General features: G+C 49.4%; 55 protein-coding genes (1 of these 55 running past the window's edge). 20 read left to right on the top strand and 35 right to left on the bottom strand.

Annotated features, from left to right (window positions below; translation table 11 throughout):
• Window positions 1-347: 347 nt before the first annotated feature.
• The 13 genes from XMD530_RS08945 to XMD530_RS08885 form a co-directional block, all read right to left on the bottom strand.
• Window positions 348-950 carry a Yip1 family protein gene (locus XMD530_RS08945; protein ID WP_173484385.1) on the bottom strand — a complete coding sequence of 201 codons (603 nt, stop codon included), beginning with the start codon at window positions 948-950 and terminating at the stop codon, window positions 348-350.
• Window positions 951-1,043: 93 nt separating this feature from the next.
• Window positions 1,044-1,583, bottom strand: a complete 540-nt coding sequence (locus XMD530_RS08940) for a sulfite oxidase heme-binding subunit YedZ (RefSeq protein WP_173507051.1) — start codon at window positions 1,581-1,583, stop codon at window positions 1,044-1,046.
• 56 nt (window positions 1,584-1,639) lie between these two features.
• The gene (gene msrP / locus XMD530_RS08935) at window positions 1,640-2,632 is read right to left on the bottom strand and encodes a protein-methionine-sulfoxide reductase catalytic subunit MsrP (protein ID WP_173507050.1); all 993 of its coding nucleotides are present in this window, start codon (window positions 2,630-2,632) and stop codon (window positions 1,640-1,642) included.
• A gap of 97 nt (window positions 2,633-2,729) precedes the next feature.
• The gene (pssA, locus tag XMD530_RS08930) at window positions 2,730-3,494 is read right to left on the bottom strand and encodes a CDP-diacylglycerol--serine O-phosphatidyltransferase (protein WP_173482285.1); all 765 of its coding nucleotides are present in this window, start codon (window positions 3,492-3,494) and stop codon (window positions 2,730-2,732) included.
• 39 nt (window positions 3,495-3,533) lie between these two features.
• Window positions 3,534-4,397: an A24 family peptidase gene (locus XMD530_RS08925; protein ID WP_173482284.1), complete on the bottom strand. Its 864-nt coding sequence runs from the start codon at window positions 4,395-4,397 to the stop codon at window positions 3,534-3,536.
• 98 nt (window positions 4,398-4,495) lie between these two features.
• Window positions 4,496-5,341, bottom strand: a complete 846-nt coding sequence (locus XMD530_RS08920) for an isopenicillin N synthase family oxygenase (RefSeq protein WP_173482283.1) — start codon at window positions 5,339-5,341, stop codon at window positions 4,496-4,498.
• A 4-nt stretch (window positions 5,342-5,345) separates the two neighbouring features.
• Window positions 5,346-6,305 (bottom strand): nucleoside hydrolase, encoded by a 960-nt coding sequence (locus XMD530_RS08915; protein WP_173482282.1) that lies wholly within the window; start codon window positions 6,303-6,305, stop codon window positions 5,346-5,348.
• A gap of 2 nt (window positions 6,306-6,307) precedes the next feature.
• Window positions 6,308-7,282, bottom strand: a complete 975-nt coding sequence (locus XMD530_RS08910; protein ID WP_173483002.1) for an ABC transporter permease — start codon at window positions 7,280-7,282, stop codon at window positions 6,308-6,310.
• Window positions 7,282-8,397, bottom strand: a complete 1,116-nt coding sequence (locus XMD530_RS08905; RefSeq protein ID WP_173482280.1) for an ABC transporter permease — start codon at window positions 8,395-8,397, stop codon at window positions 7,282-7,284. Before XMD530_RS08905 ends, XMD530_RS08910 begins: the two co-directional genes overlap by 1 nt.
• The gene (locus XMD530_RS08900) at window positions 8,394-9,980 is read right to left on the bottom strand and encodes an ABC transporter ATP-binding protein (protein WP_371731757.1); all 1,587 of its coding nucleotides are present in this window, start codon (window positions 9,978-9,980) and stop codon (window positions 8,394-8,396) included. The genes XMD530_RS08905 and XMD530_RS08900 overlap by 4 nt, the downstream gene beginning before the upstream one ends.
• Window positions 9,981-10,000: 20 nt before the next feature.
• The gene (locus tag XMD530_RS08895; protein WP_173482279.1) at window positions 10,001-11,005 is read right to left on the bottom strand and encodes a BMP family protein; all 1,005 of its coding nucleotides are present in this window, start codon (window positions 11,003-11,005) and stop codon (window positions 10,001-10,003) included.
• 153 nt (window positions 11,006-11,158) lie between these two features.
• Window positions 11,159-11,650, bottom strand: a complete 492-nt coding sequence (ilvN, locus tag XMD530_RS08890; protein ID WP_173482278.1) for an acetolactate synthase small subunit — start codon at window positions 11,648-11,650, stop codon at window positions 11,159-11,161.
• A 3-nt stretch (window positions 11,651-11,653) separates the two neighbouring features.
• Window positions 11,654-13,369 (bottom strand): acetolactate synthase 3 large subunit, encoded by a 1,716-nt coding sequence (locus XMD530_RS08885; RefSeq protein ID WP_173482277.1) that lies wholly within the window; start codon window positions 13,367-13,369, stop codon window positions 11,654-11,656.
• Window positions 13,370-13,788: 419 nt separating this feature from the next.
• On the opposite strand from XMD530_RS08885, the gene XMD530_RS08880 reads away from it, so the two are divergent.
• Window positions 13,789-14,058, top strand: coding sequence for a hypothetical protein (locus XMD530_RS08880; RefSeq protein WP_173481184.1), 270 nt, complete (start codon window positions 13,789-13,791; stop codon window positions 14,056-14,058).
• Window positions 14,059-14,083: 25 nt separating this feature from the next.
• Here XMD530_RS08880 and XMD530_RS08875 read toward each other — a convergent pair whose 3' ends face one another.
• The 7 genes from XMD530_RS08875 to rluD all read right to left on the bottom strand — a co-directional run bounded on the left by XMD530_RS08875 (window position 14,084) and on the right by rluD (window position 22,288).
• Window positions 14,084-14,923, bottom strand: coding sequence for a 23S rRNA (adenine(2030)-N(6))-methyltransferase RlmJ (locus XMD530_RS08875; RefSeq protein ID WP_173488659.1), 840 nt, complete (start codon window positions 14,921-14,923; stop codon window positions 14,084-14,086).
• A 109-nt stretch (window positions 14,924-15,032) separates the two neighbouring features.
• The gene (gene clpB / locus XMD530_RS08870; RefSeq protein ID WP_173507049.1) at window positions 15,033-17,609 is read right to left on the bottom strand and encodes an ATP-dependent chaperone ClpB; all 2,577 of its coding nucleotides are present in this window, start codon (window positions 17,607-17,609) and stop codon (window positions 15,033-15,035) included.
• Window positions 17,610-17,743: 134 nt separating this feature from the next.
• Window positions 17,744-19,009: a translesion error-prone DNA polymerase V subunit UmuC gene (umuC, locus tag XMD530_RS08865; protein WP_371731756.1), complete on the bottom strand. Its 1,266-nt coding sequence runs from the start codon at window positions 19,007-19,009 to the stop codon at window positions 17,744-17,746.
• Window positions 19,009-19,440: a translesion error-prone DNA polymerase V autoproteolytic subunit gene (umuD, locus tag XMD530_RS08860; protein ID WP_173481187.1), complete on the bottom strand. Its 432-nt coding sequence runs from the start codon at window positions 19,438-19,440 to the stop codon at window positions 19,009-19,011. The genes umuC and umuD overlap by 1 nt, the downstream gene beginning before the upstream one ends.
• 88 nt (window positions 19,441-19,528) lie before the next feature.
• Window positions 19,529-20,593 carry a nitronate monooxygenase family protein gene (locus tag XMD530_RS08855; protein ID WP_217364174.1) on the bottom strand — a complete coding sequence of 355 codons (1,065 nt, stop codon included), beginning with the start codon at window positions 20,591-20,593 and terminating at the stop codon, window positions 19,529-19,531.
• Window positions 20,583-21,323 (bottom strand): peptidoglycan editing factor PgeF, encoded by a 741-nt coding sequence (gene pgeF, locus XMD530_RS08850; RefSeq protein WP_173507048.1) that lies wholly within the window; start codon window positions 21,321-21,323, stop codon window positions 20,583-20,585. The genes XMD530_RS08855 and pgeF overlap by 11 nt, the downstream gene beginning before the upstream one ends.
• The gene (gene rluD, locus XMD530_RS08845) at window positions 21,320-22,288 is read right to left on the bottom strand and encodes a 23S rRNA pseudouridine(1911/1915/1917) synthase RluD (protein ID WP_173483007.1); all 969 of its coding nucleotides are present in this window, start codon (window positions 22,286-22,288) and stop codon (window positions 21,320-21,322) included. Before rluD ends, pgeF begins: the two co-directional genes overlap by 4 nt.
• 127 nt (window positions 22,289-22,415) lie before the next feature.
• Here rluD and XMD530_RS08840 point away from each other — a divergent pair, with 127 nt between their 5' ends.
• The gene (locus XMD530_RS08840; protein WP_173481191.1) at window positions 22,416-23,375 is read left to right on the top strand and encodes an outer membrane protein assembly factor BamD; all 960 of its coding nucleotides are present in this window, start codon (window positions 22,416-22,418) and stop codon (window positions 23,373-23,375) included.
• A gap of 87 nt (window positions 23,376-23,462) precedes the next feature.
• Here the strand turns inward: XMD530_RS08840 and purL are convergent, their stop codons facing one another.
• Window positions 23,463-27,365, bottom strand: a complete 3,903-nt coding sequence (gene purL / locus XMD530_RS08835) for a phosphoribosylformylglycinamidine synthase (RefSeq protein WP_173507047.1) — start codon at window positions 27,363-27,365, stop codon at window positions 23,463-23,465.
• A 104-nt stretch (window positions 27,366-27,469) separates the two neighbouring features.
• Between purL and mltF the strand changes: the two genes are divergently transcribed.
• Window positions 27,470-28,882 (top strand): membrane-bound lytic murein transglycosylase MltF, encoded by a 1,413-nt coding sequence (gene mltF / locus XMD530_RS08830; RefSeq protein WP_256388210.1) that lies wholly within the window; start codon window positions 27,470-27,472, stop codon window positions 28,880-28,882.
• Here mltF and tadA read toward each other — a convergent pair.
• The 7 genes from tadA to guaB all read right to left on the bottom strand — a co-directional run bounded on the left by tadA (window position 28,866) and on the right by guaB (window position 34,735).
• Window positions 28,866-29,369: a tRNA adenosine(34) deaminase TadA gene (gene tadA, locus XMD530_RS08825; RefSeq protein ID WP_371731755.1), complete on the bottom strand. Its 504-nt coding sequence runs from the start codon at window positions 29,367-29,369 to the stop codon at window positions 28,866-28,868. The genes mltF and tadA overlap by 17 nt on opposite strands.
• A 102-nt stretch (window positions 29,370-29,471) precedes the next feature.
• Complete coding sequence (locus XMD530_RS08820) at window positions 29,472-29,774, bottom strand: hypothetical protein (protein ID WP_173483010.1); 303 nt, start codon at window positions 29,772-29,774, stop codon at window positions 29,472-29,474.
• Between the two features lie 135 nt (window positions 29,775-29,909).
• Window positions 29,910-30,461, bottom strand: a complete 552-nt coding sequence (locus XMD530_RS08815) for a hypothetical protein (protein ID WP_173507045.1) — start codon at window positions 30,459-30,461, stop codon at window positions 29,910-29,912.
• 2 nt (window positions 30,462-30,463) lie between these two features.
• Window positions 30,464-31,015 carry a hypothetical protein gene (locus XMD530_RS08810; RefSeq protein WP_173498436.1) on the bottom strand — a complete coding sequence of 184 codons (552 nt, stop codon included), beginning with the start codon at window positions 31,013-31,015 and terminating at the stop codon, window positions 30,464-30,466.
• A gap of 30 nt (window positions 31,016-31,045) precedes the next feature.
• On the bottom strand, window positions 31,046-31,591 hold the full coding sequence (locus XMD530_RS08805) for an NnrU family protein (protein WP_173507044.1): 546 nt from the start codon (window positions 31,589-31,591) through the stop codon (window positions 31,046-31,048).
• Window positions 31,592-31,594: 3 nt separating this feature from the next.
• Window positions 31,595-33,175 carry a glutamine-hydrolyzing GMP synthase gene (gene guaA / locus XMD530_RS08800; protein ID WP_173483014.1) on the bottom strand — a complete coding sequence of 527 codons (1,581 nt, stop codon included), beginning with the start codon at window positions 33,173-33,175 and terminating at the stop codon, window positions 31,595-31,597.
• Window positions 33,176-33,265: 90 nt separating this feature from the next.
• Window positions 33,266-34,735 carry an IMP dehydrogenase gene (gene guaB, locus XMD530_RS08795; protein WP_173481199.1) on the bottom strand — a complete coding sequence of 490 codons (1,470 nt, stop codon included), beginning with the start codon at window positions 34,733-34,735 and terminating at the stop codon, window positions 33,266-33,268.
• Window positions 34,736-34,905: 170 nt separating this feature from the next.
• On the opposite strand from guaB, the gene xseA reads away from it, so the two are divergent.
• Genes xseA through XMD530_RS08775 form a run of 4 tightly spaced genes read left to right on the top strand, consistent with a single transcriptional unit; the run spans window position 34,906 to window position 38,541 of the window.
• The gene (xseA, locus tag XMD530_RS08790; protein ID WP_173507043.1) at window positions 34,906-36,261 is read left to right on the top strand and encodes an exodeoxyribonuclease VII large subunit; all 1,356 of its coding nucleotides are present in this window, start codon (window positions 34,906-34,908) and stop codon (window positions 36,259-36,261) included.
• A gap of 29 nt (window positions 36,262-36,290) precedes the next feature.
• The gene (locus XMD530_RS08785; RefSeq protein WP_173507042.1) at window positions 36,291-37,103 is read left to right on the top strand and encodes a M23 family metallopeptidase; all 813 of its coding nucleotides are present in this window, start codon (window positions 36,291-36,293) and stop codon (window positions 37,101-37,103) included.
• 49 nt (window positions 37,104-37,152) lie between these two features.
• On the top strand, window positions 37,153-37,779 hold the full coding sequence (locus XMD530_RS08780) for an FKBP-type peptidyl-prolyl cis-trans isomerase (protein ID WP_173507041.1): 627 nt from the start codon (window positions 37,153-37,155) through the stop codon (window positions 37,777-37,779).
• Window positions 37,780-37,782: 3 nt separating this feature from the next.
• Window positions 37,783-38,541, top strand: a complete 759-nt coding sequence (locus tag XMD530_RS08775) for an alpha/beta fold hydrolase (protein ID WP_173506279.1) — start codon at window positions 37,783-37,785, stop codon at window positions 38,539-38,541.
• On the opposite strand, the gene bioD is transcribed toward XMD530_RS08775, so the two are convergent.
• Window positions 38,530-39,192: a dethiobiotin synthase gene (bioD, locus tag XMD530_RS08770; protein WP_173507040.1), complete on the bottom strand. Its 663-nt coding sequence runs from the start codon at window positions 39,190-39,192 to the stop codon at window positions 38,530-38,532. The genes XMD530_RS08775 and bioD overlap by 12 nt on opposite strands.
• Window positions 39,193-39,291: 99 nt before the next feature.
• Between bioD and XMD530_RS08765 the strand changes: the two genes are divergently transcribed.
• The 7 genes from XMD530_RS08765 to XMD530_RS08735 all read left to right on the top strand — a co-directional run bounded on the left by XMD530_RS08765 (window position 39,292) and on the right by XMD530_RS08735 (window position 45,627).
• Complete coding sequence (locus XMD530_RS08765; RefSeq protein ID WP_173507039.1) at window positions 39,292-39,990, top strand: ComF family protein; 699 nt, start codon at window positions 39,292-39,294, stop codon at window positions 39,988-39,990.
• A 60-nt stretch (window positions 39,991-40,050) separates the two neighbouring features.
• On the top strand, window positions 40,051-40,866 hold the full coding sequence (locus XMD530_RS08760) for an SDR family oxidoreductase (protein WP_173481206.1): 816 nt from the start codon (window positions 40,051-40,053) through the stop codon (window positions 40,864-40,866).
• 4 nt (window positions 40,867-40,870) lie between these two features.
• Window positions 40,871-41,551, top strand: a complete 681-nt coding sequence (gene tsaA, locus XMD530_RS08755; RefSeq protein WP_173507038.1) for a tRNA (N6-threonylcarbamoyladenosine(37)-N6)-methyltransferase TrmO — start codon at window positions 40,871-40,873, stop codon at window positions 41,549-41,551.
• A gap of 57 nt (window positions 41,552-41,608) precedes the next feature.
• A complete protein-coding gene (locus tag XMD530_RS08750) occupies window positions 41,609-42,571 on the top strand; it encodes an SLAC1 anion channel family protein (RefSeq protein ID WP_173506280.1) in 963 nt (320 codons plus the stop codon).
• A gap of 67 nt (window positions 42,572-42,638) precedes the next feature.
• On the top strand, window positions 42,639-43,943 hold the full coding sequence (locus XMD530_RS08745; RefSeq protein ID WP_173494911.1) for a DASH family cryptochrome: 1,305 nt from the start codon (window positions 42,639-42,641) through the stop codon (window positions 43,941-43,943).
• Window positions 43,943-44,086 carry a DUF2256 domain-containing protein gene (locus XMD530_RS11435; protein ID WP_173481210.1) on the top strand — a complete coding sequence of 48 codons (144 nt, stop codon included), beginning with the start codon at window positions 43,943-43,945 and terminating at the stop codon, window positions 44,084-44,086. The genes XMD530_RS08745 and XMD530_RS11435 overlap by 1 nt, the downstream gene beginning before the upstream one ends.
• Complete coding sequence (locus XMD530_RS08735) at window positions 44,083-45,627, top strand: cryptochrome/photolyase family protein (RefSeq protein ID WP_173507037.1); 1,545 nt, start codon at window positions 44,083-44,085, stop codon at window positions 45,625-45,627. Before XMD530_RS11435 ends, XMD530_RS08735 begins: the two co-directional genes overlap by 4 nt.
• Here XMD530_RS08735 and purU read toward each other — a convergent pair whose 3' ends face one another.
• On the bottom strand, window positions 45,628-46,497 hold the full coding sequence (gene purU, locus XMD530_RS08730) for a formyltetrahydrofolate deformylase (RefSeq protein WP_173506282.1): 870 nt from the start codon (window positions 46,495-46,497) through the stop codon (window positions 45,628-45,630).
• A gap of 105 nt (window positions 46,498-46,602) precedes the next feature.
• Here purU and XMD530_RS08725 point away from each other — a divergent pair, with 105 nt between their 5' ends.
• Window positions 46,603-46,794 carry a hypothetical protein gene (locus tag XMD530_RS08725; protein WP_173506283.1) on the top strand — a complete coding sequence of 64 codons (192 nt, stop codon included), beginning with the start codon at window positions 46,603-46,605 and terminating at the stop codon, window positions 46,792-46,794.
• A gap of 8 nt (window positions 46,795-46,802) precedes the next feature.
• Here the strand turns inward: XMD530_RS08725 and XMD530_RS08720 are convergent, their stop codons facing one another.
• Window positions 46,803-47,744: a ketopantoate reductase family protein gene (locus XMD530_RS08720; protein ID WP_173507036.1), complete on the bottom strand. Its 942-nt coding sequence runs from the start codon at window positions 47,742-47,744 to the stop codon at window positions 46,803-46,805.
• Window positions 47,745-47,749: 5 nt separating this feature from the next.
• Entirely contained in the window at window positions 47,750-48,628 is an 879-nt protein-coding gene (locus tag XMD530_RS08715; protein ID WP_173507035.1) for a LysR family transcriptional regulator, read from the bottom strand.
• Window positions 48,629-48,739: 111 nt separating this feature from the next.
• On the opposite strand from XMD530_RS08715, the gene XMD530_RS08710 reads away from it, so the two are divergent.
• From XMD530_RS08710 to XMD530_RS08700, 3 genes are all read left to right on the top strand, one after another.
• Window positions 48,740-50,239 carry a CoA-acylating methylmalonate-semialdehyde dehydrogenase gene (locus tag XMD530_RS08710; protein ID WP_173507034.1) on the top strand — a complete coding sequence of 500 codons (1,500 nt, stop codon included), beginning with the start codon at window positions 48,740-48,742 and terminating at the stop codon, window positions 50,237-50,239.
• Window positions 50,240-50,319: 80 nt separating this feature from the next.
• On the top strand, window positions 50,320-51,228 hold the full coding sequence (locus tag XMD530_RS08705; protein WP_173507033.1) for a DMT family transporter: 909 nt from the start codon (window positions 50,320-50,322) through the stop codon (window positions 51,226-51,228).
• 79 nt (window positions 51,229-51,307) lie between these two features.
• Window positions 51,308-52,483 (top strand): YbfB/YjiJ family MFS transporter, encoded by a 1,176-nt coding sequence (locus XMD530_RS08700; protein ID WP_371731754.1) that lies wholly within the window; start codon window positions 51,308-51,310, stop codon window positions 52,481-52,483.
• Between the two features lie 63 nt (window positions 52,484-52,546).
• Here the strand turns inward: XMD530_RS08700 and pobA are convergent, their stop codons facing one another.
• The 3 genes from pobA to XMD530_RS08685 all read right to left on the bottom strand — a co-directional run bounded on the left by pobA (window position 52,547) and on the right by XMD530_RS08685 (window position 55,243).
• Window positions 52,547-53,758 (bottom strand): 4-hydroxybenzoate 3-monooxygenase, encoded by a 1,212-nt coding sequence (gene pobA, locus XMD530_RS08695; protein ID WP_217362084.1) that lies wholly within the window; start codon window positions 53,756-53,758, stop codon window positions 52,547-52,549.
• A gap of 110 nt (window positions 53,759-53,868) precedes the next feature.
• Window positions 53,869-54,750: a helix-turn-helix domain-containing protein gene (locus XMD530_RS08690; protein WP_173506432.1), complete on the bottom strand. Its 882-nt coding sequence runs from the start codon at window positions 54,748-54,750 to the stop codon at window positions 53,869-53,871.
• Window positions 54,751-54,772: 22 nt separating this feature from the next.
• Complete coding sequence (locus tag XMD530_RS08685) at window positions 54,773-55,243, bottom strand: MarR family winged helix-turn-helix transcriptional regulator (RefSeq protein ID WP_173484362.1); 471 nt, start codon at window positions 55,241-55,243, stop codon at window positions 54,773-54,775.
• 206 nt (window positions 55,244-55,449) lie between these two features.
• Between XMD530_RS08685 and XMD530_RS08680 the strand changes: the two genes are divergently transcribed.
• The gene (locus XMD530_RS08680) at window positions 55,450-56,220 is read left to right on the top strand and encodes a crotonase/enoyl-CoA hydratase family protein (RefSeq protein WP_173481221.1); all 771 of its coding nucleotides are present in this window, start codon (window positions 55,450-55,452) and stop codon (window positions 56,218-56,220) included.
• 16 nt (window positions 56,221-56,236) lie between these two features.
• Window positions 56,237-56,822, top strand: partial view of a 3-hydroxyacyl-CoA dehydrogenase gene (locus XMD530_RS08675; RefSeq protein ID WP_173481222.1) — the 5' portion only. Its footprint extends 182 nt past the window's final position; 586 of the gene's 768 nt are visible here — the first part of the coding sequence; its start codon is at window positions 56,237-56,239; its stop codon lies off the right edge, out of view.

Raw genomic sequence — 56,822 nt, 5'->3', positions numbered from 1 at the left:
TTGTCTTGTTAAGCTTTTGTGCTCAACCTCAACAAGCGCCCACACGCATTACCTGATTAATTGTTAAAGAGCGTGCCACCGATCTCTTGGTGGCTGCTTGAGTACTCGTCTCAAGCGAGGTGCGTATATTATTGATCGCTTCGCCACATGTCAACAAGTTTTTAATATTTTTTGAAAATTTAAAAACTGTCTTATGCGTCAGGAACTTTCATTTATTTGCTTAAAAAACAAATAGTTAATTCGCACCTCTCGGTTACTGATCAACCTATAATCAGGCATGACTCCGTAATCGAGAGCGCGAATTATACTTAGGTTGAACAGAGCGTCAACCCCTGAGGTAAATAAATTTAACTTAATATGGTCAGCGGCACGACTGTACTCCACAGAATAACGCTCGCAGCCATAATAGTGACAAGTGCTACAAGGCCAACCGTCAATATTGATGTAGAGAACATAAACGCCCTCTCCTCTTCAATATGCATTATGACGGGTACTCCTGTATAGAGCAGATAGACACTAAAAGCTACCGCTAACATTCCGACACTGACGCAGAGCCATAGCATTGGATAGAGGCCAATCAGACCTGCCAGCAACATAGGTGTTGCAGTGTATAGCGCTAGACGCGCGCACTCATCAACACCCGCGTTGGCACCATAGGTTTTCTCCATCCAACGGATGCTATAGGTCAACCCGGTAATGACGCCTAATATAGCAATGTAAAATGCTACCGCGGCTCCAAAGGCGGATTCGCTCGCCAATAGGTGATATTCACCGTAGGAGACACTCCAACCCACCTGGGTTGTTCCTATGAATAGAGATATAGGTGGTATAAGTGCCAGTAACACCAGCTGAATAATGACGTTGTTTAGTGTTAGTGAAGAGTCTTTATCAATTGACTTCCACTCTTTTACTGGGTGATAGAACACACCCGAAAGATGCTGCAGAATCATTGTTACACTCCTTTCAAAGCTGAACTTTGAGTTTGTTTTTATTGATTCAACACATTCAATATAGGATACGTCTGGGATTTATGTGTTAGTTCACTATCTCTTTTTAGGCTTTCTTTTTCTAAACAATCGTTCTATTAAAAGTAGAGATATTAAAAGCGCATAGATAATCGCCTCTAAAATGCTAGCCCTTATGAGTAGTACCAGGTGTAACAGCGCTAACATAGCTGCTGGGTAGATCAATTTATGAAGCGTTGTCCATTTACGACCCAATTTTTTCTGCCACCCTTTTGTGGATGTAATTCCCAAAGGGATGAGCAACAGAAGTCCAGCCATACCCAACATAATATAGGGTCTATCCGTTAACTCTCTAATCAGCAGATCAACACGCCAGCCAAGAATAAAGGTCGATACCGCCAAAAGGTGGAGTACCGCATAAAGGAGTGCATACAGCCCCAGCATTCTCCGATGCTGCAGCAAAAACTTTATATTAAAACGCCTACTGAAGGTTGATGCACAGAGTGTCAGGATCAAAAACCGAATTGCCCACTGCCCTAATTCATCGACAAGCTCTTTCGCTGGATCAGCTCCCAACTGATTGCTATAGGCCAAGTAGACCAGCCATATCAATGGCATGGCCAGCGACGTAAAAAGAAAGATCCAAATGAGCCGTCTAGATAAGCCCCTGCTGGTTAATACCATTTAGAGAGATCCATCCCAGCATAGAGAGGTGCGACCTCTTCATAGCCGTTAAACATTTGAGTCTCTATGATTCTCGGATTAAACAGTGATGACGGCAGCCTTCTCTCTGTCGCCTGTGACCATCTAGGGTGATCTACAGTCGGATTGACGTTGGCATAAAAGCCATACTCTTGTGAGGCCGTTAAGCGCCAAGTATTTTGCGGCATGGTCTCTCTGAATCGAATCTGCACGATAGACTTAATACTTTTGAAGCCATATTTCCAAGGCACTACCAACCTAAGCGGTGCGCCATTCTGTGGAGGCATCGCTTGCCCATAAACACCGACCGCTAACAACGTCAGCGGGTGCATCGCCTCATCTATTCTTAACCCTTCTCTGTATGGCCAATCAATGGTACTGAAGAGTGAACGCTGACCCGGCATCTGCTCAGGGTCTTCAAGCGTGACAAACTCAACGTATTTTGCGTTAGAAGTTGGATTCAATTGCTTTATCAGTGAAGCCAGAGAGAAACCGAGCCAAGGAATGACCATCGACCATGCCTCCACGCATCGAAAGCGGTAGATCCTCTCCTCTATGTCCACTTTTGCAAGGAGATCCTCCAGGTTATAGATACCCGGGCGCTCTACCTCACCCAATATCTCGACCTGCCAAGGGTCTGTCTTAAAATTCTGAGCTCTCTCATATGGATCCTCTTTATTGAGGCCGAACTCGTAGAAGTTGTTGTAGGTAATGACCGAATCGTAAGGCGTCAACTCCTCATCTAAGCTCCAAGTTGTCTTTGCGCTTTCGAGCTTCGGTCTTAACCAGTCAGGACCAGGATAGAGTGGCAGATCGGAACTCTTGGGTTGTGTCAGAGCATAGCTAGGCATCGAAGTAGCACCTGCGACCAAACCCAGTCCTTTCAGTAGAGAACGTCTAGACAAATAGGCCGATTCAGATGTGATTTCACTGCTTAGAATTTTGGAAGACTTACCGATCAACATAATTAATCTCCTATCGCTATACCTCTAATATTAGTCGCTAAGCTGACAAATGCCTTACAAATAAAAAACCACCCGAAGGTGGCTTTCTAATGATGTATTACTCTGCTTGTCGTTTTCTACTTCTAAGCAGCCATTGAATAGGGCCTGATACAGTGTAAGCAAGAAAGATAAGCCACAGGTAGAGATCAGGATCTGTCGCTAGAAAGGCGACAACCAGTACGATCACAATCATTTTTACAAAGGTGATCTTCCCTTTTAAGTTGATCTCTTTACCGCTGTTGTAGAGAACATTACTCACCATAGAGAGACCAATGAGCGCCACATAGAGTGCGATCAACCAAGCAAATGGGGCTGGGTCTATCCCCTTTTCAGTCATAAACCAGATCAATCCAGCAATGGTTGCCGCCGCCGCTGGGCTCGGCAGCCCCATAAAGTAGCGTTTATCCAAAGAGCCAATCTGAGTATTAAATCGTGCCAAACGAAGTGCAGCACAGGCGCAGTAGATAAAGGCAGCCACCCAGCCAAACTTTCCTAAGCTCTGTAATACCCAAGTAAAACTAACCAGAGCGGGAGCCACACCGAAAGAGACCATATCTGACAGCGAATCGTATTCAGCGCCAAACTTAGATTGTGTGTTTGTCATTCGAGCCACACGACCATCTAAACCATCAAAAATCATAGCAACAAAAATGGCGACTGCCGCTGCAGTGAAATGACCGTTCATGCCCGAAATGACAGCATAGAAACCTGAGAACAGTGCTCCCGTCGTAAATAGGTTTGGTAACAAATAGATACCACGAGGTCGCTTTACGCTATCTTCACTGGTCGCGTCAGACGTCTCTGGGTCAATCTGGTCAGTCATGTTTAAGCCCTTAAAAAATATGCTGCAAGTCTAACGAATCTATAGAAGAAGCGACAGATACCATTGATTAATTTGATCACCCCAAATCAACATCAGCCATCCAGCTAAGGCTAAAAATGGGCCAAACGGCATGGGTTTAGTGAGATCCTGACGACCAAACAACGCGCCGACAAGTGCATAGATAACACCCGCAACGGATGAGATCAGAATAATTCCGGGAAGGATCGCATAGCCACCCCAAGCCCCAAGAGCCGACAGCAACTTAAAGTCGCCGTAGCCCATACCCTCCTTACCTGTTACCAACTTAAACAGCCAGAACACCAGCCAAAGAACCAGATAGCCAAGCATCGCACCAGTCACTGCAGAGTCCAACGGGACCCAGCCAAATACCAGATTAACCAGTAGACCCGCCCAAAGAAGGGGCAAGGTGATCTGATCGGGCAACAGCTGATGATCTGCATCGATAAAGATCAAGACAATCAGAGAGTAACTGACGAACAGCATCACCAACATCTGAAGAGTAAAGCCAAAATAGAGCGCAATAGTGAGACCCACTACAGCCGTCAACCCTTCGATCATTGGGTAACGCATAGAGATCGAACTGGCACATCCTGAACAGCGCCCTTTCAAAATTAACAGATAGGAGAGGATTGGGATGTTTTCATACCAGCGTATTGCATGTCCGCATTGAGGGCAGCGTGAGCGTGGCTGAGACAATGAGATAGGTTGATCATCGCTTATCTCCTGCTGATCCAAGAATTCAGCGGCTTCACGGCGCCAGCTATTCATCATCATAATCGGCAGGCGATGAATCACAACATTCAGAAAGCTGCCAACCAATAGAGAAAACATAACCACTGCAGGGAGATAGATCGACTCTAGGGTCGATAGATAAGCGCTCATTGCATCGCCTTATAATTGATCATCCAGTTATCCTAGCATGCAAAGAATATTCCAGATATTTTTGCGCTAAAAAAACCCGAACATTGCCGGGTTTAGGATCAGATAACGCCCAACTCTTTGAGCCGCTCTTTTAAATAGCTATCCGCTGTGTATCGATCCGATAGAACCACATCTGGTCTAGGGTGAAGAAACAACGGCAGTGAGATGCGCGATTTTTTGGTTGCGCCACCAACAGGGTTGATCACTCGATGTATGGTCGACGGGAAATAACCTGCCGATGCCTCTTGCAGCATATCGCCTATGTTCACGATCAAATTACCAAACTCAGCCGGTACATCAAGCCACTCACCTGTTTTGCTGAGAACCTGCAAACCTGGCTCACTGGCCGCCGGCAAAATCGTTAGCAGGTTTATGTCACCGTGTGCGGCCGCACGGATAGCACCTGGTTCTTCATTACCATCAAAGGGAGGGTAGTGAAGCACACGGAGCAGCGTCTGCTCACTGCCATTGATCATGTTGGGTAGTGGCTCACGGTAGCCTGCTTTCACCTCTTCAGGGCTAAACTCTTCGACCCAGCCTAGCAACTCAGAGGCTAATGAGCTGGTTTGAGAATAGTAAGCCTGTAACTCCTCCCGCAAATCTTCAGGGCACTGCCCCCAGGGGTAGTAGTGAAAATACTCTTTGATGTCTTTAACTGTATGATCTTTCGCCACTTCAGAAATTTTGCTGGAGAAAAAGCCATCCTGAGTACCGACGTTATAGTCAAAGTCAGATTTGCGATCGCTATTAAAAAAGGCCTGCCAATGGTCATAAATGGCTCGAACCTGCGCTTCGGCAATAGGGTGATTTTTGAGGACGCCGAAGCCGGTCTCATGCAGCGATTTCACAAACGCCTCGCTGGCACCTTCCGATTGATAATCGACCGCTTCTAAAAAATTCGACATACCACTAGCTCCAGTAACTGTTTGTCATTGCTGTTTCGAAAAAATCGACCACGCCAGCATCGTCAACACCCATGCAGGCCATCTGATCAGGACGATCTTTCCAATAATCCAGCATATAGGGTATGCCAAATCGACTCATGATGGTTTGACCCATAGCAACGCCTTCTGTCGCAACACAGATTGGGCCTGAAACCGTTTCAAATAACTCAGGATGCACAACATAAGCGAGGGCCGAAACGTCATGCGAATAGCAGCCATCAATATTCCGCACGCTAGAGTAAAAGTCGATGTAGAATTTAGCCGCACTCTGCATAAATGAACCCACCTTGGCGTTCTCTTTAGCAATACGATCAAACAGTGATCGAGGCAACATAATCTGATGAGTTACATCGAGCCCTACCATGACCAAAGGCCAAGCCGCAGCCATCACTTTATCGGCAGCGTGCGGATCAGAGAGAATATTAGCCTCAGCTACCGGAGAGACATTCCCATCACTCGCAATCACGCCACCCATAATAACAACCTGCTTAATCTTGCTAGGTAATTCAGGGTCCAGCTGCAGCGCCTGAGCTAAGTTACCCAAAGGACCAATCGCAACGATAACGATCTCACCCGGGTTCTGATTCGCTTGATCGACAATGAATTCAGCCGCCGATTGAGGGAGCGATGTTCTCTTAGGGGGTGCTAAATTGAGATTACCAAACCCATCGACTCCATGAACAAAGTCTGGAAATTCCGCTAGAGGCTTGATCATCGGCGTCGCAACACCCTGTGCAACGGGCGTTTCAGAGCCGGCCATCTCAACCAGCGTAAGGGCATTTTGAGTAGCCTGATCAACAGAGACATTGCCAAAGGTTGTTGTAAGGCCCAACAGCTCAATATCAGGGTGTGCCATCGCGGTAAAAATCGCCATCGCATCATCGATACCAGGGTCTGTGTCTAAAATAATCTTGTGCTGTGCCATTGTTATGCTCGATCTTTACTGTAAGGGGTACCAATCGCTTTAGGTGCGATCGCCCGACCAATGAAACCCGCCAACAGAATAACGGTAAGAATGTAAGGAAGTGCCTGCATCAGCTGTACATCAATTTCGCCAACAACGGGCAGTTGAACCCCCTGCATGCGGGTTGCTACGGCTTCTAAGAAACCAAATAGAAGACAAGCGAAGAGTGCGGGGAATGGACGCCACTTACCAAAAATAAGTGCGGCCAGTGCGATGTACCCCTTACCGGCCGACATATCTTTAATGAAACCTGCACCCAACGCGATAGAGAGGTAAGCACCTGCTAAACCACAGAGCAGACCCGCCATAATGACGGCACGGTAACGCAACCAAGCGACTGAAATCCCGGCGGTATCAACCGCCTGCGGATTCTCACCGACTGCACGAAGCCTTAACCCAAAACGAGTTTTAAAAACGATCCAAGCCGTCATCGGTACCGCCATCAAAGCGACATAGACCAATAGATTGTGTCCACTGAGTAGCTCTGTATAGATGGGCCCTAGTAGCGGAACATCCGACAACCACTCACTCAACGGCCAGGTTAGAGGGCCAAAGCGCTCTTCTGAAGTTAGAGAGGGTGTCTGCCCACCGCGACGGAACCAGGCAATACCCAACACAACAGTCAAACCTGCCGCTAAGATATTGATAGCCAAACCACTGACGACCTGATCACCTCGGTGAGTGATACAGGCAAAACCATGCAGTAACGCCATCATAATTGAGACCAATATGGCAGCAAGCAGACCTAACCATACCGAACCCGTTACAGCCGTCATTGCCGCCGCCGCAAAGGCACCCGCTAGCATCTTGCCCTCTAAGCCGATATCTACAATACCCGAGCGCTCTGAAAAGAGACCCGCCATGGCACATAAAATTAACGGTGCCGCCAGACGAAGTGTGGAATCTAATGCAGAGATTAACTGAACAGAAAACTCCATTATCGCTCCTCCTGACTTGAGCGGGAAACCAATGCAAAGAGTCGTTCCAGCGGTCCACGCATCATGTAGGCCAGAGCACCGCAGAACAGAATGACCAAGCCTTGAATCACCACAACAAGATCACGTGTGATGGTTGAAAACTCAAACGCCAACTCTGCCCCACCCTGAAATAGCGCGCCAAACAGCAGGCTAGCAATGATAATACCCAATGGGTGATTGCGCCCCATCAAGGCGACAGCGATGCCAGTAAACCCAGCACCAGAGACGAAGTCTAAACCGACACGCTCTTGTGCCCCCATCACCTCATTGATTGCGACCAATCCGGCCAAAGAGCCTGAAATCATCATCGCAATGACGACCATTCGTTTTGGATTGATTCCGCTATAGACCGCAGCTGACTCATTGAAACCGATCATGCGAATGGCATAGCCCCAACGAGTTTTCCAAATAAGCACCCAGACAAACAGACAAGCCAATAGTGCAACAAAAAGAGACAGATTAAGCGGCGTTTGAGTAATCTTGATCCCAAAAAACGCAAAGAACTCATGCATCAGCGGCAGTGTCGATTCGGGAGCAATCGCTCGTGTCTCTGGTGACATGGAACCCGGTTGAATCAGCACATTCACCAATAGATAGACCATCAATGCAGACGCAATGAAGTTGAACATAATGGTAGTAATCACCACATGACTACCGCGATAAGCTTGCAAATAGCCGGGTATAAACGCCCAAGCAGCACCAAATAAGGATCCAGCAATAATGGCCAGAGGTAGCAGAGCCCACCATGGCAAAAGATGATCTAAAGCGAGACAGATCAGTCCCACACCTAAACCACCTATATACGCCTGCCCCTCCCCACCGATATTGAATAGCCCCGCATGGAATGCGACGGCTACCGCCAAACCGGTAAAGATAAAGTTGGTTGTGTAGTAGAGCGTATAGCCAACCCCTTCATCGTATCCAAAGGCGCCACGAATAAGTACTTGCACCGCCTCTAATGGGCTTTCACCAATCAGAGCCACCACAACACCGGCTGACAAAAACGCCAACAAGACATTGATTAACGGAATTAGTCCAATGTCTGCCCAAGCAGGGAGCTTTGCACGACGACTCATGATTGCCCCCCCTGCTGAGCCATTTGATCACCGCTTCTTGAGCTGGACATCATTAACCCTAACGAGCGCGCATCGGTTTCTGAAGCCAACACATTACCCACGATGCGCCCTTCTGACATCACCAGCACTCGATCACACAACGACAGGATCTCTTCTAACTCTACAGAGACGACTAACACAGCACTTCCTTGATCACGCAGCGCAACAATCTGCTGATGTATAAACTCGATCGCACCGATATCGACGCCACGTGTCGGTTGTCCCACCAGTAACACTTTAGGTGTAGCGTTCATCTCACGTGCGATACAGAGTTTCTGTTGATTACCGCCAGAGAAACTGGCCGATTTGAGATTGGGATCCACTGGGCGCACATCAAAGGTACTCATTAACTCCTGACAGTGCTCAGTGATGGCAGAGCGATTTTGCAAAATCGAGCCATTGAACTCCGGCTCATCTTGAAAGCCCATGATGGCCGTCTCTTCTGCGCTAAACGCACCCACCATGCCATCACGGTGCCGATCCTCTGCCACATGTCCGACGCCGAGGTGACGAATCTGTTTAGGCGTCATTTGATGCTGAGCATCAATGCAGACACCTTCAATATTAATCTGCCCTTGCTGCACATCGAGCATGCCCGACAACAGACCTAGAAGTTCGGTTTGACCATTACCAGACACTCCGGCAACACCGACGATTTCTCCCGCATTCACCGTGAACGACACATCGTCCAAACGAGGAACATTGGTGTCATCACGCCAGGTTAGCGAATCTACTTTAAGAAGCGCTGCGCCCGGGTTTGCTTCTTGTTTATCTACCCGTAACAGAACCTTACGGCCGACCATAAGCTCAGCGAGTGCTTCACGACTGGTCTCCGCAGTGTTTACGGTCGCCACCATGGTCCCAGCTCGCATAACAGAGACCTGATCACTGATCGCAATCACCTCTTGCAGCTTATGGGTGATCAGTAGAACGCTGACACCTTGTGATTTAAGTGTTTTTAAAATCGCAAAGAGTTGATCAACCTCTTGAGGGGTTAAAACACCGGTAGGCTCATCCAGAATCAGAATTTTGGCGTCACGATAGAGCGCTTTAAGAATCTCTACACGCTGCTGCAAACCGACTGGAAGATGTGAAACCACCGCATCCAGATCGACATTCAGCCCATAACGGTCTGAGATCTCTTGCAGTTTTTTACGTGCTTTAGCGAGTGAATGCGTTAAAGACCAGCTACCTTCAGCGCCCAGCACGATATTCTCAAGCACCGTGAAATTATCCACCAACATGAAGTGTTGATGGACCATGCCAATCCCTAGCTCGATAGCGCGTTTCGAGTCAGTGATACTGACCACTTTGCCATCCACATGGATAGAACCACTATCGGCCTCGTAAAACCCATAGAGGATACTCATCAGTGTCGACTTTCCGGCACCGTTTTCACCAACGATGGCGTGTATCTCACCTTTAACGACATTCAGATCAACGTCGACATTGGCTTTGACGGCACCGAAGTGTTTATTAATCTTCGCTAACTGAATTGAATAAGAAACAGGATCCCGATTGGGATCCTGTATAGGTTGTGTCACCACTCGGTTAGACCTCTATCTTAGTCGAGTGCTGGACAGCTGTTGTCACTCATGTAGTCGTGAACTTTGATTTCACCAGCGATGATCGCTTTTTTCGCAGCTTCAACAGCCGATTTCATCTCAGCGGTGATCAGCGCTTCGTTGTGCTCATCAAGTGCCCAATCGACACCGCCCTGCGCTAGACCAAGCGCTTGGAAACCCGCTTGCCAAGTGCCATCCTGCATCGCTTTAAGCGAGTTATACGCCGCTACATCAACACGCTTAACCATAGAGGTTAGCATCGTACCTGGCTGCAGGTAGTTCTGGTTAGAGTCGACACCAATTGCGTATTTGCCAGAGTCAGCCGCAGCTTGGTAGACACCAACGCCCGTACCGCCCGCTGCTGCATAGACAACATCAGAACCACGGTCGAACTGACTAACAGCCAGCTCAGCACCTTTCGCTGGGTCATTCCAAGCGCTTGGCGTCGTACCGGTCATGTTACGAATCACGTTGATATCTTTGTTAACGTACTGAGCACCTTGAGCATAACCACACTCAAATTTACGAATCAGTGGGATATCCATACCACCGACAAAGCTGACAGTTCCTGTTTCTGATTTCATTGCGGCAAGCATACCGACAAGGAATGAACCCTCGTGCTCATTGAAGACAACAGACTGAACGTTTGGCTTATCAACCACCATATCGATCAGAGTGATGCGTGCATCTGGAAACTCACCGGCCACTTTATCAACGGCCGCAGCTTGGGCGAAGCCAACGCTGATGATTGGATTAGCACCACGCTGCGCAAAACGACGGATCGCCTGTTCACGCTGTGATGCATTAGTCACCTCGAACTCACGGTAGTTAACACCGCTCTCCTCTTTAAATCGCTCCATGCCGTTATAAACAGACTGGTTAAACGATTTATCGAACTTACCACCCATGTCAAAAACAACAGCTGGATTTAGGTCTGCCGCTTGAGCCGATGCTGAAGCTACCGCTACTGAAAGAGCGAGTGTTTTCAAAACTACACGTTTCATTATTGGTGTTCCTTATTTGTGATCGAAGTTTGATTGGTCATCAGAAATCTGGACCGATCAGTCAACCTTATCCCTAAACAGAGAGGCAAACAAGTCTATTTTTAGACAAAAAAAATCCCAGCAAAAGCCGGGATTTTCGAAGTATGAAATGCGTTAAACGCTCAATACTTTCTCGCCGCGAGCAATACCGGATACGCCCGAGCGAACCACTTCAAGAATCGATGCGGTACCTAAGGCTGCAATAAATGCATCCAACTTAGCCGAGTCACCAATCAACTGAACGGTGTAGGTGTTCGGCGTTACATCGATGATGTGGCCACGGAAGATATCAGCAGTACGCTTGATCTCTGCGCGCATCTGACCGTTTGCTTTCAGCTTGATCATCATAACTTCGCGTTCGATATGGTCGCCTTCCGATAGATCAACAACCTTCACGACATCGATTAGCTTGTTCAACTGCTTGGTGATCTGCTCAACAACACGGTCATTACCGATGGTTGTTACTGTCAAACGAGACAGCGTTGGATCTTCAGTTGGGGCTACCGTGAGCGATTCAATGTTGTAGTTGCGCTGTGAGAACAGGCCAACAACACGTGACAGTGCACCGGGTTCGTTCTCTAGGAGAACTGAAATGATATGACGCATCGTTTAAGTCCTCTCCGTTTTGTTCAACCACATATCACGCATAGAGCCACGTGGAACCTGCATTGGGTAGACGTGCTCAAATGGATCAACATAGATATCCATGAAGACTAGACGATCTTTCATAGCGAACGCTTCACGCATTGCGCCTTCTAGATCTTCGTAACGCTCAACCTTCATACCGACGTGACCGTAGGATTCAACCAGCTTGATAAAGTCTGGTAGTGACTTCATGTAAGACTGCGAGTGACGTGACTCATAGTTCATATCTTGCCACTGGCGAACCATACCCAACGACTGGTTGTTTAGGTTGATGATCTTCACTGGCAGATCGTACTGTTTACAGGTTGATAGCTCTTGGATATTCATCTGAATAGAGCCTTCACCGGTAACACACGCAACGTCAGCGTCAGGGAAGTTCAACTTAACCCCCATCGCAGCCGGAAGACCAAAGCCCATGGTGCCTAGGCCGCCAGAGTTAATCCAACGGTTTGGCTTGTTGAACTTGTAGTACTGGGCTGCAAACATCTGGTGCTGACCAACGTCAGAACAGACAAACGCATCACCATTAGTCACTTTAGAGAGCATCTCGATAACCTGCTGAGGCTTCATCTTGTCGCCTAGCTCAAAACGGCCACCGTGGCGTTGTCGCCACTCATCGATCTGTTTCCACCAGTTTGCGATCGCTTCAGCATCTGGCTGAGTCTTCGCTTCAGCCACCAACTCAAGCATCTCTTTAAGAACCGCTTTAGCTGGACCTACAATCGGCACATCCACATCGATCGTCTTAGAGATCGACGCAGGATCGATATCGATGTGTGCAATGCGCGCTGTTGGACAGAACTTATCAGTGCCGTTGGTAACGCGGTCATCGAATCGCGCACCCACCGCAAGAATGAAGTCTGAGTGGTGCATTGCCATGTTGGCTTCGTAACTACCGTGCATACCCAGCATGCCCAATGATTGACGATCAGTACCTGGGTAGCCGCCAAGACCCATTAGGGTATTAGTCACTGGGTAGTTAAGCTCTTGTGCCAGTTTAACCAGCTCTTCGCTTGCGTCACCCATGATGACACCACCACCGGTGTAGATCACAGGACGCTTAGCCGCTAGCAACATATCAACGGCTTTCTTGATCTGACCACTGTGGCCACGACTGATAGGGCCGTAAGAGCGCATTTTCACGTTTGCTGGGTAGTCGTATGGGTAACGCTCAGTTGGCGTCGTCATATCTTTAGGGATATCTACAACCACTGGACCCGGACGACCGCTCTGTGCGATGTGGAATGCCTTCTTAATGATCGAAGGGATATCCTCTGGACGCTGCACACTGAAGCTGTGTTTAACGATCGGACGAGAGATGCCAAGCATATCCGTCTCTTGGAATGCGTCCTCACCGATCAGGTAGCTCATAACCTGACCTGTAATCACGACCATTGGAATCGAATCCATGTAAGCCGTTGCGATGCCAGTCACCGCATTCGTTGCACCTGGGCCAGAAGTTACTAGCGCGACACCTGCTTTGTTAGTTGCACGAGCGTAGGCATCCGCCATGTGTGTTGCTGCTTGTTCGTGACGAACAAGAATGTGCTCAACTTCATCCTGTTGGAAGATCGCATCGTAAACGTGTAGCAATGCGCCGCCAGGATAGCCGTAGATGTACTTAACGCCTTCATCACGAAGCGCGCGTACGACCATTTCCGCACCTGAAAGTAGTTCCACCTTTTTACCCTCAATATTGTGTTGTCTATTCAACACTCTGTCTTTGTCTGATTCATGAATGAGTGGGTGCAGCGCCAGCGGGATTGTCCGCCAAAACGTCATCAATACGGGTGTGCGCTAACACAAAAAGCACTCGATACCACTGAAACAAGGATCTCTCTACCAGCAGCGTTAGACCTGAGCTGGGTAATGCTTAGTAAGCCTTTTAAATGCCTGCTACACGCGGGGTTATTTGCATATAACAGTAAGCTTTAAATTTTCGCACTGCAGCGCAGTAACTTCAACCGTCGCAGCGGCTAAATTGTTTAAAAAAAGAGCAACTTTTCAACGATTTCGACATTTTCACAAAAAACCTCCATCTTGCTAGCGCGACTTCATTGTGCGAGTTATAGTTCAAGAAGGTCATAGGGAGAAAAACAATGGTTTCGATTTCCGATGTAAAACAGAAAGATCGCGTTATTGAAGAGCTGGTTCGCTTCACTCGAAAGGTACTGATGGAGCCGGAAATTTGCTCAACCGCCAAAGAGATTGCGCGCAAGCATATGGGCCAAGAGAATGCGGTTCAGTTAATCGCTGATGAGCTCAATGACACCACCAGCGTTCACATTGGTTTAGAGCGCAGCGAAGCCGATGAACTGTTCATTGAGTTGCTGATTGAGGTGGTAAAAGATGAGCAGGCACTTTACTAGCCCACCGTTTCTCTAAATTGACGCCTTAAGGCGCCTGTTTCAGCCAACGAAGCGTCGTCTCTGGCGCTTCTGCGTTGAGTTGAGCTAACACATTCGGTAGCAACTCATCTAACTGCTGATCAAATTGCCAAGGGGGATTGATCAGCAACATTCCAGATCCGTACATACCCCGCTCTTTGGGCTCAGCCACAATAAACTGTGAATCCAACACACCAACATCCGGTAGCTGTCGAACCATCGCTTTCAGCATATTCTCATGACGATTAGCCGCCAGCAGTGGGTACCAGACAGCAATTTGACCATTGGGCCAGCGTTTCATTGCCTCTCCGACAAAGCTCGCCACCTGTTGATACTCCTCTTTCACCTCATAAGCGGGGTCGATCAATAGAAGTCCCCGATTAGGTTTAGGGGGGAGTAGTGATAAGACTCCTTCATAGCCATCTCGGTGGTGCACCCCAACATTGGCAAACAGGCGCATATTGCGCTTTAACTCTTTAACCTCTTGTGGGTGCAGTTCCATTAGATGAATCTGATCCAGCTCACGTGTATTTAGGGCCGTCAGTGTCGGTGATCCAGGGTAGTGAAGAAGCTGATCAGATTGAGACACTTCAGCGATGGCTGACAGGTACTGCTGAACAGCTTCCGGCTGTTTTTGCCCCCACAGCTTGGCCACCCCATCACGAAACTCACCGGTCTTCTGCGCCTGCTCTGACGAGAGGTCATATAACCCACGACCCGAGTGCGTCTCTAAATAGCTCCAAGGTTTCGCCTTTTTATTGAGCGCATTCAGTAGAAGTTGAAGGGTGAGATGTTTGTGAACATCGGCAAAGTTTCCGGCGTGAAAGCCGTGTTGATAGCTAAGCAAGGAGGTGCCTCAAAATTTGGTAGAAGCGCAATGATAGCGGTTTAAATAGCGGTTTCACAATAACGGGGTCTGACAGAAGGCCAGACCCCGATTTAGCACCGTAGTAGAGCTAGCGGAAGGTGAATTCACCGTCCGCCACATCGACCGCAATTTCAGCTCCAGGCATGAAGTCGCCTGCCAATAGACGCTGCGCCAATGGGTTTTCGATCCACTGCTGAATCGCACGTTTGAGTGGCCTTGCACCATAAATTGGCTCAAAACCGACCTCCACCAACTTATCCATGGCCGTTGATGTCAACTTGAGTCCCAGATCATGCTCAGCAAGGCGTTTACGCAGACGCTCCAACTGAATGGTTGCGATGCCTGCCACCTGCTCTTTGCGCAAGCTGTGGAACACGACAACTTCGTCGATACGGTTGATCACTTCCGGTCTAAAGTGGGTACCCACCACTTCCATGACCGCACCTTTCATCTGCTCATAATCCTGATCATCGCTGTAACCCGCGATCAGATCCGAGCCTAGGTTCGAGGTCATCACCACGATGGTATTGCGGAAATCGACGGTACGACCCTGACCATCAGTCAAACGACCATCTTCTAACACCTGCAACAGGATATTGAAGACATCGGGATGCGCCTTTTCGACCTCGTCTAACAGTAGGACTGAGTAAGGCTTGCGACGAACCGCTTCGGTTAGATAACCGCCCTCTTCATAACCTACATAGCCTGGAGGTGCACCAATCAATCGAGCAACCGAATGTTTCTCCATGAACTCTGACATGTCGATGCGCACCATCGCCTCTTCGGTATCAAACAGATAGCTGGCTAGCGCTTTACACAGCTCAGTTTTACCAACACCAGTAGGGCCTAAAAATAGGAAGCTACCGTTCGGGCGATTCGGATCAGCCAGACCTGCTCTTGAGCGGCGCACCGCATTCGAGACGGCTTCAACCGCCTCACCCTGACCGACGACTCGCTTGTGCAGCTCTTGCTCCATGCGCAGCAGTTTGTCACGCTCGCCCTCGAGCATTTTATTGACTGGAATACCGGTCCAGCGTGAGACCACTTCAGCCACCTCCTCTTCGGTGACTTTATTGCGCAACAACTCCGTTTGAGCCTCGGCTTCATCTTCACTATCGGCCGCTTGCAATTGCGCCTCTAGCTCTGGAATCTTGCCGTATTGGATCTCTGACATTTTCGCCAGATCGCCTGCACGACGTGCCTGTTCCATCTCGATACGGGCTTGGTCTAGCTGCTCTTTAATCTGCTGAGAACCCTGCAGTACCGCTTTATCCGCCTTCCAGATCTCTTCTAGATCTGAGTACTCTTTCTCTAGAGCACTGATGGTCTCTTCGAGCTCTTCTAAGCGTTTTTTAGCCGCTGAATCCTTCTCTTTTTTCAGCGCCTCACGCTCCATCTTCAACTGGATCAGACGACGCTCCAGACGGTCCATCTCTTCCGGTTTGGAGTCCATCTCCATACGGATACGGGATGCCGCCTCATCGATCAGATCGATCGCTTTATCAGGCAACTGACGATCGGTGATGTAGCGTTGACTCAGCTTTGCAGACGCGATGATCGCAGAGTCAGTGATGTCGACGCCGTGGTGTACTTCGTAGCGCTCTTTAAGACCACGTAGAATCGCAATCGTATCCTCTTCACTCGGCTCATCAACAATCACCTTCTGGAAGCGACGCTCAAGCGCTGCGTCCTTCTCTACATACTGACGATACTCATCCAGAGTAGTCGCGCCCACACAGTGCAGCTCACCGCGTGCTAATGCAGGCTTCAGCATGTTACCGGCATCCATCGCACCGTCGCCCTTACCGGCACCGACCATGGTGTGAAGCTCATCGATAAACAGAATGATTTGCCCTTCCTGCTTAGAGAGCTCATTAAGGACCGCCTTTAATCGCTCCTCGAATTCACCGCGGAACTTTGCACCGGCTATTAGAGACCCCATATCGAGCGACAGCACTCGCTTATGTTTCAGCCCCTCCGGCACTTCGCCGTTGATGATGCGTTGCGCCAGCCCTTCAACGATGGCGGTTTTACCTACGCCCGGCTCACCAATCAGTACCGGATTGTTTTTCGTGCGACGCTGGAGCACTTGAATGGTGCGACGAATCTCATCATCGCGCCCAATCACCGGATCAAGCTTGCCGCTCTCTGCCCGCTCTGTTAAATCAACACAGTATTTATCCAGAGCTTGACGGCTCTCCTCTGCGTTAGGATCCATCACCGCTTCGCCTCCCCTTACCGCATTAATCGCTTCAACCAGTTTCTCTTGTGTAAGACCTGCAGCCTGCAAGACTTTCCCGGCCTCACCTTTATCACTCAGCATAGCCAGTATGACGAGCTCACTCGCCACGAACTGATCGCCGCGCTGCTGAGCGAGTTTGTCGGTTAGATTGAATAGACGAGCCATATCTTGAGATAGGCGAATATCACCATCGGGCGAACTGACCACTGGCAGTCGCTCAAGCGCCTCACCCACTTTACGGGTTAACTGCGGCAGCTCCGCACCAGCCTGCTTGAGCAGGGGACGAATTGATCCACCACGCTGATCGATCAACGCAGCGAGCAGGTGGATAGGTTCAATCTGATTATGATCCTTACCGACGGCCAATGACTGAGCATCTGACAGTGCTTCCTGCAATTTTGAAGTAAATTTATCTGGGCGCATCTTAGCCTCCACTGATAGCGGCCTCCCGAAGCAAGGCCAATGAATGTTTCTATCTTTTATGTGAGGGTAAGTCTGACTATTTCAAGGGGTTTAATGAAACTTTTACGACATTATTTTAACTATTTAACACCTCTCTATTTGACTCGCGGTAACTCTAACCAACTGGTGGTGTAACGCGGAGAGAGCATTTCACGCTTCATATCCCAAGGATTCCGATCGATACGACGGGCAAACTGTACTTGACCTGTTTTATAGTTAATCTGATCCAGGGTGGTCATCAACGCTTCACTGCGACTGTCCCCGTCCGCACAAAATAGCGTCTGCTGCTGAAGCTTTGGATCGTAAAAGTCGCTCAACATCACACCCGCTTTGGCAAACTGATAACCACTTAACCAGATACGCTCTATCAGGCGCATCGAAGCGGCCAATAGCTGTCGCGTATCATCCGTTGGCTCCACCAGTCGTTCGCTGGTGGAGTTGGCATACTGCGGCTGACTCTTTGCAAACGGACTGGTGCGCAAAAAGACCTGCAGATGCTGAGCCACCTGCCCCTCTTTACGCAGCTTCTCTGCAGCACGAGTAATAAAACCGGCAATCGCTTTGCGCATCTCCGCTAGCTCGGTGATGCGTTCACCAAAGGAGCGCGACACGACAATCTGCTTCTTGACCGGCGGGGTATCGTCAAAGGGGATACAAGAGACCCCGTTAAGTTCAGACACCGTCCGTTCCAACACAACCGAGAAGTGTTTCCGTATCCATTTAGGGTCAGCATCGGCAAGATCCAATGCACTCTTAATGCCCATCGACTCCAGACGTTGACTGATACGACGTCCGACACCCCAGACATCACCCACCTCGGTCATTGCCATCAGCTTACGCTGTCGTTCGACCTCGGTTAGATCAACCACACCGCCCGTAGAGAGGTACTTTTTAGCCCCCTGATTGGCCAACTTCGCCAAGGTTTTAGTGGTCGATATGCCAACGCATACCGGTATACCAACCTCTTTCTCCACTTTGCTTTTAGTGAAACGACCAAACTCCAACAGTGAGTAGTTTTTCTGCAGCCCCGACAGATCCATAAAAGCTTCGTCGATTGAGTAGACAAACACTCGCGGGGCGATCGATTCCAGCGTATTCATAACACGCGCAGAGATATCGCCGTAGAGTGTGTAGTTTGACGAGAAGGTGCAGATACCGTGTTGCTCTATCAGCTCTTCAATCTGAAACCGAGGTACCCCCATTTTGACGCCTAGGGCTTTCACCTCGGCACTGCGCGCAACAGCACAACCATCATTATTAGAGAGCACCACCATCGGCACGCCCTGCAGGTCTGGACGAAACAGCCGCTCGCAAGAGACATAGAAGTTATTGCAATCGACCAGCGCGATCACTTGCGACACTACTTCAACACCCTGACAACACTGACCACCACACCAAACACTTGCAACTCACTCCCCTCTTTTAACTCGATGGGCGAGTAGCGTCGATTCTGTGGGACCAGACGCACGCGTGGACGTAGCTGCAGCGTCTTCACCGTCATCTCACCGCTGACACTAGCAATCACCACGTCACCATGCTGAGCGGTCAGCGATCGATCAACCACCAAGACATCCCCCTTGTAGATACCCACACCGTCCATAGAGTCACCATCGACACGGACGAAATAGGTAGCATTGGGGTGCTTAATGCAGAGCTCATTAAGACTCAACGTCTTATCAATATAATCTTGAGCCGGTGATGGAAACCCAGCCGGCACACTCTCTGTATAGAAAGGAATTTTTAAATGGTCAGCGGTAAGATCGACCGCATCAGCTATCTGCGTAATCGCCATCGTTAATACCTAATCAATCGATAAATATACTGTATGAATAAACAGTATATATCGACTACTAAAAATTAGGCAATCTGATTATCGGATTTTATGAGTTGAGTGAGGCTTGCAGCTCTGACACGAGTGTCTCGACCAGCTGCGCAGCAGGCATGGATCTCGCCAACCCAGCACCCGTGCCAGCCCAGTGTGCGGCATACCCCTCATCGCCCTGTGCAGCAGCTGTAGCCAACTGTTTCATCGCATCATAGGTCAGAGGGTAATCGGGAATATCCGCTCTGTTGTCAGGCTCAATCTCGGTGTGCGCTCGATTGATAATGCCGCGAGCCGGTCGACCGGAGATGGCTGATGTGATCTCGGTGTTAACCGAAGCGCCACGACATAGATTGGCTCGATATCTAGCATTGGCCGAAGATTCAGGGCAGAGCACAAAGGCTGTCCCCATCTGTACAGCCACAGCGCCAGCACTCAACGCGGCGGCAATATCAGCCCCTGTCATAATGCCGCCTGCGGCAATAATTGGCTGTTCAACAAAAGAGGCCAACTGAGTGACCAGATCCATTGTCATTAGCCGTGAATCCTGGTGAGGATCGAAGAGACCGCGATGCCCACCTGCCTCAACACCCTGAGCCACCAAAGCATCAACACCCGCAGCAATCGCTAACTGCGCTTCGCTCAACGAGGTGACACAGGCCAGCGTCAGGACACCCCTGTTTTGTAACTGCTTAATCCAAGCGGCCTCGGGCAGACCAAAGTGAAAGCTGACAACCGCAGGCTGCTCTTCTAACAGCACCGCCAACATATTGGGATCATCTAGGAAGCTTAGGTAGATCTCATTCAATTGAGCGGGTGGATTCGCGCCGAAACGATCAAAATGCGGAGTTAGGCGCTCAATCCACGCTTGCTCGACCTGAGCACTACGCTGAGGTTGCTGATGGCAAAACAGATTGACGTTGAACGGTTGATCCGTCAAAGCCCGCGTTCTCTGGATCAATTGACGCGCGGTATCAGCATTAACAGCTCCAACCGCAATAGAGCCCAACGCCCCTGCATTAGAGACCGCCGCGGCCAGTTCAGGTGTCGACACACCCGCCATCGGCGCCTGAATAATAGGATGGGTAATACCGAGCCCAGCCAAACCGGAGCTATTCATCATCGTCCATCCAAATTAGGCTAGCCATACGCCCCGTTTGAGCTTGGCGACGGTAAGAGAAAAAGCGCTCTGAATCGGTGTAAGTACATAAACCGCCGCCAAAAATCTGGCGAACACCGGCTCTGTTTAGACGCAATCGAGCTAGGCGGTAGATATCGGCCATCCAGCGTTCATTATGCGAGGGGCTGGGCTTAAACGCGTCAGGCGACTGGGCCAGATCGTCGACGAAACGGTCATACACCTCCTGACCCACTTCAAACGCATCGGGACCAATCGCCGGCCCCATCCACACCATGACCTCAGACGGATCATCAAACTGCGAAAGAGTCTGCTCTAACACACCTTCCGCTAAACCACGCCAGCCGGCATGCGCAGCTGCCACTTTGCTACCTGATCGATCAGTAAATAGTACAGGCAAGCAGTCTGCCGTCATGATGACGCACGCAACGCCCGCCTCTGTTGTGTAGCAGGCGTCCGCTTGACGAATCTGTTGATCTGGGAACGCCTCAACCACTTCAACACCGTGAACCTGCTTCAGCCACTGTGCCGCTTTCACTAGAGAGAGTGAATTCAGAAGAGACTGACGGTTATCCAAAACGGCTTGGGGGTCATCCCCAACGTGATCACCTAAATTAAGCTGATCAAACGGCGCTGAGCTGACACCACCCTGGCGCGTCGTACAGAGTGCTTTAATGTTCGGCGGTGCCGGCCAGTCAGCCCAGATTAAGTTCATAGCTCGTAATCGTATTTCGTCGCATCTTTATCAAGAACGCTCAGCAGGCGCTGCATATCGTCTGGAAGATCGATCTCCCAGCTGCAGTGTTCACCGGTGTAAGGGTGCCAAAGCTCCAACTTTTTCGCATGCAGCGCTTGGCGACGAAACCCTTTCAACGTCTGCACCATACGCTCGCTGCAGTTCTTTGGCAGACGGAAACGACCACCGTAGAGTGGATCGCCGACCAATGGATATTTAATGTGCGCCATGTGAACGCGAATCTGGTGGGTACGACCTGTCTCCAGCTTCAGGCGAATATGAGTGTGTGAACGAAACTTCTTCAACACGCGATAGTGTGTGATCGCCTCTTTGCCCAGACCCACAACCGCCATTTTGAGACGGTTCTTACTGTGGCGACCCATTGGCTCATCTACCGTACCACCACCAATCATGACACCCTGAACAACCGCTTCGTATTCGCGACCCATAGAACGCTCTTGCAGTTGTTCAACAAGATCAGTCTGCGCTTGAATAGTTTTAGCCACAACCATCAGGCCAGTGGTTTCACGGTCAAGGCGATGCACAATACCGGCCCGCGGTACCTGAGCTACCTCTGGGGCGTGATGCAACAGAGCATTCAACAGTGTTCCTTCGGCATGACCCGACGCAGGGTGTACCACCAAACCCGAGGGTTTGTTCAGCACAAGAATGTGTTCATCTTCAAACACGATATCGAGCGGGATATCCTCACCCTTATGCTCTTCAATGACTGCGATTTGAGCGTCGACGACAATCTTTTCACCACCGGTCAGCTTGTCGCGCGTACGCAGCACTTTGCCATCAACGGTCAACTCCCCCTCTTTTATCCACCCCTGCAGGCGTGAACGGGAGTAGTCGGGAAAGATCTGCGCAACGGCTTGATCGAGTCGTTTACCGTAGAGTTCATCGGGTACAACGGCTTCAAGGTGAATATGTTCTGACATTATTGCTCTATCTGGCTCTAAGAGTGTTTTGGTGAGCTAAGCTCTGTGTTTAAATAAGGAATATTGAATAGTATATCTCAATAGAGATCGCAGCGCTGAACCGCTGTATATAGATTAGGATGTAAACATGCGTTTTAACCGACTGATTCCCGCTCTTTTCGCTGCCACCCTACTGGTGGGTTGTAGTAGCAATGGGGAGAAAATAGAGCCCGACGTTCCAGAGGAGCAGCTCTATGAAGAGGCGCTAAGTGCAATTGATGCGGGCAATAACCAGCTCGCGATCGAGAAACTACAACTTCTTGAAGCGCGCTACCCATTTGGCCGTTACTCTGAACAGTCACAGCTAGAGTTGATCTACGCACACTTTAGAATGAACCAAAACACCTCTGCTGCAGCCGCAGCCGATCGATTCATTCGTCTACACCCTAATCACGACAACGTCGACTACGCCTACTACATGAAAGGGTTAAGCGCCTTTGAAGCCGAGCGCTCTTTCTTTGCTAAATACCTACCCATTGATGTGGCTCAGCGTGATCCAGGTGCAGCACGCGACTCGTTCGACAGTTTTACAACCTTGATTAACCGCTTCCCAGACAGCGAGTACGCCGCCGACGCGCAACGTCGTATGCAGTACCTCAAAAACCGTCTAGCCACCTACGAAATCCACGTCGCACTCTACTACATGAAACGTCAAGCATGGCTGGCAGCCGCAAACCGTGGTCGTTACGTGGTTGAGAACCTACAAGAGACTCCGGCAACACCGGATGCCTTGGCAATCATGGCAGAAGCTTACACTGAGCTTGGACTGACTGAACTGGCCGCTGATGCGAGTACTGTCTTGGCAACCAACTTCCCTGACTACCAGGTTCGCTCATTCAAAGCACCACGCAATGATCTGATCTACACCGCAAGCTTTGGCCTGCTCGGTGAAGGGACAGAACTGGCGGAGCCGATTCAACCAACCAGCTCACTGGCTCAACCGGTGCGTGCCGATGAAGCGCCAGCGACAGAGGCGACTGACACATCAGAGCAAGCAGATGAGGAGCGTTCTCTATTCGATCGCATCACCTTCGGACTGTTCGAATAGTCAGAAAAAAGATAGAAGAAAGGCGACCATTAGGTCGCCTTTTTTATGCGTTCGACACTCTAAATTGAGTGGCTAACAGTGGGTGGCTTAGCCAACCCACTTACGTGCATTACGGAACATACGCATCCATGCACCATCTTCACTCCAATGATCTGGAGCCCAAGAGTTCTGTACGGCACGGAACACTCGCTCTGGGTGAGGCATCATGATGGTGACACGACCGTCGGCAGAGGTAACACCGGTAATCCCCTCTGGTGAACCGTTCGGGTTCGCTGGGTAGTTCTGCGTCAATTCGCCGCGGTTATTTACATAACGCAACGCCACGGTACCTGAACCACTTAGATTAGCCAGATGCGACGCATCGGCAAATTCAGCGCGACCTTCGCCATGTGCAACAGCGATTGGCATACGCGAACCTTCCATACCCGCTAGGAACAGTGAGTTCGATTTCTGCACTTCAACCATCGCCACACGAGCTTCAAACTGCTCAGACTCATTGCGCACAAAGTGTGGCCACAGCTCAGCACCTGGAATCAGTTCGTGTAGATTAGAGAGCATCTGACAACCGTTACAGACACCCAGTGCGAAACTGTCTTGGCGCTCAAAGAAGGCACTGAATTGATCACGCGCACGGTCATTAAATAGCACCGATTTCGCCCAACCTTCACCCGCACCCAATACGTCACCGTAAGAGAAACCACCACAAGCGACCAAACCTTTGAAGCGATCCAACTCAATGCGACCAGCGAGGATGTCACTCATGTGAACATCAACCGTATTGAAGCCGGCACGATCAAACGCAGCAGCCATCTCAATTTGACCATTAACACCCTGCTCACGCAGAACAGCCATCTCTGGACGAACCCCAGTCGAGATAAAGGGTGCAGCGATATCTTCATTCACATCAAAGGAAAGATCAGCATTCAGACCAGGATCTTCAGCATCCAACAGTGCGTCAAACTCTTGCTTAGCACAGTCAGAGTTGTCACGCAGTGATTGCACCTGATAAGAGGTCTCTGCCCACCAACGCTGCAGCGTTACTCGACTCTCAGAGTAAACCTCTTCATCATCGAAGCTGATGTTCAACAGATCATCAGGATTCAAAGCACCAACCACTGATGCGATCTCACCGATACCGGCCGCATTCAATTCAGTCAGTACCTGCTCAGTATCTTCACGCTTAACCTGAACAACCGCACCGAGCTCTTCTGCAAACAGCGCCGCTGCAATTTCAGACTCATCAGACGCAAGGAGATCTAAACTCAGGTCAACACCAGTGCGACCGGCAAACGCCATCTCAGTGATGGTCGCCAGTAGACCACCGTCTGAACGGTCGTGGTAAGCCAGCAGTAAACCTTGCTCATTTAGGCCTTGAATGGCGGCAAAGAAAGTAGCGAACTGATCGGCATCATCAAGATCTGGAACATCAGCGCCCACTTCGTTAAATACCTGCGCCAGTGCCGATAGACCCAAGCGGTTTTTACCCTGCCCTAGATCCAACAAAATCAGATCCGTTTCACCTTGATCCGTACGAAGCTCAGGAGTTAGTACACGGCGAACATCAGAGACGGGTGCAAAGCCAGAGATCACCAGTGAGAGTGGCGATGTCACAGACTTCTGCTCATCAGCATCCTGCCATACAGTGCGCATCGACATCGAGTCTTTACCCACTGGAATCGTAATACCCAGTTCAGGACACAACTCCATACCTACCGCGCGAACGGTATCGTACAGTTTCTCATCTTCACCAGGGTGACCTGCAGCACACATCCAGTTGGCTGACAGCTTCACATCACTTAGGGCTTCAATCGGGGTACCAGCAAGGTTGGTGAGTGTCTCACCAATCGCCATACGACCAGATGCAGGGCCATCAACCACAGCCAGTGGTGTACGCTCACCCATTGCCATCGCTTCACCGGTGTAACCGACAAAACCTGTCGAGGTTACCGCACAGTCAGCAACGGGAACCTGCCAAGGGCCGACCATCTGGTCACGAACAACCTGACCAGTAATCGAGCGGTCACCAATGGTGATCAAGAAAGATTTAGAGGCAACTGCTGGCAGCTTGAGCACACGCTCAACCGCTTCAGCCAGTTTAATGTTGCTGCTATCAAACGCAGGCACTTCGTACTGTGCACGAGTCACAGAACGGTGCATTTTAGGCGGTTTACCAAAGAGCACGCTCATTGGTAGGTCGACCGGTTTATTTTCAAAGTGGGTGTCGTTAAGAGTAAGGTGGTGATCCTCTGTCGCTTCACCGACTACAGCATAAGGACAGCGCTCACGCTGACAGATCTCTTCAAAACGTGGCAGATCCGCCGGTTTAACCGACATCACATAACGCTCTTGCGCTTCGTTACACCAGATCTCTAGCGGAGCCATTCCTGGCTCATCGTTGTTGACGTTACGTAGCTGGAAGTAACCACCACGACCACCGTCTTTTACCAATTCTGGGAATGCGTTCGAAAGACCACCTGCCCCTACGTCGTGGATAAACTCGATGGGGTTGGCTTCACCTAGCTGCCAACAGCGGTCAATAACCTCCTGACAGCGACGCTCCATCTCTGGGTTGCCACGTTGTACAGACGCAAAATCAAGATCGGCTGATGAACTGCCCGAACTCATCGAGGATGCAGCACCACCGCCCAGACCGATCAACATTGCAGGCCCGCCTAGACAGATCAGTTTAGAACCAACCTCGATCTCACCTTTTTCAACATGGTCAGCACGGATGTTACCCATACCACCGGCCAGCATGATCGGTTTGTGGTATCCACGTACCTCTTCACCGTTTGCGCCAGGTACCGACTGTTCAAAGGTACGGAAATAACCGTTCAGGTTTGGACGACCAAATTCGTTGTTGAACGCCGCACCACCAATTGGACCTTCGATCATGATATCGAGTGGCGACACAATGCGTTCAGGCTTACCGTATTTCGACTCCCAAGGCTGCTCAAAACCAGGAATATTGAGATCAGAGACCGTAAAACCGGTTAAACCTGCTTTAGGTTTAGCACCACGACCTGTTGCACCTTCGTCGCGAATCTCACCACCAGAACCCGTTGCAGAACCCGAGAAAGGCGCAATAGCGGTTGGGTGGTTATGCGTCTCAACCTTCATCAGGATGTGTACAGGCTCATCATTGTAGCCGTACTGTTGAGATTCAGAGTTCGGGTAGAAACGCGGTGCCTGCCAACCTTCGATCACGGCCGCGTTATCTTTGTACGCTGATAGAACTTTTTCGCCGCCTAGCTCATTGGTGTTCTTGATCATACCGAACAGAGATTTCTGCTGCGCTTCTCCATCGATATCCCAAGAGGCATTGAAGATCTTGTGACGACAGTGCTCAGAGTTCGCCTGTGCAAACATCATCAACTCGACATCAGCGGGGTTACGACCTAGCTCTTTGAAGCTATCGACAAGGTAATCGATCTCATCTTCAGCCAGTGCTAGACCCAATATTTGGTTAGCGGTAGCCAAGGCTTCACGACCACCGCCCAGGATATCAACACGACCCATTTCGCGTGGCTGTTCGTGTCTAAATAGTGAGCTAGCTTGCTCTAGGTCGCTCATGACCGCTTCAACCATGCGATCATGAAGCACGGCTTGAACATCGCTCAACTCTTGCTCGCTTAGCTCTGCCACACTCTCAACGTAAAACGCCGTGCCGCGCTCAATACGATCAATCGCATCCAAGCCACAGTTGTGCACGATATCAGTCGCTTTAGAGGACCAAGGTGAAATAGTACCTGGACGAGGAACAACCAGAATAAGTTTGCCTTTGGGATCTTGCTGATCCGCTTTTGGCCCATATCGTAGGACACGCTCAAGAATCGAGTATTTCTCAGAACTCAACTCAGAGTTCATATCGGCAAAGTGAACAAACTCCGCATAAAGTCCGGTAACTGACGGAACTTTTTGGCTAACAGCGTTAAAAAGCTTAGCGTGACGGAAGGCAGAAAGAGCTGGAGCTCCGCGCAAAACGAGCATGGTTTCAGAGGCCTCTTGGTGATCCTGCGAATCAGGCGTTGGAAAACGTGCAATTTTAGCGCAAACTGACGCAATTAGGGAGAGCTAGCAGCTAATCATTACGAATGTTTATCCTTCGACAAGCACCAAGATTAAGACCGTATATCTATACTGCCGGCATTCTGTTTCTGGCGGTTTGGATTGTCTTGACCAGTGCCAACCGAAAACCGCTGATCGAACAGATAACGGATAGAGGCTATCTACGTGTCGTTTCACTTGCAGCCCCCCTATCCACACTCGATATTGATCAGACTCGCACAGGCTTTGAGTATCAACTGGCGACAAACTTTGCCGATCATCTAGGTGTCGGTATCGAATTCATTATCGCGGAAGATCATCAACATGTTTTTCAGGCTTTGCGTGATCGTCGAGCCGATATTGCAGCTGCCAATCTTCACCTAACGCCATCTCGAGAGTCGATATACCAACCCCATCCAAGCTATCGCGACAGCCGCACACTGGTTATCTACAGAAAGACCCAAGGATTCAAGCGTCCTAAATCATTCGCTGATATCAAAGAGGGCAACATTATTGCTTTGGATGGCAGTGCCGAGGCGGCCCAACTGCTCAGCATCAAACCCGATATAGAAGTTGACCTTCTTGAGGAACTCAATCATTTAGACCTGATGACCCTATTACAGAACAGGGAGGCCACCTTCGCGGTTGTACCTTCCGATCTTTTCAGTCGGGTGAAAAGCTATCACCCCGAGTTAGCAAAAGCCTTTGAGATCCAAAGCGACGCTCCTGCTGTTTGGTACTCGCTAAAAAGTGAAGATCAAACTCTAAACCGAGCCGTAAGCGATTGGTTAGAAAAACCCGAATCCAAGAGGCTGATTGAGCAGCTCAACCGAGACTCTACCCCACCCAAAAATCCCCTTAACTTTGTCGAGACACACGCTTTTCGCATGGCACTTGAGGAGCGCTATAAGCCTTTAAACCCCTACTTCGTTGAAGCAGGCGAGTTGGTTGGGCTCGATCATCACATTCTCGCCGCGGTGGGCTATCAAGAGTCGCACTGGGATGAGGATGCCGTTTCTAGCACAGGCGTGCGAGGCATCATGATGCTCACGCAAGCGACAGCAGAAGAGATGGGGGTTGAGGAGAGAACAGACCCCAGAGAGAGCATCATCGGGGGTGCAAAATACCTGAGAAAAATGGAAGAAAAAGTGCCTGATCGTATTCCAGAGCCCGAACGACTTTGGTTAGCCATGGCCGGTTATAATGTTGGCTTTGGACACCTAGAGGATGCTCGCATACTGACTCAACGTGGCGGCAAAAATGCTGACAGGTGGGAGGATGTAGCGCAGTTTTTACCACTACTTGAAGATCCAGAGATTGCGGCCAAAACCCGTCATGGAGAGGCTCGCGGTAGTGAACCCGTCACCTATGTGAACAACATTCAAAAGTATACGCAGATCATTGAACCGTTCAGGCGGTTGAATCAAAACCGTTCTATCAAACTTAAACCTCTGGATTAGAGGCCTCGCCAAACTTGTTGAGCCTGGCTTGTCGCTTTTCATCTCGACGGCGTGCAAAGAAGTCACTGATCATTGATGAGCACTCATCTGCCAGTAACCCACCCTGCACTTCCACACGATGATTGAGCCAAGGCTGAACAAAAAATTGAGCTTGGCTAGTTGCCACCCCCGCTTTGGGCTCCAAGGCTCCGAACACCAATCGCTTGATACGAGAGTGCACAATGGCACCAGCACACATAGAACAGGGTTCGATCGTTACATAGAGCGTTGCATCCACAAGGCGATAGTTCTCAAGACGATTAGCAGCATCCCTGAGGGCTTGGATCTCTGCATGTGCTGATGGATCACAGCCGCTGATTGGACGATTAAAGCCACGACCGATGACTTGATCATCAAGGACAACAATTGCACCCACAGGCACTTCGTTGTGCTCACCCGCCTGCGCCGCTAGCTCAAGCGCCTGCCTCATCCAATACTGATCGTCCACATTACGTCCTAAATTTTAAAACCCTATGGTAACTTGCACCCCAAAAACAAAAAAGCCGCACAGTGTGCAGCTTTAATCTGATGTTTTGCTTTTAACGAGCGATTACTCAGCTTTCAGCTGGTAAGTAGAGCTACGAGGCCCTTCAACACGCTTAATCAACTCAACATCTTCAAGTTTTTTCAATGACTTAAAGAATTGCGAGCGAGAGACTTTAATCCCTTTTGCAATCGCAGAGTCAGCAAAGACTTCGTAGCTAAGAGAGGCTTTAGCCGTATTTTGATCAGCCACTTCCCAAAGCATGTTAAGAACTTGACGGTCAGAATCAGTCAACGAATCCAAACCCAGCTCTTTTGAGGTTGAATCAATTAGCTTGATCAAACCTAGATAAAATTTCAAAGTGCTCATACAGAGTTCCTTTAATTATTCAGCAGGAACTTCGGCCTTAACAGCCTCTCACTGCTATCAACTTGTGCATTATAGCAGACTTATTAAACCTAGCAATCAACTAAGGTATTCCACATCGCGAAATTGACTAAAAAGTCAGTTTACCTGCTTCTTAATAAGATTCACTAGGTGTTTCTTAGACAGCATCAACAGAGTCAGTGCGAGCAGAGTACCTAGCAAGTCACCTACCAAAAATCTAAACGACAACAGTCCGATCGACTCATTAGTGAACAGTAGAGTATGCAAAAGTGCATTAAATAGTGATGATACAAAAGCGACAGCCAGAACAACTCTGAACAGAACCAATTTAGAGTCGTCAGCAATGGGCAGGGGCGCCAACAGTGGTGCAAGTCGATTAAAGTTCCAAATAACCAATGGAATAAACATCACCAGTGTACTAACTAGGGCATCTAAAGCGATCGACGGGGTCGGAACCGCCCATATCACATAGGCCATAAGATGGGCGGTAAAAATCGGTAGAAGCGCTCGATAACCAGACAACACCACCATCACCGTTTTAATGCCGTGCGGAATATAAAGAAAGCTAGCCGCTGAAGCAGGCAGTAGATAGGACTCTAACGGAAAGATCACTTCATATTGGATAAGCAATCCAACAGAGAGTAGCGCAAACAACGTAATCTGCAGCACAACTAATCACTCACTCTATGAGCAATTCGAGACAATAGACTCCAAAGCAGAAGAGCCACGAATATACCCAACAGATCACCCGTTAAATATCGAAACGCCAAAAGCGTTACACCGCTCTCGCTATACCAGGCCGCATTCGCCAATGCATTAAGAAGTGCAGCAATCAAACCAACCGAGAAGGTCAGCCGAGTCATTTGAGGCAATGAGAACCCTGATCCCATTACACCCGATAAGAGTGGACGTTGCGAGACGTAGTTAAACATCAACATCGGTATTAACATGACAACCGAGCTAACAAACGCAGAGAAGAGAATCCTTCCGGCATCGACTCCGATCAGGATATCGGTCGTTAAATGAGCTAAAGCGATAGGTAAAACCGCAATCGGTCCGACCAAAACGATCAACAGCGCTTTGATGCCATGAGGAAGAAACAGAAGACTGGCTGGACCTTCTGACCAGTGAGACAGCAACACAGCCTCAGCAGGCCAAATGACCTGGTACTGAAGCAGCATAGAGACCATTAAAATGAGATATCCAAAGATTAATGGTTTCATCTGCTTCATCCCTAAACGCTCAGTCGACCCTTAACCAAAAACTGGGTAGCCCAGTTTCATATGAGCCATGGCTATGGCACCAAACAGAACAGCCGTAACGATGGCGGCAATCAGTTCACGAACAAGACTCGTTGGTCGTTTTTCAAGTTCAGGCTTACCCGCTTTGTTAATCAGTATCACGCTGATCACGGCCCAAGCGAGCAGACCACCAAACAGAACAAACGACGCGCTGTCACCATTAACCATCAAGTGCGCAATCGCCCAGGTTTTGACAGCGCTCAGTTGCAAATGACGCACACGGTTTGCCAATGCACTTTTAACGACTGAAACGACCAGTAGGTAGACAGCCAGCAGCATCAACAGGTTATTGATACCCACCATCGCGGGGTTGCGACCCCAGTAGTGAGTCGTCTCAACCTGTTGATAGCCGAATACCATCATTAACACTGAGATCAGAATCGCAACAGCGATCAGGCCTTTTCCAAGATTGCCTAAAGAGGCCCTAAAAGCGGGTGCTATGCGCTTAAGAAGGTGCGCTAATGACCAGAGAAAAACACCTGAACTTAAAAGAAACATCGATTATTCCCACTCAATGGTTGCAGGTGGTTTGCTCGAAACATCGTATGTCACACGAGAGACCTGCGGAATTTCATTGATAATACGGCTAGAGACCGTCTCTAGCAGCTCGTAAGGTAGGTGAGCCCAGCGAGCGGTCATGAAGTCGATCGTTTCAACGGCGCGAATCGCAATCACCCATTCGTAACGGCGGCCATCACCCACAACCCCTACCGACTTAACGGGTAGGAATACGGCAAAGGCTTGGCTCGTTTTATGGTACCAATCCGCTTTATGCAGCTCTTCGATAAAGATCGCATCCGCTTCACGAAGAATGTCGGCATACTCTTTCTTAACTTCACCCAAAATACGAACACCGAGACCAGGGCCTGGGAAGGGGTGACGGTAGACCATATCGTAGGGAAGACCCAGTTCAAGACCGATCTTGCGAACTTCGTCTTTAAACAGTTCACGCAGTGGCTCAACCAACTCAAATGCCATATCTTCAGGAAGACCACCCACGTTGTGGTGCGACTTGATCACATGCGCCTTGCCGGTCTTCGAGGCAGCCGACTCAATCACATCCGGGTAGATGGTGCCCTGAGCCAAGAAGCGACACTCAGTTAGTTTAGCCGCCTCATCATCAAATACTTCAATGAAGGTATTACCGATAATCTTACGCTTCTTCTCAGGATCCGCTTCACCTTTAAGACGACCCAAGAAAAGATCTTCAGAATCAGAACGAATAACACGAACACCCATGTTGTTCGCAAACATCTCCATGACCTGATCGCCTTCGTTCTTACGAAGAAGACCGTTATCAACAAAGACACAGGTCAGCTTATCGCCGATCGCTTTATGCAGAAGCGCTGCAACCACAGAGGAATCGACACCTCCCGATAGGCCAAGCAATACTTTATTGTCACCCACCTGAGCTTGAACACGCTCAACCAGATCCGCAATGATATTGGCCGGCGTCCAAAGTGCTTCAGTACCACAGATGTCACGGACAAAACGCTCAAGAATACGCAGACCCTGTTTCGTATGAGTCACCTCTGGGTGGAACTGCACGCCGTAAAGTTGACGAGCAGGATCACACATAGCGGCAACGGGTGCTGACTCAGTCGCAGCGATGATTGAGAAACCCTCAGGTAACTCAACGACCTTATCGCCGTGGCTCATCCAGACATCCAACGACATGACACCGTTGTTTGCCATATGATCTTCGATACCTTCAAGTAGACGACTTGCGTTATCCATCAAACGGACACGTGCATAACCGAATTCACGCTCGTCCGACGAAGCCACTTTACCGCCAAGCTGTTCTGCCATGGTCTGCATGCCGTAACAGATACCCAAAACCGGAATACCCAGATCGAAAACCACCTGTGGAGCACGTGGCGAATCCAACTCCGTCACAGACTCAGGACCACCGGCTAGAATGATACCCTTTGGATTGAAGGCACGAATGTCAGCTTCGTCCATATCCCAAGCATAGATCTCAGAGTAGACGCCGATTTCACGAACACGACGTGCGATCAACTGGGTGTACTGCGATCCAAAATCTAGAATAAGTATGCGTTGCGAATGGATATCTTGGCTCATTTCTTTCTGATTCCAACTGCGGGCAAGCTGCCCTTAAAACTAAAAATGGGGCAACCTGAGTTACCCCACTGAAATTCTAACTATCGAGTCTTAACCGACGCGGTAGTTTGGTGCCTCTTTGGTGATGCTGACATCGTGCACGTGGCTCTCGCTCATACCTGCATTGGTAATACGAACAAACTCTGGCTTGGTGCGCATGGTATCGATATCACCTGAACCGGTGTAACCCATAGAGGCGCGAAGACCACCCATCAACTGGTGTACAACGCCTGCCAGCGGCCCCTTCGAAGGCACACGACCTTCAATGCCTTCTGGGACAAGCTTATCTTCGCCCGCTTTCGCATCTTGGAAGTAGCGGTCTGAAGAGCCAGTCGATCCTGACATCGCACCTAACGAACCCATACCACGGTATGACTTGAAAGCACGACCTTGGAACAGCTCAACTTCACCTGGCGCTTCATCAGTACCGGCAAGCATAGAGCCCACCATGACGGCAGAGGCACCCGCAACAATTGCTTTCGAAATATCGCCCGAGAAACGGATACCACCGTCAGCAATCAGAGGCACGCCACGCTCAGCCATCGCCGCAGCCACATTGGCTACCGCACTGATCTGTGGCACACCGATACCTGCGACGATACGTGTCGTACAGATAGAACCAGGGCCGATACCTACTTTAACGCCGTCAGCACCCGCATCCGCTAACGCGATGGCAGCATCTGCTGTTGCGATGTTACCGCCGATCACCTGTACATCTGGGAAGTTCTGTTTAACCCAACGAACACGATCAATAACACCTTTTGAGTGACCGTGTGCCGTATCAACAACAATGACATCGGCACCCGCTTCAGCCAGTGCTGCAACGCGAGCTTCTGTATCCGCACCAGTACCTACCGCAGCACCTACCAGTAGACGACCGCGAGAATCTTTAGCCGCATTAGGGTAAGCCTGCGCCTTGTTCATATCTTTAACCGTCACCATACCGGTCAGTTGGTACTGCTCGTTTACGGTTAGAAGTTTCTCGATACGGTGTTTACGCAGAAGGTCAGAGATCTCTTTGTGAGTCGCATCTTCACCCACCGTCACTAGACGCTCTTTGGGTGTCATGATGTTAGAGACTGGGGTGTCTAGGTTCTCTTCAAAGCGAACATCACGGCTAGTGACGATACCAACCAGGTCGCCGTTCTCAACAACAGGAAAACCAGAGAAGCCCACTTCACGAGACAGCGCGATGATTTCACGAACCGTTGTAGTCGGCTGACAAGTGACTGGATCAGTAACAACACCCGCCTCGAACTTTTTCACTCGGCGAACATTTTCAGCCTGCTGTTCGATGGTTAAGTTTTTATGAATGATGCCGATACCACCCTCTTGCGCCATAGCAATCGCAAGACGAGATTCAGTCACGGTATCCATCGCCGCAGAAACCAGTGGGATGTTGAGTTCGATACCCTTGGTCAGACGTGTTTTCAAACTAACGGCGTTAGGCAACACTTCTGAATAAGCGGGAACGAGAAGTACATCATCAAAGGTCAAAGCCTCTTCAACAATTCGTAACATTCTAAAAAACCTGTCTAAATGGGCAAAAAATTAGCCCAATACATTACTAAAATTCGCCTTTTTTATCAATCTAAAGTCGCAGTAAATAGCGGCATTTTTCACCCTTTTTTCTGCGCCGCACAATAGGATTTTTTCTGTTAAAAAGAAGCAACAACCGCTAGCATGACCGGATGAATGTTCAAACCTCTTCAAATCGAACAGCCATCGCAGTTAGCGAACTGAACAAGCAGGTAAAATCGCTGTTGGAGAACTCGTTTCTTTCGATCAGGGTCGTTGGCGAAATCAGCAACTTAGCCAAGCCAAGCTCTGGCCACTGGTACTTCACCCTTAAAGATCAGAAAGCTCAGGTTCGCTGCGCCATGTTCCGTGGTAACAATTTGCGGGTGAACTTTGCCCCCAAGGAGGGTGACCAGGTGGTTGTCACCGGACGCGTGAGTCTTTACGAAGGGCGTGGCGACTATCAGATGATCTGTAGCGCTATGGAGCAAGATGGCCAAGGGCAACTCCAAGTCCTATTCGAAAAACTAAAGCTAAAACTGCAAGCGCAAGGGCTATTTGAAGCGGACCGCAAAAAACCGATCCCTGAACACCCTAAATGCATAGGCGTGATCACCTCCCCCACTGGAGCAGCGATTCACGACATCTTGACGGTACTCAAACGTCGCTACCCTGGACTACCCGTCAGACTTTACCCAACGGCGGTTCAAGGCAATGAAGCCACTGGGCAAATTGTTAAGGCGATTGAACTGGCAAACCGCGAAGGGATCGCGGATGTACTCATTGTGGGTCGCGGTGGCGGTTCGCTTGAAGATCTCTGGCCCTTTAACGAAGAGGTCGTTGCGCTCAGTCTAGCCAACTCAAACATCCCGACCGTTTCGGCGGTCGGGCACGAAGTCGACTTCTCCATCGCCGACATGGTGGCGGATTTAAGAGCCCCTACTCCGTCAGCAGCAGCCGAATTACTCAGCCCCAATGGCGCAGAGATATTAGCCAACATCAATCGAGCTGAGCGCGCTCTTAAACAGCGGTTTGATTGGTTATTGTCAGCAAAACAGGCACAGTTAAAGAGCCTACAACAGCGGCTTAGACACCCCGGAGAGCGTATCCGCGAACAGGTTCAGCGTAGTGACGAATTGGAGCTGAGACTGCACAGCGCGATGAACCGATTGATGCGCGACAAACGCAGCCAACTCAATCAGAACCAAAGCCAGCTTAGTCGTCTCAATCCGAGTAGAACTCTTACTTCTCATCAGGAACAGGTTAAACAACTGATGAGTCGGTTAGAGAGTCTTGCGAAGAGTAAAATTGATCGACGAAAGCTGGAGCTGGCTGAAAAGGTGGGCCGCCTTCAGGCCATTAGCCCGCTAGCGACGCTTGAGCGTGGCTATGCATTGGCGACGACTGATCAGCACGAGGTGATACGCGATTCACGCCAAGTTAAGGCCGGGCAGAGTATCAATATTCGACTGCAAAAAGGCTCCATCACATCAACGGTTACAGATATCCACACCGAAACCAACGATTGATAAGCACACTAATAATTAAGGGAGAGAGTATGCGATTACCCCTGTTTCTGATGACACTGTCACTGGCTCTATTCAGCCTAACTGCAAAAGCACTGCCCACAGAGTCTCGTGTACCGGGCGGTATCGCCATCGTAGACCTAGGCCTGCCCAGCAGCGAGCCTGCACCTGAAGTGACATATGACGGTTACCGCGTGATGGTTGTCGATAAAGAGGGACAGTGGACTGCCGTTGCCGGCATTAGCCTTAAGGCAACCGTTGGCAAAGCTCAGGAGCTAAAATTCAATGGCAAGACGCTAACATTCCAATTAGACGATAAAGCCTATCCAGAACAGCGTTTGAAGATTAAGCAGCGTAAATACGTCGAACCCGATCCCAAACAGGTTGCACGTTGGAAACGAGAGTCGGTTGAGCAAAAGAGCGCCTACAAACTGTTTACTGAAAACGAAGACCCAATAGTGACTCTAGCAATGCCTGCTGAAGGCCCCTACTCCAGCGCCTTTGGACTCAAACGATTTTTCAATGATCAGCCACGTGCACCCCACTCTGGACTGGACATTGCTGCACCCGATCGTTCACCGATTAAAGCAGCAGCTAAAGGCAAAGTAACCGCCGTAGGAGATTACTTCTTCAATGGCAATACCGTGATCATCGACCATGGCCATGGCCTATCAACCATGTACTGCCACATGAGCCAAATTGACGTCAAAGTCGGTGATCAAATCGATCTGGGACAACAGATCGGTCTGGTGGGTGCCACAGGACGAGTGACAGGACCCCACCTACACTGGGGCGTGAGCCTTAATAACCAACGCGTAGACCCACTGCTATTCGTTCAACAGTAATGAATATGTTACCCTGCGCGCCGTTCTTAAACGAAACATTTGGATAATCATGAGCGACATTACATTAGAAACAACTGAACAGCGCGCCAGCTACGGCATTGGTCGTCAGATGGGTGACCAACTGGCACAAAACGGTTTTGACGGCGTAGACATCAACGCGGTTGCCTTTGGCCTTAAAGCCTCTTTTGCCGGCGAAGCGATGCACGTAGAACCAGAAGATCTACAAGCAGCATTCAACGAGCTGACTGAACGCCTACGCGCTAAACAAGAAGCAGAAGCCAAAGAGAAAGCGGCTGCTGGCCAACAGTTCCTAGACGACAACGCAAAGCGTGATGAAGTAACAGTGACTGAGTCTGGTCTGCAATACGAAATCCTATCGGCAGGTGATGCGGATGCTGAGAAGCCAACGACGGCTAACAAGGTACGTGTTCACTACCACGGCACATTCACAGACGGCTCAGTCTTCGACAGCTCTGTCGAGCGCGGTCAACCGATCGAATTCCCCGTAACAGGTGTAATCGCAGGTTGGACTGAAGCCCTTCAGTTGATGCCTAAAGGCTCTAAATGGCGCCTATTTATCCCTTACAACCTAGCCTACGGTGCGCAAGGTTCTCCAGGCGGCATCCCTCCTTACTCAACGCTTCTATTTGACGTTGAGCTACTGGACGTTCTGTAAGCGATGAGCTTGCACTTTCATCGAAGCGGTTCTGGTGAGCCGCTTTTGATGTTACACGGCCTATTCGGCAGCTGGGAAAATCTTGGCGGTCCCATCAAAGCACTGCAACAGCAGTTTGATGTCATCGCTCCCGACATGCTGAACCATGGCCGCTCTCCTCAGGTTGATCAGTTTAACTACAGCACTTTTGCAGACTCCGTCCTGGCACTGGCCGACCAACTTGGGTTGCAGCAATTTAATCTATTGGGGCACTCTATGGGCGGCAAGATCGCCATGGAGCTAGCACTGAATCATCCCGAACGCGTTTCACGATTAATCGTGGTTGATATTGCTCCCGTGCAATACCCTCACCACCACACCGATGTGTTTAAAGGGCTAAAACAGGTCCCACTGAACGAGATCAAGAGCCGAACCGAGGCTGATCGACACCTCAGTCAACACATAGACAGTGCCAGTATTCGAGCCTTTCTTCTGAAGAACCTCTATCGCACAGAAGCGGGGTTTGATTGGCGAATGAACTTAGAGGCACTTGAGCGCGAGTATGATCAGATCGCCAGCCCCATGAGTGAGGGGGAATACCTCGGGCCAACTCTTTTCATCAAAGGCAGCGAATCAGACTACATCAAGCCTGAATACCAAAACGAGGTGGTTAAACGCTTCCCCAAAGTTCAACTCAGAATCATCGAGGGGACTGGGCACTGGCCACACGCAGAGAAGCCTGCGCTTTTTACAAAGATTGTTGAGCGGTTTTTACAGTCCTAGTGGCGCCCAATCCAACTGATCTGACCCACCCTCTTCGCTAGCGAGAGAACCTAAATAAGGCGCTGGAACCACTCGGCTCAGCCACTCGATTACTCGTTCATCAGAGTCACTCTCGGACGGCGACACGACCCAGCCGGCTAAAGCGAGACCATCGCGACGAATCGCTTCGACGGTTAATAAGGTCTGATTGATCGCATTCTCATTTAGACTGACGACCAATATCACTGGAAAGCCAAGCGCCTGGGCGACGCTGGCCATCGACTCGCGATCATTGATTGGCGCCCGCCATCCACCGACTCCCTCAACCAACGCCAGGTTGACCGAACGCATCAGTGCACCGCCCATGTAGGCTTTAATTCGATCCGCACTCATTCTAACGTCCGCCATCTCAGCAGCAATGTGTGGCGAAGCATTTTCGGCGAGCGAGAAAGGATTGACCTGAAGATAGGAGAGTTCAATAGAGGAGCAAGCCATTAAATTCAGCGCTTCTTGGCTCTTTAACTCTCCTTCCACGTCACTGCAGCCAGTAGCAACTGGCTTGAGGCCAAGAGAGCTAAATCCTTTCTGATTAGACTGCTTTAAAAGCGCGCAACTGAACTCATTGACGGGTGAAGAGACCTCAGTGCCTGTTACAAAAAAACGCTGTTTCATACCTTGCACTGCCCCTTTCAGATTATGTTTGAGCGACTATTTTACAGAGTTAAAAACGCTGACTAAACTAAATTTATCATAGGCAAGGAGGCCAGACTGATGTTTCAGATAGAGTCGATCGTTGAGTGGTTATTTGACTCAGCAAAATGTCCATTATGCAGACTCAGCAAACCGCTCAATCAGCCACTCTGTTTAGGTTGCTTTGCAGACCTTGCTAAAAACAGCACCCCCTGCCAGGTCTGCGCTTACCCTCTTAATCAACCAGACGAATCCTGCCCAGACTGCTATGGCGAGTGGTTTCATTTTGATACCGCACAATCACCACTGATCTACCAGTTCCCCATGCGAGAGCTGTTCCAGAAGATCAAACAGGGAAAGAATCCAGAGCCCCTTTTCTGGATGAGCCAACTGCTAGCACAGCAGATCGATCTCTCTCGATTCGGCACCCAACCCACACTGATACCGATCCCCAGCCACCCAATCGACTGTGCGCTGCGTGGCTTTAATCAAGCCGAGATCATTGCCCAACACTTAAGTCGCTATTTAAAGCTCCCCCTTGAGCGGCAATCCCTTCAAAAAAAGCGTCGAACAGACCACCAAGCCTCTCTCAATCGCGCAGAACGTAAAACCAATTTAGGTTCGACCTTCTACTGCAATCAGCCAGCGCCCAGTCACGTCCTATTGATCGATGACATTCATACCACCGGTACCACCTTTGACCGAGCATCTGAAGCACTAAAAGCAGCGGGCACGGTTTACATTGAAGCGATTAGTATCTGTAGAACACCTGGGCAATGAAGCTTTTCATAGTCGTTACTTAGCAGTATGGTGATGTCAGTATCAAACTAGGACAGATTGATGAACCGTATCGATGGAAAAGTAGCAATCATTACAGGCAGCACTCAAGGCTTGGGCGCAGCCATCGCACACCAATTTGCCCAAGCAGGCGCAGCAGGAATTGTTATCACCGGCCGCAACCAGATCAGAGGCAAACAGGTCTCTTCAGAGATCGCGGAACAGTATGGCATTAAAACCCATTTTGTTGCGGCTGAACTCGATCAAATAGACCAGGTTCGCAACATTGTGGCCGAGACCGATCAGCAGTTTGGACGGGTTGATCTATTGGTGAATGCGGCAGGATTAACGGATAGAGGCAACCTACTGACGACCTCTCCAGAACTGTTCGATCAAATGTTCGCCATCAACACAAAGGCGCCCTTCTTTCTCATGCAAGAGAGTGTCAAAGTGATGATTCGCGAGAAGATCAAAGGAGCCATCATCAACATTGGATCGATGTCAGAACATGCCGGACAACCTTTTCTATCCCCCTACTGCGCATCAAAAGGTGCCTTGGCGACACTCACCAGAAACTCTGGCTATGCCCTGTTAAGAAACCAAATTCGCGTCAATCAGCTCGATATAGGCTGGATGAACTCTGATCACGAGCGAGAGCTGATCGCTCAAGAGACGGGGGATGATTCATTTATTGATCGGAAAGCAGCCACCCTTCCGGCAGGCAGAATTCTTCAGACTGATGAGGTCGCTAAAGCGGTGCTATGGATGGCTTCAGAGGACAGCGGCATGATGACGGGATCCGTCATTCAGTTCGATCAAACCATTTGGGGGGCCTACGATGACGCTGCCGTTCCTGATAGACCGATTGAAGAGATGTAACTGAATGCACAGTATTGAACCGATCGGTTTCATCAAAACACCATTCAAAGAGAAGTTTGGCGCACCGCGCCAGCCTGGCCTTGCGCCCTCCGCGCAAGCTGTATTGGAGCTAGTCTCACCCTACAACGACCCTGATGCCGTTAGGGGGTTAGAGCACTGCTCTCACGTTTGGCTGATTTTTCAGTTCAGTGAGAACCTGAATGCCGGCTGGAAGCCTTTAACTCGACCACCCCGCCTAGGTGGCAACGAGAAGCTAGGCGTGTTTGCCACACGCAGCACACATCGCCCCAACGCCATGGGGTTATCGGTTGTGAAACTCGACTCAATCAATACAAACCAAGGGGTTCACCTGAATCTGTCCGGTATCGACCTTGTCGATGGCACCCCGGTCTTTGATATCAAACCCTACATCCCCTACTCTGATGCGCTACCAGATGCCGTTTACCCCGGCATGGAACAGCCCGAACCCTTGCAACAACCTATTCAATTTTCTGAGCAGGCCTTAGAGGTTATCTCTAAAGAACCACAACTATCGACACTCATTGAAGAGGTTCTAAAGCAAGACCCTAGACCCGCCTTTCACTCTGATGAGACACGTATTTACGGAATCAGTTTGGAGCGCTTCAACATTCAGTTTTCGATCAGTAGCGATGCCATAGAGGTGATAGCAATTGATCAATCTTAATGTTGCCATTAAGGTTAGCCCTTATATTAGATCCATCTAATTTCACAGGATTAAACAATGAATGATGTGACATCTCGTCTAGCCCATATGCCGGTGGCTCTGTTCGCAACGGTAATGGGAATGAGTGGCTTAACCCTCGCTTGGAAAAAAGCCTCTGAGGTTCTAGGTATTACTAACCTTGTGTGGCAAGTACTGTTAGTGATTACGGCCGTTCTATTAGCAACACTGGCAATCAGCTACCTATTAAAGATGCGCCGTCATGCTCATCAGGTGATTGCCGAGTTTAATCACCCCATCAAAATCAGCTTCTTCCCTGCTTTTTCCATCGGTTTAATGCTGATCGCGGTCGCAATGGCGGAGATCATGACACCTCTGGCAACGGCCGTATGGTGGATGGGCGCTTCAATCCAACTGATCTTGACGCTCTATTTGATGAATCAATGGATACACCACGCTCGCTGGCAGGTACAACACACGACCCCTGCTTGGTTCATCCCGATTGTGGGCAACATCATTGCACCCATTGGCGGGGTTACGCTGGGCTTTACCGAGGTCAGCTGGTTCTTCTTTGCGATCGGAATAGTCTACTGGATTGTGTTAAAGGTATTAGTTTTTAACCGCATCATTTTTCACGAGCCACTCCCAGAGAAGTTACTGCCGACACTGTTTATCATGATCGCGCCGCCCGCGGTCGGATTTATTGCCTATTTGAAGCTCAATCAGGGCGTTGTCGATAACTTTGCACACATCCTCTACTACGCGGCGATGTTCTTGGTTCTGCTACTTGTGTCGCAGCTTCCACGTTTTGCAAGAATCCCCTTCTTTGTCTCTTGGTGGGCCTACTCTTTCCCAATTGCAGCCTTCACCATTGGCACACTGATCATGTTTGAGCAGAGCCAGACTCTCTTCTTCCAAACATTGAGCCACCTGATGCTGACACTGGTCTCTATTTTGCTAACGGTGTTGATTGTCAAAACGGTCAAAGCGGCTATCAAAGGATCTATTTTCCAACCCGATTGATTCCAGTCACTCCGTGCTCTAAAGCCCAGAGCAGTGCGTATCAAAGATTCAACCATAGGATCGCCCCATGTATCGACACACACTGCTCTGGTTCACCAACAACTTACGCCTTGATGACAACCCCGTCTTTAATAAAGCCCGTAACAGCGAACAGCTAACCTGTCTCTTCATCCAACACCCCAGGGATAAGCGCACCAATCGATTTGGTTTCAAAGGAATCGGTAAGCATCGCCAACAGTTTTTAAACCAAGCACTGTCAAGCTTGCACAGCAAACTTAGCCTGCTGAACCAGGCGTTAGAAGTGATTGAAAGCGATTACGTCGAAGCGTTAAGCCAGGTCATTTTACGTGATCAAGTCGAGCATTTAGTCACCTCTCGACACACTGGCAGCTATGAGCAGAGCGCTCTTAAAGAGATCGCATCACGCTTTCCGCACCTAGTGATAACAGTGTTAGAGACGCACACTCTTTACGGTGAGCGACAACTTCCCTTTGCCCTAGCGGAACTGCCGGATAGCTTCACCCCCTTTAGAAAGAAGATAGAGTCGATCGAGGTTGATGCCCGTATTGCTGAACCTGACAGCCTACCTCCTCTCGGCGATAAACAGGGTTCCACATTCAACATTGATTGCTCTAGCGAGAATGCCTTCAACGGTTCTGAGCAGAGCGCGTTAGACCATCTCGAACACTATTTCTCCAGTGATCTACCCGCCACCTACAAGGAGACTAGGAATGGTCTGGATGAGTGGGCGTGCTCGACTAAATTCAGTCCCTGGTTAGCGCTAGGGGTATTGTCACCCAAGCGCATCATTGAGAGGCTGAATCGTTATGAGGAAGATGTGGTTGCAAATGACTCGACCTACTGGATATTTTTTGAACTGCTGTGGCGTGACTATTTCCAGTGGTATGCCCACAAGTGGGGCAACAAGATCTATCACCAGACTGGGCCATTTAATCGTAAGCCCTTAACCTCTTTCTACCCAGAACGAATGAAGTCCTGGATTGAAGGCACCACCCCCTACCCAATCGTCAACGCTGCCATGCGTCAGTTGAAAGCAACGGGTTATCAATCCAATCGCGCCAGACAGCTGGTGGCGAGCTGCTTAGTGCATGAGCTTGGCATTGACTGGCGTTACGGTGCGGCCTACTTTGAAGAGGCGCTGATCGATTTTGATCTGGCCAGTAATTGGGGGAACTGGCAGTACTTAGGTGGAGTTGGTGCAGACCCGCGCGGCCATCGACAATTCAATCTGGCGAAGCAGACACAAACCTATGACCCTGAGGGGCTATTTATACAGCGTTGGGGCGGTGAAGAGATGATGCTGCCAATCGATCGTGTCGACTACCACGACTGGCCCATCGAGATGAAATAATGCACCACAAACTCAATCTACCAAGCAAAATCTGTGAGCAGTGCCAAAAGCCCTTCAACTGGCGCAAAAAGTGGGAGCGCGATTGGGAGCAGGTGAAGTACTGCTCGGAGCGCTGTCGACGCGAGGCTAAGCAACAGCGATGAGCACCCTTAGACTGGTACTCGGCGACCAACTCAACGCCAAACACAGCTGGTTTCGTGACAAATCAGACCAAGTTACCTACCTCATTGCTGAACTGCACCAAGAGCAGAACTACGTTAAACACCATCTGCAAAAGATCACCGCTTTTTTTATGGCGATGCAGCGCTTTGCCGAGGCTCTTAAAAGCGCTGGTCATCAGGTCATTCATTTAACGCTTGATGAGACCGCCGATTTTGAATCCCTAGACTCATTGATCAACCATTTGATCAAACGCCACGGTTTTACACAGATTGAGTATCAGCGACCTGATGAGATACGTCTGCTTGAACAGTGTCGCAACCTATCACTACCAGAAGGGACCGGTCTGCGTGAGTTCGACACCGAGCACTTCCTACTGCCATTTGAAGCGATCAGCAAAGAGTTTAAACCTAATACTGGACACCGTATGGAGGCCTTCTACCGGCGCATGCGGGTTAAACATGGCTACCTTATGCAGGGCAAAGAGCCCGAAGGCGGTCGTTGGAATTACGATACCGAGAACCAAAAAGCGTTTAAAAAAGCGGATCTTGCGGACATTCCAGAACCACTGGTGTTTGCTCACAACACAGAAGATATTCGAAACCGTTTAGATCGACACGGCATCAACTACTTTGGTGAGATGGGCACACAACTTGTCTGGCCAATCACACGAAGTGAAGCGTTGGAGTTACTGGAGTTTTTCTGCACTCACTGCCTTCCTCTGTTTGGAAAATTTCAGGATGCGATGACGGCGAACTCAGAGCACAAATGGAGTCTCTACCATTCACGAATCTCCTTCGCTTTGAACTGTAAAATGATCTCACCGGCACAGGTGATTGAGCGTGCCATTCAAGTATACCGCGAGCAGCCCGAACGTATCGATCTTGCTCAGATAGAGGGCTTTGTCAGGCAGATTCTAGGTTGGCGCGAGTTTGTTCGTGGCATCTACTGGATCAATCTACCTGAATACCCCAGCATGAATGCCCTGAATGCAGATAGGCATCTCCCCGACTTTTTCTGGGATGGTAAGACCAAAATGAACTGCATGCACCAGTGCATTGATCAGTCACTGGAGTACGCCTACGCGCACCACATTCAGCGACTGATGGTTATAGGGAACTTCTGTTTAATGGCTGGCATTGATCCTAAACAGGTTGATGCCTGGTATCTAGGCATCTACATCGACGCCATTGAGTGGGTAGAGATGCCCAACACCCTCGGTATGAGTCAGTTTGCCGACGGCGGCTTGCTAGCTTCCAAACCCTATTCAGGATCAGGCCAGTACATCAATCGAATGAGCGACTACTGCAAAGGGTGTCACTACGATGTGAAACAACGCTCGGGGGATAACAGCTGCCCATTCAATAGCCTCTATTGGCACTTCCAACATCGCCACGCCAGCCGTTTCAGCAACAACCCACGCACCGCGATGGTCTATCGTAACTGGGATAAAAAGCCTGAAGAGGAGAAAACAGAGATTCTGCAAACAGCCGAGCACTATTTGCAGAACCTAAATGCACTGTAACTAGGAGAGAACAACCGTCTTAAGGCCATTCACAAAGACGCGCTGTTCGGTGTGAGCACGCACGGCTTTGGATAACGCCAGGTTCTCCATGTTACGCCCCATGTCTCGCAAATCATCAGGGCCGAAACTGTGATCAACACGTCCCACCTCTTGTTCGATGATCGGACCTTCATCAAGATCAGAAGTAACATAGTGAGCGGTTGCACCAATCTGTTTAACACCGCGATCATAAGCTTGGAAATAGGGTCTAGCGCCCTTAAAGCCTGGCAAGAATGAGTGGTGTATATTGATGCACTGCCCAGCCAACGCCGAACAGAGCTCAGGCGACAGAATCTGCATGTATCGAGCCAGTATCACCAACTCAGAACCTGTCTCTTTGAACGCTTGAAGAATGCGCTTTTCACGAGCAGCTTTGGTCTCAAGTTTTGTCTCCAGGCTAGGCAACAACTCAAAGTCTAAGCCGTAGAAATTGGCGACAGGCTCAAGGTCTGGGTGGTTCGACAGAATGCCTGTCACTTCAATATTGAGCTCACCTCGTTTCTGCTGGTAGAGCAGCTCCATCAAGCAGTGATCATGTTGTGAGACCAGTATCAGCGTTTTCATGGGCGCTTTAGCACTGCGCCACTGAGCGTTCATCTCTAACGCATCAGCAACTTCGCGATTAAACTCTTTTGCTATCAGGTCTAAATCCAATGGTGTATGAGTTGTAAACTCTAAACGGCTGAAAAAACGACCCGACACTTCGTCATCAAACTGCTTCATTTCGACAATGAAAAAATCACGATTCGCTAAAAATGTAGTGATTGCGGCCACCAATCCAGTACGGCCGGGACACTCAACCTTGAGTGTATAATGATGTGACGTAGACACGCTGTTTCCTAATTGTGCAGATCGAACTTAATTAGCTCGAATATCTAATATGCGTTTAGAATAAACGCTTCGTTTTTATATGCAATCCACCTAAGGATACAAATTGTGATTCGCGATGATGACCTAGCTTTTTTCAAACCCAAAGCGCGCCGCTATGGTACTGTCATATTTACAGGACTTTGGGCTGCAGCTGAGTGGTTCCTTTGGGGTGCTGCCCCATTCTGGTCGATTCTTGCTACGGGTCTGTTTGGGTATACCTATTGGCGATTAATTCACACCTTTCCTAAAGAGTTGTAGCCACTCAGTTACTTCACTCCTGACCAGAACTTAGGTGAAACCTGGCGTGCCAATATGAGTGCCGTCATCAGCTCATTTTTGGGAACCGAAACACCCAAGCGTTTCGCTTGTTCAACAACAAATCCATTCAACGAATCGACCTCTGTTAAGCGCCCCGCCCGCACGTCTTGCAACATCGAGGGCTGATGAAAGCGGTGTTCGGCACAGGCGAAGTTGATTAGGTTATGCAGCGCCTCTGTATCCACAATCGCATCCATTGCGTTCGCGACACTGACAGCCTCATCAGCCAACGCGTGAGCTTCCCGCTTCAACGCCTCAGTGTCATTAACAATGCCTGGGCCGGCATCTGTTAAGGCACAAACTCCGTTCATAGCGACATTAAAGCAGGCTTTCTGCCAGATCTTGTTCAGTGGCTGATCGACATTGGCAGCGGTAATACCTGCCTCTGTGAGTATTTTCTCCAACTCAATCGCTGCTGAAAGCGCATGTTGATCACTGGGATTGAGTGGGCCAAACCAAGTATCGCTAAACCCGTGCGAGCGAACAAAGCCAGGCTCAACCTGAGTTGCGGGAATCATCGTAACGCCATGAATCACAGACTGTTTAACATGTTCAGCGATTCGCAGACCATTACCCAAACCGTTTTGAAGCGTTACTATGATCGATGAAGGTGATAGTTTTGGTTCAATGGCCTTGATAGCCTCTACACTTTGGTAGGTTTTAGTGAACAGCAGTACAAAACGAGCATCGCACGCGTGCTCTAACTGCACCGCACTTGGGTGAACAACAAAGGTATCATCACTGGTTTCAACTTTGAGCCCCTGAGCGTTTACCACTTCAGCATTACTGCTTGAGCGATTGACCAGTTGTACACTGTAACCCGCCTCAGCAATGCACCCACCGACATATGCACCCAGTGCGCCAGCTCCTAAAATCATCACATCATTCATAGACACTACTCAGCTTTTAGTCCCTTCATAAATTCGAGGGTAGCACCGATTCGAGGTACCTTCTCGGTACTCTGGTGATAGACAAGATAAAACTCTCTTTGTACCTCAATCTCAGGGATCAAACGTACCAGTTGATCACTCTCTCTTAGTAGAAACCTGTGCAGCATACCGATACCTAAACCAGCTTTAACTGCTTCAACCTGACCAATAGGAGAGTAGATTGCTGTTTGTGATTGCCACTGAGGCCATACAGAGCGAGGTGTATTGAGTTTGTCCGAAAAAAGAAGGTCTTCCACATAACCGATCAAACGATGCTCCGATAAATCCTCAATAGAGTCCGGCATACCGTATTGATCAATATATTGTTGAGATGCATAGAGACCAAGGCTATAGCTACCTATGCAGATAGAGTCCAGCTTGGGTTCGGTTGGTTTACCCACCATCACCGCAATATCGGCTTCACGCCTTGATAACGAAAAGCCGCGTGACTGAGGAACAATTTCTATATTTAGATCTGGGTTATCCTGAAGAAAAGATGACAACTGCGGTGTCAGCACGCGCAGCGCAAACCCCTCTGGCGCTGCGACACGCACAGTGCCACTGACGGAGCTGCTATCACTACCAAAGATTTCGCCGGCTGCTTCTATTTCGGCCTCTGCACGCTCGAGGTAATGCATCAAACGCACGCCTTCGTCGGTCAGTTTCAGTCCTTTACTCAGGCGGATAAAGAGCGGAGTTCCAGTCCTCTGTTGCAAATAAGAGAGGTGACGAGACAGTGTAATCGTCGAGATATTTAGGTTCTCAGCCGCCTTTCCCATCTGCCCTGCCCTAGCAACGGCAAGAAAGTAACGAGCATCTTCCCAGTTAAATGTTGAACTACGCATAACCCACCCAATTGATCTATCAATTTTGATATATCATACAGTGATTATTTTATATTGTTACAACAAATATGATGATGTCTAATAACTCCATACCAATAAAGGAGAAGTTCTATGTCTATCGTAGGTAACTACATCGGCGGCCAGCACGTCGCTTCAAACTCAGGTCGTACAGCACCTGTCTACAACCCTGCGACTGGCGCACAAACTAAAGAGGTTGCGCTTTCAACTGCAGATGAGACTCGTGCAGCGATTGCCAATGCACAAGAAGCTTTTAAAACTTGGAGCAAAGTGACTCCACTTCAGCGCGCTCGCGTCATGTTTAAGTTTAAAGAGCTAGTAGAAGCTAACGCTGATGAACTTGCTGAGCTAATTACTTCTGAGCACGGTAAAGTCTTCTCTGACGCGAAAGGCGAACTAACTCGTGGTCTTGAAGTTGTTGAGTTTGCTTGTGGTATCCCTCACCTTCAGAAAGGCGAGCACAGCCTAAACGTTGGCCGTGGCGTAGACAGCTACAGTCAGATGATGCCTATGGGTGTGTGTGCGGGTATCAGCCCATTCAACTTCCCAGCAATGGTTCCAATGTGGATGTTCCCAGTAGCAATTGCCTGCGGTAACACCTTCGTAATGAAGCCATCTGAGAAAGATCCATCAACGACTATGCGTCTAGCTGAGCTTCTAACTGAAGCGGGTCTTCCAGATGGTGTATTCAACATCGTTAACGGTGACAAAGAAGCAGTCGACGTGCTTCTAACAGATGAGCGCATTCAGGCTGTCAGCTTCGTTGGTTCTACTCCAATCGCTGAGTACATCTACTCTACTGCAAGCGCGCACGGCAAACGTGTACAAGCACTGGGCGGTGCTAAAAACCACATAATCGTAATGCCAGATGCTGAGCCATCACAGGTGGTTAGCTCTCTAATGGGCGCTGCTTACGGTTCTGCCGGCGAGCGTTGTATGGCGATCTCTGTCGCGGTCTGTGTAGGTGACGCAGTTGCTGATCACCTTATCAAAGATATGACTGCAGAGATCGAGAAGATGTCTGTAGGCAACGGTATGTCGACTCCAGAGCCACACATGGGTCCTCTAGTGAGCCGTGTACACGCTGACAAAGTATTGGGTTACATCGATTCAGGTGTTGAAGAAGGTGCAACATTGGTTGTTGATGGCCGTAACTTCAAAGTGGTTGATCACGACAACGGCTACTTTGTTGGCCCAACTCTTTTCGATAACGTTAAGCCTGGCATGCGCATCTACAACGAAGAGATCTTCGGTCCGGTGCTAGCGGTTGTTCGTGTTAACAGCTACGAAGAAGCGCTAAACCTAATCAACGAGCACGAATACGGTAACGGCACGGCCATCTTCACACGTGACGGTGACACGGCTCGTAACTTCTGTGAAAACGTACAAGTGGGCATGGTCGGTGTCAACGTGCCAATCCCAGTACCTATGGCATTCCACAGCTTCGGTGGCTGGAAACGTTCGCTATTCGGTCCACTGCACATGCACGGTCCAGACGGCGTTCGCTTCTACACTCGCATGAAGACAATCACAGCTCGCTGGCCAACCGGTCTAAGTGCTGGTCCAGAGTTCACAATGCCAACAATGAAGTAATCTTCATTGAGCAACAAAAAGACGACCCTTGGGTCGTCTTTTTTGTTTATGCTATCCACTCAACCTTACGAGATCACACATTGAACCCTCAATACCTTAAATCTGACCTACTCATGCTGCTGGCCTCCCTGTTAGCTGCCATTAGCTGGATATTCTCTAAAGAGGTTCTGCTAGGTCTTGAACCCATTCTATTCATGGGCTGTCGATTTATGTTGGCGGGGCTCCTGATTGCCCTGTTCGCACGCAGTGAGTTGTTACTCTTCACCTTACGTGACCTTTCGCGGGTGACCTTGGTTGGTGTGATATTTGCCGCAGGCCTAGGGTTTTGGATATTAGGCCTGTTCCACGGAACTCATATCGGAATCGGCGCGTTTCTGACCAGTTTAGGTGCCATTTTTGCACCTCTTTTGGCGCCACTATTTGGTGACCAACCCACACGTTTTGCCTGGTTCGCGGTGCCGGTTGCTGTGATCGGTGCTGCTTTTCTCACCTTAACATCTAACTTTGTCTTTGGTTTGGGTGAGTGGTACTACTTAGCGTCAGCAATCTCCTTTGCAATCTACCTAAACATCAATAGTCGCGCCGCCGGTAAAACACCATTAAGAGCACTGACGTCGATTCAACTGCTGACAGCGGGCGCTGTTCTGTTACCGATCTCATTGTTAACCGAAAGCTGGACCATTAACGCCGAGATCTCGATTCTAGGCTGGTTTCTTGCCAGTGTATTAATTGGGACCAGTCTGCGCTTTTTTGTTCAGACCTACTCACTGAAACTTGGCCCCGCAAGTCGAGGTGCTCTGATCCTGACATTGGAGCCTGTTTGGGTGGCTATCTTAGGTATGATTTGGCTGAAGGAGACGATGTCCGCGTCGCAACTACTCGGTTGCACTTTGATTCTGCTCGCCGTTTTCATATCCAGAGCAGACCTATTGTTAAAGGTTTTCTGTAAATCGAAGCGACTAAGACGGAATGGGCATTCCGCATCTTAAAATCGATGCACTAAAGGTTTAATACATTTATCTACTTTTTCGCATTAGAGTGATCGAACCACTTTAGGAATTGAGCGACGTGAACACTGCAGATTCAAACATACATTTAACACGTGAGCGCAACAAGGTTATCTTTGCTGGCATCTGTTCAATGATCCTGACGGTTGGCATAGCTCGATTCGCTTACACACCTCTGCTACCGCAAATGTTAGAGCAGACAGATCTCTCAAAGCTGGTGGGAGGCTGGTTAGCGACCTACAACTACATCGGCTATCTCGTTGGGGCCATCTTGGCGGCGAATATCAAAGAGCTGTCAGCAAAATTTCACCTCTACCGTTTTTATCTGATTCTAGCGACGGTCACCACCTTTGGCACTGGCCTTACTGAGGATCACCTGCTCTGGTCAATACTCAGATTTCTCTCTGGCATCTCCAGTACCGCGGGGCTGCTACTCGCCTCTGGACTGGTCATCAACTGGTTGCGCGCCAATCATTTCAAGCCGCAACTAGGGGTCCATTTCATCGGCATGGGTATCGGCATTGTCTTTACTGGGCTGATCACCGCCCTATTTTCGGCCGATCTAAGCTGGGATCAACAGTGGCAGGATCTTGCATTGATGGGCGCCCTCTTTCTTATCCCTGCCTGGCTCTGGATGCCCTACCCACCGAAGTTTGAAGCCAACACCGCCAGTGCTGTTGAAGAGCCCGATTCGCGGTTCATGAATCTACTGATCGCCACCTATTTTTGTGCCGGTGTCGGTTACGTCATTAGTGCTACGTTCATTATCGACATACTACAGAACACCCCTCAGTTAGCCGGCAAAGGTGGTTGGGTGTGGGTCATCGTGGGACTTTGTGCGGCGCCGTCGGCACTGATCTGGGACAAGGTAGCTAACCGCATCGGACAGATACAAGCCCTGCAATTGGCCTACATCATTCAAATCGTTTCGTTTATCTTGCCGCTTGTGACCGACCACAGCTTGGCCAGTTTCATTGCCGCCGCTTGTTGGGGAGGCACCTTTGCCGGAATCGTCAGCTTAACCTTAGCTATTGTCGGACGTGCATTCCCCTACAACCCAGCGAAAGCGATGGCAAAACTGACCATCAGCTTTGGGGTTGCTCAGATCGTTGCACCGATTTTTGCCGGTTATGTTGCAGACCTATCCGGCTCCTACCTTGGAGCACTCATCGGTGCATTGGTTGTGATGATTGCAGGTATGATGTTTTTGCATAAGATTGGCTATAACCTGAAGTGAATGACCAAATAAAAACGCCAGGCTGCAACTAAGCAGCCTGGCGTTATTAGCAGATGCGTAAAATTACTCTTTTACATCTTCGTAAGGAAGACCTACATACTGCTCGGCAATAACACGACGACCATTTTCGTAGTTCATGAAGTAGCTGAGCTCAGAATCCATAAAGCGCTGACGCATTTCTGGATCAGTACCTGCATCGCTAACTTCGTCACCAAAGTCGTGAAGCATGTTAGTCATCATCCAGCTGAAACGTTCACCGTGCCAAACGCGGCGCAGTGCGATTTCAGAGTACTGATCAATGTATTTACGATCACCCGTTTCATAAACTTTAGTCAGAATCTTGTATAGCGTTGCCACATCAGAAGCAGCCAGGTTAAGACCTTTAGCGCCTGTTGGCGGTACGATGTGTGCCGCATCACCGACTAGGAAAAGATTGCCGTACTGCATTGGCTCACAAACAAATGAACGGAGCGGTGCAATAGACTTCTCAAGTGCTGGTCCAGTAGTAACATTGTCAGCCGCCTCTTTAGGTAGGCGCTTTTTAAGCTCTTCCCAGAACGCTTCATCAGACCAATCTTCAACCTTGTCAGTCAAAGGTACCTGAATGTAGTAACGTGAACGAGTTGGTGAGCGCTGTGATGCTAGGGCAAAGCCACGCTCTGATTTCGCATAAATAAGCTCATCGTGACATGGAGGCACATCAGCCAGTAGACCTAACCAACCGAATGGGTAGACACGCTCGTGCTCAGTACGTACATCTTCAGGAATCGTTTGACGTGAAACGCCGTGGAAGCCATCACAACCCGCGATGAAGTCACACTCAAGACGGTACTCTTCTCCACCGTGAGTGAATGTCACATAAGGATTATCACTCTTCACATCATGTGGCTGAACATCCGATGCTTCATAGTAAGTATCCAAGCCTTCAGTTGCTTCACGAGCAGCCATTAGGTCTTCAGTAATATCGACCTGACCGTAACAGACAACGACGTCACCGCCTGTCAAACCTTTAAGGTCGATACGATGATTTTCACCATTTACTGCAATGACGACACCTTCATGAACGTGACCACACTTGTCCATGTTTTCAGCAACACCGGCTTCACGGACTAGATCTGCAAAGCCCTGCTCAAGGATACCTGCGCGGATACGACCCAATACGTAATCACCTGTTACACGTTCAAGTATGACGTTAGAGATCCCTTTCTTGTGTAACAGTTGTCCTAACAACAGACCCGAAGGGCCGCCACCAATGATCGCTACTTGTGTCTTCAATGTTTTCATTATTCTGCTCTCGAGATGATTCAAAATCGTTCAAACATAATGGACCGACGGCTCTGCTCCCAACAGGGCCATTAACGATCATTAATAGTACTTTTCCGATCTTAATTAGAGTCGTAGTTATGAGAACTACGGTAGACAGCAGGGGTTTGATCAGTCAGTTTCTTGAAGAAACGCGAGAAGTAGGCAGGGTCTTTAAAGCCCAGATCAAAGGCCAACTCTTCGACACTACCGCGGGTGAACACCAGACGACGCTTGGCTTCCAGCAGCAATCGCTCTTGCACCATCGCCTTGGCGGTTTTACCCACCTCCTGTTTACAGAGGCGGTTAAGATGATCGGCCGATATTCCAATAAACGACGCATACTGCTCTACCGACAGGTGGTCATAGAGGTGTTGTTCGATCAGTTTTCGGTATCGTATTACCGGTTTGGCGGCTTGAAGTGATGGCGCGCTATCAGCATCAGTGACTAGCAAACGGCGCAGCTGCATCAACGTCGCTCGGGCTAACCATTCCGAGACCAATGAGTGCCCCATATCGACAGAGGCCAGTTCCCGCTCGATCATGCCTAAGTAACCCTGAATCTCCTGAACAATGCGCTCTTGACCGACTAGAGAGATCACCGATGCACCAGCAAACAGGGAACCAAAATAGGGTTCACAACGCTCATAGGACTCGTTGGTCAACAGCGGTTCTGCCAATGTCAGCACGACACCCTCAGTTTCGGGCGAGAATCGAAAGCCATGTACAACACCGGCAGGCAATGAAATCGCAAAGGGGCCTGTCAAAGAGTGATTATGATCATCGATAGTGACGTCAGCCATGCCATCAAAGACAAAAATGATTTGGAACATTCGTCCATGTCGGTGTGGTTGAATAGACCAACCATTATCGCGACTGCGACTGGCTATGTTCTCAACATGCACAAACACCGGATCATCAATATTGGATTCACCGTAGAGCCCAAACTGGGGAATGGGATTCATGCTCGTTGAGGCGGTCATGCTTTTACTGAGCCTCAGCCCGATTCGATAAACGAGTCAGCATATCGACCAGCAGTTCACGCTCTGAATCTTGCAACGGCTCATAGAAGGCCTCTTCGTTAGCCTTTACCTTCTGCTCGGCTGCTTGGTACCACTCATTACCATGCTCAGTCATTCTCAGTGCATAGGATCGTCTGTCATTCTCGGCAGCACAACGCTCTAGCAGATTCATTTTTTCTAGCTTATCGATCGCTGCGACCATAGCCGAACGGTCAGTACCAAGGGTATTCGCCACTGCAGTCTGCGTCAGGCCAGGGTTACGGTAAACAATTTCCAACACAGCAAACAGCCCCGGACTGATGCCTAACTCAGCACACCCCTTAGAAAAGCCATTAAATGCAGCAAGCTGAGCACGACGCAGGTGGTAGCCTAGGGAGCTGCCCAGCAGCCCGAGATCCACATCTAATTCATTTTTACGCTTTGAACGACTCGCCATTCCTTACCCTTAACACTAATACAGCTGCTATAAGCACTTAAAAAGATAGGGATATTGTAAACACACTTTGTACTTAAATTAAAATTGTTTAGTTACTAAACAGTTTTAGACCAAAGCATATTGCTGAACCCTTTAATTGTTTATATGATAAACAAATATCAGACAGACACTGTGCTTCATAGCACCCAAACAAAATGAGGCTTCTTATGAGCAACTACACTTACATCCAGTTCACTGTTGAAGACGGCATCGGCCACCTACACCTTAACCGTCCTGAGAAGAAAAACGCGATCAACGACGAACTGTGTCTTGAGATCGAACAGGTATTTATCACCATGCCTGAAGATGTACGTGTCGTGATTTTCTCGGGTGCTGGCCCAGAGTTCTGTTCAGGTCTTGATCTTGCGGAACACAAAGCACGCCAAGGCCTAGATGTTGTTAAGCACTCAAACATGTGGCACCGCACCTTTGGACATATTCAAAACTCAGGCCTTCCAGTAATTGCCGCTATGCAGGGTGCTGTTATCGGTGGTGGCCTTGAGCTAGCAACCTGTGCACACGTTCGTGTTTCTGAAAAAGGCACTTACTACCGCCTACCAGAAGGCCGCCACGGTATCTTCGTGGGTGGTGGTGCATCACGTAACGTTGCACGCGTTATCGGTGCCGGCCGCATGACTGAGATGATGCTAACGGGTCGTGATGTCGACGCTGAGGAGGGCTACCGCCTAGGCCTATCACACTACGTTGTTGAAAATGGCCAGTCACTAGAGAAAGCAAAAGAGCTAGCAGCACACATTGCCACCAACTCACCCTACTCAAACTGGGCTATGACAACAGGCCTTCGTCACATCGACAGCATGTCTCATGACGACGGCATGTACACTGAGTCTCTACTTTGCGGTATTACACAGACTCACCCAGACGTTGTTGCTCGTCTAGAGAAGTTCCTAAACCGTAAAAAACAGCCACAGCAGTAAGCGGCCGGAGTTCACTATGCAGATTGCAGATAAACTATTTCTAGTGACTGGCGCTGGCTCAGGCCTTGGTGAAGCAGTGGCACGTCGTCTAAGTGCGATGGGTGGCAAGGTATGTATCGCAGATATCAATGAAGCAGGCGGCAACCGTGTTGCAGCCGATTTGGGCGACTCGGCGATCTTTTGTAAAACTGACGTCTCTGATGAAGCTTCTGTAAGCGCGTGTATTGAAGCAGCAACAGCTAAGTTTGGTGCACTCTCAGGGGTTGTTCACTGTGCTGGTGTTGGCGGTGCTAAACGTCTGGTTGGCCGTGATGGCCCACACGACCTTGCGAGCTTCCAGCGCATTGTAAACATCAACCTAGTCGGTACATTCAACATTGCACGTTTGGCTGCGAACGTCATGCAGAACAACGAACCAGGTGATTCTGGCGAGCGCGGTGTGATTGTCAACACGGCATCGGTTGCTGCATTTGATGGTCAGATTGGTCAGGCGGCTTACTCTGCATCTAAAGCCGGTGTAGCAGCAATGACACTACCACTAGCGCGTGAACTAGCGAAACTTGGCATCCGCATCATGACGGTTGCTCCAGGTCTATTCCGCA

Origin of the sequence: Marinobacterium sp. xm-d-530 (genome assembly GCF_013283365.1) — a bacterium.
Classification (GTDB): Bacteria; Pseudomonadota; Gammaproteobacteria; order Pseudomonadales; family Balneatricaceae; genus Marinobacterium_E.
The sequence above is the reverse complement of the archived record's forward strand: the minus strand, read 5'-3'. Positions and strand labels throughout refer to the sequence as shown.

Coding starts and splice junctions, on each gene's coding strand:
- XMD530_RS08945 (WP_173484385.1), bottom strand. CDS start 950: ATGATTCTGCAGCATCTTTCGGGTGTGTTCTATCACCCAGTAAAAGAG.
- XMD530_RS08940 (WP_173507051.1), bottom strand. CDS start 1,583: ATGCCATTGATATGGCTGGTCTACTTGGCCTATAGCAATCAGTTGGGA.
- msrP (WP_173507050.1), bottom strand. CDS start 2,632: ATGTTGATCGGTAAGTCTTCCAAAATTCTAAGCAGTGAAATCACATCT.
- pssA (WP_173482285.1), bottom strand. CDS start 3,494: ATGACTGACCAGATTGACCCAGAGACGTCTGACGCGACCAGTGAAGAT.
- XMD530_RS08925 (WP_173482284.1), bottom strand. CDS start 4,397: ATGAGCGCTTATCTATCGACCCTAGAGTCGATCTATCTCCCTGCAGTG.
- XMD530_RS08920 (WP_173482283.1), bottom strand. CDS start 5,341: ATGTCGAATTTTTTAGAAGCGGTCGATTATCAATCGGAAGGTGCCAGC.
- XMD530_RS08915 (WP_173482282.1), bottom strand. CDS start 6,305: ATGGCACAGCACAAGATTATTTTAGACACAGACCCTGGTATCGATGAT.
- XMD530_RS08910 (WP_173483002.1), bottom strand. CDS start 7,282: ATGGAGTTTTCTGTTCAGTTAATCTCTGCATTAGATTCCACACTTCGT.
- XMD530_RS08905 (WP_173482280.1), bottom strand. CDS start 8,397: ATGAGTCGTCGTGCAAAGCTCCCTGCTTGGGCAGACATTGGACTAATT.
- XMD530_RS08895 (WP_173482279.1), bottom strand. CDS start 11,005: ATGAAACGTGTAGTTTTGAAAACACTCGCTCTTTCAGTAGCGGTAGCT.
- ilvN (WP_173482278.1), bottom strand. CDS start 11,650: ATGCGTCATATCATTTCAGTTCTCCTAGAGAACGAACCCGGTGCACTG.
- XMD530_RS08880 (WP_173481184.1), top strand. CDS start 13,789: ATGGTTTCGATTTCCGATGTAAAACAGAAAGATCGCGTTATTGAAGAG.
- clpB (WP_173507049.1), bottom strand. CDS start 17,609: ATGCGCCCAGATAAATTTACTTCAAAATTGCAGGAAGCACTGTCAGAT.
- umuD (WP_173481187.1), bottom strand. CDS start 19,440: ATGGCGATTACGCAGATAGCTGATGCGGTCGATCTTACCGCTGACCAT.
- XMD530_RS08855 (WP_217364174.1), bottom strand. CDS start 20,593: ATGATGAATAGCTCCGGTTTGGCTGGGCTCGGTATTACCCATCCTATT.
- pgeF (WP_173507048.1), bottom strand. CDS start 21,323: ATGAACTTAATCTGGGCTGACTGGCCGGCACCGCCGAACATTAAAGCA.
- rluD (WP_173483007.1), bottom strand. CDS start 22,288: ATGTCAGAACATATTCACCTTGAAGCCGTTGTACCCGATGAACTCTAC.
- XMD530_RS08840 (WP_173481191.1), top strand. CDS start 22,416: ATGCGTTTTAACCGACTGATTCCCGCTCTTTTCGCTGCCACCCTACTG.
- purL (WP_173507047.1), bottom strand. CDS start 27,365: ATGCTCGTTTTGCGCGGAGCTCCAGCTCTTTCTGCCTTCCGTCACGCT.
- mltF (WP_256388210.1), top strand. CDS start 27,470: ATGTTTATCCTTCGACAAGCACCAAGATTAAGACCGTATATCTATACT.
- XMD530_RS08820 (WP_173483010.1), bottom strand. CDS start 29,774: ATGAGCACTTTGAAATTTTATCTAGGTTTGATCAAGCTAATTGATTCA.
- XMD530_RS08810 (WP_173498436.1), bottom strand. CDS start 31,015: ATGAAACCATTAATCTTTGGATATCTCATTTTAATGGTCTCTATGCTG.
- XMD530_RS08805 (WP_173507044.1), bottom strand. CDS start 31,591: ATGTTTCTTTTAAGTTCAGGTGTTTTTCTCTGGTCATTAGCGCACCTT.
- guaA (WP_173483014.1), bottom strand. CDS start 33,175: ATGAGCCAAGATATCCATTCGCAACGCATACTTATTCTAGATTTTGGA.
- guaB (WP_173481199.1), bottom strand. CDS start 34,735: ATGTTACGAATTGTTGAAGAGGCTTTGACCTTTGATGATGTACTTCTC.
- xseA (WP_173507043.1), top strand. CDS start 34,906: ATGAATGTTCAAACCTCTTCAAATCGAACAGCCATCGCAGTTAGCGAA.
- XMD530_RS08785 (WP_173507042.1), top strand. CDS start 36,291: ATGCGATTACCCCTGTTTCTGATGACACTGTCACTGGCTCTATTCAGC.
- XMD530_RS08780 (WP_173507041.1), top strand. CDS start 37,153: ATGAGCGACATTACATTAGAAACAACTGAACAGCGCGCCAGCTACGGC.
- XMD530_RS08775 (WP_173506279.1), top strand. CDS start 37,783: ATGAGCTTGCACTTTCATCGAAGCGGTTCTGGTGAGCCGCTTTTGATG.
- bioD (WP_173507040.1), bottom strand. CDS start 39,192: ATGAAACAGCGTTTTTTTGTAACAGGCACTGAGGTCTCTTCACCCGTC.
- XMD530_RS08765 (WP_173507039.1), top strand. CDS start 39,292: ATGTTTCAGATAGAGTCGATCGTTGAGTGGTTATTTGACTCAGCAAAA.
- XMD530_RS08760 (WP_173481206.1), top strand. CDS start 40,051: ATGAACCGTATCGATGGAAAAGTAGCAATCATTACAGGCAGCACTCAA.
- tsaA (WP_173507038.1), top strand. CDS start 40,871: ATGCACAGTATTGAACCGATCGGTTTCATCAAAACACCATTCAAAGAG.
- XMD530_RS08750 (WP_173506280.1), top strand. CDS start 41,609: ATGAATGATGTGACATCTCGTCTAGCCCATATGCCGGTGGCTCTGTTC.
- XMD530_RS08745 (WP_173494911.1), top strand. CDS start 42,639: ATGTATCGACACACACTGCTCTGGTTCACCAACAACTTACGCCTTGAT.
- XMD530_RS11435 (WP_173481210.1), top strand. CDS start 43,943: ATGCACCACAAACTCAATCTACCAAGCAAAATCTGTGAGCAGTGCCAA.
- XMD530_RS08735 (WP_173507037.1), top strand. CDS start 44,083: ATGAGCACCCTTAGACTGGTACTCGGCGACCAACTCAACGCCAAACAC.
- XMD530_RS08720 (WP_173507036.1), bottom strand. CDS start 47,744: ATGAATGATGTGATGATTTTAGGAGCTGGCGCACTGGGTGCATATGTC.
- XMD530_RS08715 (WP_173507035.1), bottom strand. CDS start 48,628: ATGCGTAGTTCAACATTTAACTGGGAAGATGCTCGTTACTTTCTTGCC.
- XMD530_RS08710 (WP_173507034.1), top strand. CDS start 48,740: ATGTCTATCGTAGGTAACTACATCGGCGGCCAGCACGTCGCTTCAAAC.
- XMD530_RS08690 (WP_173506432.1), bottom strand. CDS start 54,750: ATGAATCCCATTCCCCAGTTTGGGCTCTACGGTGAATCCAATATTGAT.
- XMD530_RS08685 (WP_173484362.1), bottom strand. CDS start 55,243: ATGGCGAGTCGTTCAAAGCGTAAAAATGAATTAGATGTGGATCTCGGG.
- XMD530_RS08680 (WP_173481221.1), top strand. CDS start 55,450: ATGAGCAACTACACTTACATCCAGTTCACTGTTGAAGACGGCATCGGC.